This is a genomic window from Streptomyces sp. NPDC058307, assembly GCF_042880295.1.
Lineage (GTDB): Bacteria > Actinomycetota > Actinomycetes > Streptomycetales > Streptomycetaceae > Streptomyces.
Window position 1 is genome coordinate 18,523 of the sequence record NZ_JBHVYZ010000051.1, and the last position, 41,514, is coordinate 60,036.

At 71.6% G+C, this 41,514-nt stretch carries 35 protein-coding genes; 23 read left to right on the forward strand and 12 right to left on the reverse strand.

Going from position 1 to position 41,514, the window contains the following annotated elements:
- Positions 1–123 precede the first annotated feature (123 nt).
- Positions 124–3,240 (reverse strand): sacsin N-terminal ATP-binding-like domain-containing protein, encoded by a 3,117-nt coding sequence (locus tag ACFVYN_RS30085; RefSeq protein WP_390004036.1) that lies wholly within the window; start codon positions 3,238–3,240, stop codon positions 124–126.
- Positions 3,241–3,480: 240 nt separating this feature from the next.
- On the reverse strand, positions 3,481–4,473 hold the full coding sequence (locus ACFVYN_RS30090; RefSeq protein ID WP_390004039.1) for an aldo/keto reductase: 993 nt from the start codon (positions 4,471–4,473) through the stop codon (positions 3,481–3,483).
- 123 nt (positions 4,474–4,596) lie between these two features.
- Here ACFVYN_RS30090 and ACFVYN_RS30095 point away from each other — a divergent pair, with 123 nt between their 5' ends.
- Positions 4,597–6,201 (forward strand): amidase, encoded by a 1,605-nt coding sequence (locus ACFVYN_RS30095; RefSeq protein ID WP_390004042.1) that lies wholly within the window; start codon positions 4,597–4,599, stop codon positions 6,199–6,201.
- Positions 6,202–6,239: 38 nt separating this feature from the next.
- Here the strand turns inward: ACFVYN_RS30095 and ACFVYN_RS30100 are convergent, their stop codons facing one another.
- From ACFVYN_RS30100 to ACFVYN_RS30110, 3 genes are all read right to left on the reverse strand, one after another.
- A complete protein-coding gene (locus tag ACFVYN_RS30100; protein ID WP_390004045.1) occupies positions 6,240–6,872 on the reverse strand; it encodes a 1,4-alpha-glucan branching protein in 633 nt (210 codons plus the stop codon).
- 17 nt (positions 6,873–6,889) lie between these two features.
- Complete coding sequence (locus ACFVYN_RS30105; RefSeq protein WP_390004047.1) at positions 6,890–7,477, reverse strand: Uma2 family endonuclease; 588 nt, start codon at positions 7,475–7,477, stop codon at positions 6,890–6,892.
- A gap of 196 nt (positions 7,478–7,673) precedes the next feature.
- The gene (locus ACFVYN_RS30110; RefSeq protein WP_390004049.1) at positions 7,674–8,408 is read right to left on the reverse strand and encodes a helix-turn-helix domain-containing protein; all 735 of its coding nucleotides are present in this window, start codon (positions 8,406–8,408) and stop codon (positions 7,674–7,676) included.
- Between the two features lie 223 nt (positions 8,409–8,631).
- Here ACFVYN_RS30110 and ACFVYN_RS30115 point away from each other — a divergent pair, with 223 nt between their 5' ends.
- The 3 genes from ACFVYN_RS30115 to ACFVYN_RS30125 are packed head-to-tail and all read left to right on the forward strand — an operon-like array spanning position 8,632 to position 11,083.
- Complete coding sequence (locus ACFVYN_RS30115; RefSeq protein WP_390004051.1) at positions 8,632–9,297, forward strand: DUF4097 family beta strand repeat-containing protein; 666 nt, start codon at positions 8,632–8,634, stop codon at positions 9,295–9,297.
- 29 nt (positions 9,298–9,326) lie between these two features.
- Positions 9,327–10,301: an ATP-binding cassette domain-containing protein gene (locus tag ACFVYN_RS30120; protein ID WP_390004054.1), complete on the forward strand. Its 975-nt coding sequence runs from the start codon at positions 9,327–9,329 to the stop codon at positions 10,299–10,301.
- Entirely contained in the window at positions 10,298–11,083 is a 786-nt protein-coding gene (locus ACFVYN_RS30125; protein WP_390004057.1) for an ABC transporter permease, read from the forward strand. Before ACFVYN_RS30120 ends, ACFVYN_RS30125 begins: the two co-directional genes overlap by 4 nt.
- Positions 11,084–11,105: 22 nt before the next feature.
- On the opposite strand, the gene ACFVYN_RS30130 is transcribed toward ACFVYN_RS30125, so the two are convergent.
- Positions 11,106–11,783 carry an SGNH/GDSL hydrolase family protein gene (locus ACFVYN_RS30130; RefSeq protein ID WP_390004060.1) on the reverse strand — a complete coding sequence of 226 codons (678 nt, stop codon included), beginning with the start codon at positions 11,781–11,783 and terminating at the stop codon, positions 11,106–11,108.
- A gap of 528 nt (positions 11,784–12,311) precedes the next feature.
- Between ACFVYN_RS30130 and ACFVYN_RS30135 the strand changes: the two genes are divergently transcribed.
- The 3 genes from ACFVYN_RS30135 (at position 12,312) to ACFVYN_RS30145 (ending at position 16,713) form a co-directional block, all read left to right on the forward strand.
- Positions 12,312–13,310 carry a WD40 repeat domain-containing protein gene (locus tag ACFVYN_RS30135; RefSeq protein WP_390004063.1) on the forward strand — a complete coding sequence of 333 codons (999 nt, stop codon included), beginning with the start codon at positions 12,312–12,314 and terminating at the stop codon, positions 13,308–13,310.
- 190 nt (positions 13,311–13,500) lie between these two features.
- A complete protein-coding gene (locus ACFVYN_RS30140; protein WP_390004066.1) occupies positions 13,501–15,009 on the forward strand; it encodes a cellulase family glycosylhydrolase in 1,509 nt (502 codons plus the stop codon).
- Positions 15,010–15,120: 111 nt separating this feature from the next.
- Positions 15,121–16,713 (forward strand): alpha/beta hydrolase, encoded by a 1,593-nt coding sequence (locus ACFVYN_RS30145; protein ID WP_390004069.1) that lies wholly within the window; start codon positions 15,121–15,123, stop codon positions 16,711–16,713.
- An 81-nt stretch (positions 16,714–16,794) separates the two neighbouring features.
- Here ACFVYN_RS30145 and serC read toward each other — a convergent pair whose 3' ends face one another.
- Positions 16,795–17,913 (reverse strand): phosphoserine transaminase, encoded by a 1,119-nt coding sequence (gene serC / locus ACFVYN_RS30150; protein ID WP_390004072.1) that lies wholly within the window; start codon positions 17,911–17,913, stop codon positions 16,795–16,797.
- Positions 17,914–18,025: 112 nt separating this feature from the next.
- Between serC and ACFVYN_RS30155 the strand changes: the two genes are divergently transcribed.
- The 3 genes from ACFVYN_RS30155 to ACFVYN_RS30165 all read left to right on the forward strand — a co-directional run bounded on the left by ACFVYN_RS30155 (position 18,026) and on the right by ACFVYN_RS30165 (position 22,297).
- Positions 18,026–20,899, forward strand: coding sequence for an FAD-binding and (Fe-S)-binding domain-containing protein (locus ACFVYN_RS30155; protein WP_390004074.1), 2,874 nt, complete (start codon positions 18,026–18,028; stop codon positions 20,897–20,899).
- Between the two features lie 104 nt (positions 20,900–21,003).
- The gene (locus ACFVYN_RS30160; RefSeq protein ID WP_390004077.1) at positions 21,004–21,768 is read left to right on the forward strand and encodes a metallophosphoesterase family protein; all 765 of its coding nucleotides are present in this window, start codon (positions 21,004–21,006) and stop codon (positions 21,766–21,768) included.
- A 22-nt stretch (positions 21,769–21,790) separates the two neighbouring features.
- Complete coding sequence (locus ACFVYN_RS30165; protein WP_390004080.1) at positions 21,791–22,297, forward strand: GNAT family N-acetyltransferase; 507 nt, start codon at positions 21,791–21,793, stop codon at positions 22,295–22,297.
- A 143-nt stretch (positions 22,298–22,440) separates the two neighbouring features.
- On the opposite strand, the gene ACFVYN_RS30170 is transcribed toward ACFVYN_RS30165, so the two are convergent.
- From ACFVYN_RS30170 to ACFVYN_RS30180, 3 genes are read right to left on the reverse strand one after another with little or no spacing between them, the layout of a single operon-like run.
- A complete protein-coding gene (locus ACFVYN_RS30170; RefSeq protein WP_390004083.1) occupies positions 22,441–23,109 on the reverse strand; it encodes a DUF3618 domain-containing protein in 669 nt (222 codons plus the stop codon).
- Positions 23,085–23,501, reverse strand: coding sequence for a phage holin family protein (locus ACFVYN_RS30175; RefSeq protein WP_390004085.1), 417 nt, complete (start codon positions 23,499–23,501; stop codon positions 23,085–23,087). Before ACFVYN_RS30175 ends, ACFVYN_RS30170 begins: the two co-directional genes overlap by 25 nt.
- 3 nt (positions 23,502–23,504) lie before the next feature.
- Positions 23,505–24,209: a hypothetical protein gene (locus ACFVYN_RS30180; RefSeq protein ID WP_390004088.1), complete on the reverse strand. Its 705-nt coding sequence runs from the start codon at positions 24,207–24,209 to the stop codon at positions 23,505–23,507.
- Between the two features lie 564 nt (positions 24,210–24,773).
- Here ACFVYN_RS30180 and ACFVYN_RS30185 point away from each other — a divergent pair.
- A complete protein-coding gene (locus tag ACFVYN_RS30185; protein WP_390004090.1) occupies positions 24,774–25,709 on the forward strand; it encodes a DMT family transporter in 936 nt (311 codons plus the stop codon).
- 60 nt (positions 25,710–25,769) lie between these two features.
- Here the strand turns inward: ACFVYN_RS30185 and ACFVYN_RS30190 are convergent, their stop codons facing one another.
- Positions 25,770–26,510 carry a class I SAM-dependent DNA methyltransferase gene (locus ACFVYN_RS30190; RefSeq protein ID WP_390004093.1) on the reverse strand — a complete coding sequence of 247 codons (741 nt, stop codon included), beginning with the start codon at positions 26,508–26,510 and terminating at the stop codon, positions 25,770–25,772.
- Between the two features lie 137 nt (positions 26,511–26,647).
- Here ACFVYN_RS30190 and ACFVYN_RS30195 point away from each other — a divergent pair, with 137 nt between their 5' ends.
- The 8 genes from ACFVYN_RS30195 to ACFVYN_RS30230 are packed head-to-tail and all read left to right on the forward strand — an operon-like array spanning position 26,648 to position 36,815.
- On the forward strand, positions 26,648–27,577 hold the full coding sequence (locus tag ACFVYN_RS30195) for a TIGR03084 family metal-binding protein (protein WP_390004096.1): 930 nt from the start codon (positions 26,648–26,650) through the stop codon (positions 27,575–27,577).
- Positions 27,574–29,256, forward strand: a complete 1,683-nt coding sequence (locus ACFVYN_RS30200; RefSeq protein ID WP_390004099.1) for an acyclic terpene utilization AtuA family protein — start codon at positions 27,574–27,576, stop codon at positions 29,254–29,256. Before ACFVYN_RS30195 ends, ACFVYN_RS30200 begins: the two co-directional genes overlap by 4 nt.
- Positions 29,211–30,851 carry an acyl-CoA carboxylase subunit beta gene (locus ACFVYN_RS30205; protein WP_390004102.1) on the forward strand — a complete coding sequence of 547 codons (1,641 nt, stop codon included), beginning with the start codon at positions 29,211–29,213 and terminating at the stop codon, positions 30,849–30,851. The genes ACFVYN_RS30200 and ACFVYN_RS30205 overlap by 46 nt, the downstream gene beginning before the upstream one ends.
- A gap of 11 nt (positions 30,852–30,862) precedes the next feature.
- On the forward strand, positions 30,863–32,704 hold the full coding sequence (locus ACFVYN_RS30210) for a biotin carboxylase N-terminal domain-containing protein (protein WP_390004104.1): 1,842 nt from the start codon (positions 30,863–30,865) through the stop codon (positions 32,702–32,704).
- 47 nt (positions 32,705–32,751) lie between these two features.
- On the forward strand, positions 32,752–33,882 hold the full coding sequence (locus tag ACFVYN_RS30215) for an acyl-CoA dehydrogenase family protein (protein WP_390004108.1): 1,131 nt from the start codon (positions 32,752–32,754) through the stop codon (positions 33,880–33,882).
- A gap of 16 nt (positions 33,883–33,898) precedes the next feature.
- A complete protein-coding gene (locus ACFVYN_RS30220) occupies positions 33,899–35,482 on the forward strand; it encodes a 4-coumarate--CoA ligase family protein (RefSeq protein WP_390004111.1) in 1,584 nt (527 codons plus the stop codon).
- Positions 35,479–36,213 (forward strand): enoyl-CoA hydratase family protein, encoded by a 735-nt coding sequence (locus ACFVYN_RS30225; protein ID WP_390004114.1) that lies wholly within the window; start codon positions 35,479–35,481, stop codon positions 36,211–36,213. Before ACFVYN_RS30220 ends, ACFVYN_RS30225 begins: the two co-directional genes overlap by 4 nt.
- Complete coding sequence (locus ACFVYN_RS30230) at positions 36,201–36,815, forward strand: TetR/AcrR family transcriptional regulator (protein ID WP_390004116.1); 615 nt, start codon at positions 36,201–36,203, stop codon at positions 36,813–36,815. Before ACFVYN_RS30225 ends, ACFVYN_RS30230 begins: the two co-directional genes overlap by 13 nt.
- Positions 36,816–36,836: 21 nt before the next feature.
- Here the strand turns inward: ACFVYN_RS30230 and ACFVYN_RS30235 are convergent, their stop codons facing one another.
- The gene (locus ACFVYN_RS30235; protein ID WP_390004119.1) at positions 36,837–37,961 is read right to left on the reverse strand and encodes a citrate synthase 2; all 1,125 of its coding nucleotides are present in this window, start codon (positions 37,959–37,961) and stop codon (positions 36,837–36,839) included.
- A 181-nt stretch (positions 37,962–38,142) separates the two neighbouring features.
- On the opposite strand from ACFVYN_RS30235, the gene pdxH reads away from it, so the two are divergent.
- From pdxH to ACFVYN_RS30255, 4 genes are all read left to right on the forward strand, one after another.
- On the forward strand, positions 38,143–38,772 hold the full coding sequence (gene pdxH, locus ACFVYN_RS30240; protein WP_390004132.1) for a pyridoxamine 5'-phosphate oxidase: 630 nt from the start codon (positions 38,143–38,145) through the stop codon (positions 38,770–38,772).
- A gap of 303 nt (positions 38,773–39,075) precedes the next feature.
- Positions 39,076–39,474 (forward strand): RidA family protein, encoded by a 399-nt coding sequence (locus tag ACFVYN_RS30245; protein ID WP_390004121.1) that lies wholly within the window; start codon positions 39,076–39,078, stop codon positions 39,472–39,474.
- On the forward strand, positions 39,467–39,925 hold the full coding sequence (locus ACFVYN_RS30250) for a GNAT family N-acetyltransferase (protein WP_390004123.1): 459 nt from the start codon (positions 39,467–39,469) through the stop codon (positions 39,923–39,925). The genes ACFVYN_RS30245 and ACFVYN_RS30250 overlap by 8 nt, the downstream gene beginning before the upstream one ends.
- A gap of 121 nt (positions 39,926–40,046) precedes the next feature.
- Entirely contained in the window at positions 40,047–41,477 is a 1,431-nt protein-coding gene (locus ACFVYN_RS30255) for a PAS domain-containing protein (RefSeq protein ID WP_390004126.1), read from the forward strand.
- The last annotated feature ends 37 nt before the right edge of the window (positions 41,478–41,514 follow it).

Here is a 41,514-nt window from a genome sequence, read left to right on the forward strand (position 1 = left end):
CGCCGAGCGGGTCCGGCAACTGACCGGCATCGCGCTCGACCTGGAGAAGTACGAGTACTTCCTGGACCCCAGCGCGGACTGAGAGAAGATGCGGGGGCCGTCCGTCAGGGCGGCCCCCGTGGGTCAGTCGAACCAGCGGTCCCTCGCCAGTTCCTCCGTGCGGGTCGGGTCCTCCAGGAGTGCCGCGACCTCGAAGCGCCGGGGCCACTGGCCCGCCGCCCAGGCCAGGCCCGCGGCCACGCCCTCCACCGTGGACGCGTGCAGGATCCCGTCGTTGGTCAGGCGCCAGTCGAGTTCCACGCCGTCGACGACGAGCTCCTCGTGCTCGATGTACGAGGACGGGGTGTGCGGGCCCAGCAGCAGCCCGACCGCCTCCGGTACGTCGTGTTCGGTGCCCTCGGAGTCGATGGAACCGGTGACGGACTCGCTCAGGCGGCGGACCTGGAAGAGTTCGGCCAGCTCGGCGGCGCGGGAGGGGCGGACCGGCAGCAGGGGGACGCCCTGGGTGAAGGGGAGCAGGTCCGGTGAGTCGACGACCATCGCGTCGGGCGCGTCCACGACCTCGACCCGGCCGTCGGTCACCGCCCGCAGCTCGTCGGGCAGGGTGACCTGTTCGGGGTCCAGGTCGGCCAACGCGCTGTAGAGGGCGTGCAGTTGGGCGCCGGTCACCGGGCGGTCGGGGTCGGCGAGACGGTCCAGGAGTTCCGCCGCCCCGCCCGGCTCCGCCAGCAGCGCGGCCACCGACGTCCGTACGCCCAGCGCCCGCAGCACCTGCTCGTCGTCGAACCCGGTCGCGTCCGCCTCGTCGTACAGGCCGCGCAGGAGGGGGTCGCCCCCGGCCGCGAGCAGACCGGCGGGGCGGCGGCCGTCGAGAACCGGGTTCCCGCGCAACCACCAGGCGGTGTACGGCCGTACGACCTTCTGCGTGCCGTCCGGCAGGAGGATGCGGACCTGCTGGGTGATCGCGTCCCGCAGGGGCGGCCGGGACAGCAGGGCCAGGGCCTCGGGCCACTTGTCCTCGTCGACCAGGTCGAGATCGCGTACGGCGACCAGTTCGGTGGCGACCGGCGGTACCGGTGTGTCCGGGAAGCGGTCCAGGATGTCCTCGCACCACACGTCGACGGCGTCGAGGAGCCCGGCATCGTCCGGTTCGGCGAAGTCGCCCTCGCGAGGCTCCAGTTCGTCCGGGTCCAGCACCACGTCCGTGGCCCGGACCAGGGCGAAGTTGGCGAGCACCCCACAGGCGGCAAGGGGCTGCTCGCCCCACTTCTCGGCCAGTTCGGTGTCCACGAAGGCGAGTTCGTCCTCCCGCATGACCCGCGCGAACGGGCTGCCGGGGAGGACGAGTTCACCGGCGGGGACCAGTTCCCCCTCCTCGTCGGGCAGGGCGAGCGCGCCCAGCCACGGCTCGTCGCCGGGCTCCAGGCCCGCGTCCCGGACGAGCGCGAGGACGGTGTCGGCCAGCTCCTCGGCGTCCGGGGTGTCCTCCTCCCAGCTCATGCCCCCGTCGTCGTCCAGGGAGGCGGCCACGGCGGCCCGTACCTGGGGCGTGGTGAGCACCGCGCGCGGAGTCGCGGGCAGCGCGCCCAGCTTCTCCAGGAGCGGGTGGGCGGCGGCCGGGTGGGCGACCTTGAGGCCGAGCCGGGCGAGGATCTCGGCGTCGATCAGGGGCCCGTCCGAGGTGGGCAGCAGCACCTGCCGGGGCCCGATGGTCGTACGCCCGTCGGCGAGCGGCACCGGCAGACCGGAGAGCCGGTCGGGGTCGACGCCCGCGAGGCTGTCGTAGAGCCGCTGCCACCACTCGGGTTCCTTCTCCAGGCCGGCGAGCCGGTCGACGGCCTCGGTCAGCGGGACCCGGGCCACGCCCAACGTCCGCAGTTCCACCCGCCGTTCGAGTCCTGCGGGCAGCAGGGTGGGCAGCACCTCCGCGAGCACCCGTACGGTGTCCGCGCCCGCGCCCTCGACGACCTCGGCCTCGCGCGGGCGCAGGACCTCCGGCAGTTCCGAGTCGTCGCCTGGCTCAAGTGCGGGCGGCAGGAACGCAGTTCGGGGGAGGCGGTCGAGAATCGCCTGCCGGAGCGCCCCGTCCAGCTCTCCCTTGCCCAGCGGGCCGGGGACCAGCGCGATGATCCCCTCGCCGACCGGACGCCAGCCTGCGAGGAGGTCGGCGTAGACGTCCGCCGCGCGCTGCACGAGGAAGTCGGTGAGCGGTCCGGGTGCCGCGTGCCGGCGGGTCGTGTCCAGCGGGAAGGACGCGATGAACAGCGCGGGGACACCGAGGGGTTCGTCGCTGGGTGTCGGGGCGTGCACGACGGGGCTGGTGCGGGGGTGGGCCGGGGTGCCGTCGGGGTCGGCGGGCACGGCCCAGGTGAGCGACCAGTGCGGCCGCAGCCGCTCCTCGACGGGCCGGCCGGCGAGGAGTTCGGGGGTGAGGGGCCCGTGTGCGGACGCCGTACGCCACCGGGTCGTACCGTCCCGCGAGTCCTCCACGACGGTGAGGTGGTCCTCGGTGCGGCGGCTGATCGTGCGCGTGGTGTCCGTCTCGATCACGACCTCCTCGAGCCCGGGGAGGGCGAGGAGGAGGGCGTCGTCGACGGCGTTCAGGAGCCGCTCGGCGAGGTCGGCGGCGGCGGCGTCGCGCAGCGGGAGGATGACGACGGTGTCGTAGGGGTCGGGCGCGCTGCCCTCGGCGGCGAACGGGAGCCGCAACAGCGGGACATGGCCGTCGCGGCGGCGGATCTCGTCGCCGAGCCCGGGGCTGTGGCGGGCGGTCTCGGCGGCGTGCTCGCGGGCCTCGGCGAGGGACCAGCGGATGCCGCCGTGGCGGCCTACGACGGCGGGCTCGTCGGTGACGGCGAGCACCGCGGCGAAGCCGACGCCGAAGCGGCCGACCGAGCCGTCGACGTTGTCGCGCTTGGCGGAGGCGCGGAGCGTGGAGAGGGACTCGACACCGGCCGCGTCCAGCGGGGCGCCGGTGTTGGCGGCGAACAGGACGCCCTCGCGCAGGGTGAGCCGGAGCCGTCCCGGTACGCCCGCCCTGGCCGCCGCGTCGGCGGCGTTCTGCGCGAGCTCGACGACGAGCCGGTCCCGGTATCCGCCGAGGACGAGGTCCTCCTCGGCGTTGGCGTCCTCCCGGAACCGGGCGGGGCTGGTGGCCCAGGCGTCCAGCACCCCTCGCCTGAGCCGGGCGGTCCCGAACGGGTCGGCACCCTCGGCGGCGGGCCGCACGAACTTGCTCACGTTGACTCTCCTCATCGGCGTGACGATGAAGGTACCGCGACGAGGGAGGACCGTAACTCGGGGAGGGTTCGCAGCGGCGAAGACGGGCGGCGAGGGGGTGCCTCGCCGCCCGTCGGTGCCCGTGCCGGGCCGGCGGACCCGCGTACCGGGCGCTGCGGGCGCCGGTGCCGTCACCGTCGCCCACCGCCGGCCGCGGCGGTCGTTCGCACCGGGCGAACAACCTCGCGTCCCTTTGCGGGGCTACCAGGCGAAGGCCTCCGGAGACGGGCCCGGGCCCGGGAAGATCTCGTCCAGGCCCGCCAGGACGTCCTCGCCCAGCTCCAGCTCGACCGCGCGGATCGCCGACTCCAGCTGCTCTGCCGTACGCGGGCCGACGATCGGACCCGTCACACCGGGGCGGGTCAGCAGCCAGGCCAGGGCCGCCTCACCGGGCTCCAGGCCGTGCTTCTCCAGCAGGTCCTCGTACGACTGGATCTGGGCCCGCTTGGCCGGGTCGGCGAGGGTGTCGGCGGCACGCCCTGAGGCGCGGCGGCCGCCCTTGGCCTCCTTCTTGATGACCCCGCCGAGGAGCCCGCCGTGCAGCGGGGACCAGGGGATCACGCCGAGGCCGTACTCCTGGGCAGCCGGGATGACCTCCATCTCGGCGCGCCGCTCGGCGAGGTTGTAGAGGCACTGCTCGCTGACGAGGCCGATGGTGCCGCCCCGCCGCGCGGCGGTCTCGTTGGCCTGGGCGATCTTGTAGCCGGGGAAGTTCGAGGACCCCACGTACAGGATCTTGCCCTGCTGGACGAGGGTGTCGATCGCCTGCCAGATCTCCTCGAAGCCGGTGGCACGGTCGACGTGGTGGAACTGGTAGAGGTCGATGTGGTCCGTCTGGAGCCGCTTGAGCGAGGCGTCGACGGCACGCCGGATGTTGAGCGCGGAGAGCTTGTCGTGGTTGGGCCAGGCCTCGCCGTCCGCGGCCATGTTGCCGTAGACCTTGGTGGCGAGGACCACCTTGTCGCGGTGGGCGGCGCTCTTCGCGAACCAGTTGCCGATGATCTCTTCGGTACGGCCCTTGTTCTCGCCCCAGCCGTACACGTTGGCGGTGTCGAAGAAGTTGATTCCCGCGTCGAGAGCCGAGTCCATGATCGCGTGGGAGTCGGGCTCGTCGGTCTGCGGGCCGAAGTTCATGGTGCCGAGGACGAGTCGGCTGACCTTGAGTCCGGTGCGTCCGAGCTGCGTGTACTTCATGACCCCTCAGCCAACGCCTTCGAGTGCGCTCAAGGCAAGCAGGCGCTTCGGGGGATGGCTCCCCTGTGGAAACGGGGGACAGCCGGAGGGAGTTGAGGCGGTTTCGTCTCTAACGTGCAGTACATGACACATACGGAGGGAATCCGCGCCACCCGGCGGGGCGTGCTGGCGCTCGGCACCGCGGCGGCGGCCACGCCCTGGCTGGGCACGGCCCCGGCACAGGCGGCAGTTGCCGGGCCCGGGGAGTTCGACGAGCTGGGCATCACCGAGCTGCGTGCGCTGATGGACCGCGGACGGCTCGACGCGGAGCGGCTCACCCGCTACTACCTGGAGCGGATCGAGCGCATCGATCCCCTCCTGCACGCGGTGATCGAGGTCAACCCCGACGCGCTGCGGGAGGCCCGGCGGCTGGACGCGGGCGGGCGCCCCCGGGGTCCGCTGCACGGCATGCCCGTGCTGCTGAAGGACCTGGTCGAGACCGCGGACCGGATGCACACCACGGCCGGCTCGCTCGCCCTGGTGGGGCTGCGGCCGGAGCGGGACGCCACGGTCGCCGCCCGGCTGCGGGCCGCCGGTGCCGTCGTCCTCGGCAAGACCAACCTCAGCGAGTGGGCGGGCGGCCTGTCGGTCACCCACCACGCCGGATGGAGCGCCCGCGGCGGCCAGACCCGCAACCCGTACAAGCTGGACCGCTCGCCCAACGAGTCCAGCTCCGGCACCGGAGTCGCCGTCGCGGCCAACCTGTGCGTGGCCGGCATCGGCACCGAGACCAACGGCTCGATCATCGACCCGTCCTCGGCGAACTGTGTCGTCGGCGTCAAGCCGACCGTCGGACTGGTCGGCCGGGGCGGGGTGATCCCCGGTGTACCCAGCCAGGACAGCGTCGGTCCGATGGCCCGCACGGTCCGGGACGCGGCGATCATGCTCGGCACGCTGGTCGGCATCGACGGCAGGGACCCGGCGACCGCGGCGAGCCGGGGGCACTTCCACCGCGACTACACCCGGTTCCTGGACGCGGACGGGCTGCGCGGGGCGCGGATCGGTGTCCCGCGGACCGTGTACTTCGGGTACAGCGACCACGCCGACGCCATCGCGGAGCGGGCGATCGAGGTGATGCGCGCGGCCGGGGCGGTGGTCGTCGACCCCGCGGACATTCCCACGGCCGAGCAACTGGAGGACCTGCCCGGCTCGATGGTCGTCCAGGCCTACGAGTTCAAGCGCGCCCTGAACACCTACCTGGCCGGAGCGGGCGGCGAACACCCGCGCGACCTCGCGGAGTTGATCGCCTTCAACCGTGAACACGCCGACCGTGAGCTGCGCTATGTACGGCAGGACGGGCTGGAGGCGGTGGAGAAGCTGGACTTCTCCGAGCGGGAGTACCGGGAGGCGCTCGCGACCAACCGCCGGCTGTCCCGCGCCGAGGGCATCGACGCGGTGCTGCGCCGGCACCGCCTGGACGCGCTCGTCATGCCGACGACCGGCCCGCCCGCCAAGATCGACCTGGTCCGGGGGGACATGTACGGCGGCGGCGCGTCCACGCCCGCGGCCCTCGCCGGGTACCCCGCGGTGAGCGTGCCGGCGGGGTACGCGTTCGGCCTGCCGGTGGGGGTGACGTTCATGGGGACGGCGTGGAGCGAGCCGGTGCTGCTGCGGCTCGCGTACGCGTACGAGCGGGCGAGCGGGGTTCGGCGGGTGCCGACGTATCGGGCGGCGGATGTGGGGTTCTGAGCTTGCCCCTTGTTGCTGACTCCGCGCACAGGGCCGTCTCAGGGGCGCCGGTGCAGGGTCGCGAACACACCCCGGACGCGGGTGCCGTCCGGGGCGTCCCAGGCACCGGAGACATGACCGGCCGCTCCCTCGGGGGCCGTGGGCAGCGGGCGCCGGTGCACGCGGAGGACCGTGCCGTCCGGGAGGCGGAGTTCGGTGCCGTCCTCGTCGTCGGTGACCTCGACGGGGCCGGCGGGGAGGGCGGGACCGGTGCAGGAGTGGGTGACCTCGTGGTCGGGGGTGTCGGTCAGGCTCTGGGCCTGGGCCTGGGCGCGGCCCTCGAACAGGGCGAGGAGTTCGGTGCGCAGGACCGGGTCGTGGATGCCGTCGTAAGCCCAGCGGGGGCCCAGGACGCCGTGCTCCATGGTGCCGACGAGGGCGTGTTCGGTGCCGGGGAGCGGGGCGGCGCGGTAGGTGAGGGGGGCCAGATGGGCGACGGGTTCGGGGCCGGAGGAGTCGAGGGCCACCATGAACTCGATCCCGACCTCACCCTCCGGGTCGTCCAGCCGGAAGCCGCCGGCCTTGGTCAACTCGGGCGTACCGGTGCCGGTGTACCACGGGCGGGTGGGCAGCCACGTGGTGAGCAGTTCCAGCTTGCTGGGCTTGAGGGTGGTGCGGTGGATGATCGCCATGCGGCGGATTGTGTCAGTCAGTCGCGGGGGAACTCATCGGTTTTGAGGGTGAGGCCAACGACGGTGTCGGTGAGGTCCACCTCCTTGCCGAAAGGCACCCTGGTCTCGACCTCGTAGTCGCTGCCCTTGGGGTCGGTGTAGATGTGACACCGCCCCTGATACGGATCCGCGATGACGTAGACGGGGACTTCCGCAGTGGCGTAGGCGGCCTTCTTCGGGCCGTAGTCGTTGGCCGCGGTTCCCTTGGAGATCACCTCGGCGACGAACTCGACGTCCTCGTAGGACCAGTGGCCGCTCTCCGCCTTGGTGGCGCCTTCGGCCATCACCGTCACATCGGTCGCGAATCCGTTGAGGTGCCCCGGGTAGTCGATGCGCACGTCGGACTTCACGCGCTTCCGCGGGTACTTGGTCCGCAGCTGCTCGTAGATGTCCGCGATGATCTCCCAGTGGGTGTCCCGCTGCGGCGACATGTAGACGGTCCCCTCGACGATCTCGACCTTGTATCCCTCGGGGACGGGCATCGTCTCGAGCCGCTCGAACATCTCGTCGAGCGTGCTCGTGTTGTCGCTGTCGGCCATCGCGATCCTGTCTTCAAGGACGGTCATCGTGGCGCTCCTCCCCGGCTGCCCCATGGACGAGCACAGCCGCGCAGTACAACGATACGCACGCTGACCAGGACACGGACGAGGTACGACGTGGCGGTGCCCGCTCGTCCGCGACTTCCTGTACGGGGAGTGCCTGCGGGACGAGTACGAGCGGGGTGTGCGTGCTGCCCAGCCGGAGTGCTGCGGCTCCCGTGGCTCAAGTAGCGCTGTCCGAGGGCGTCTCGGGCCTGGTGTGGAGGACCTCGCGGGCCTGGTCCGCGGCGCGGGTGAGGCTCTCGGAGACGAAGTCGAGGAAGCGGGCGATGTTCTCCAGGCGGGCGGCGGCCGCGGTGCCCGGGCCGAGGACGCCCACGCCCTGGCGGGCGACCTCGGCGACCTGAAGCGTGCCGCGGGCGCTGGCGATCATGGACTGGTACCAGACGTCGTCGTCGACGACATAGCGCTCACGGCGGCGGTCGTCGCGCTCCCGCCGGACCAGGCCCTGTTCTTCGAGGTAGCTGATGGCCTTGGAGACGGACGCCGGGCTCACCTCAAGGCGCTGGACGAGTTCGGCGGCGGTCATGCTGCCGCTGTCGCTGGTGCAGAGGCAGGCCAGCACCCTCGACATCATCTTGGGCGCGCCCGACTGCATGAGGACGGTGGTGAACGTCTCCTCGTACTCGCGCACGGCCTCGGGATCGCGCCCGTGGGCCGCCTCGGGGGCCCGTGTCCCCCGGGGCGCGGCCTGTCGGCGGCGGTGGGCCCGGCGTTCGGCGGTGCGGTGGGCGAGGTCGGCACGGTAGGCGGTGGGGCCGCCGTTGCGCATGACCTCGCGGGTGATGGTCGAGGTGGGGCGCTCCAGGCGGCGGGCGATCTCCGCGTAGGCGAGGCCGTCGGCCACTCCCAGCGCGATCTGCTGACGTTCCTGCTGGGTGAGCCTGCCTCCAGGCATCGCGGTCTCCTTCGTGGTTCCTGTCGCTGCAGCATAGCGTTCACTGCCGGTCTATTGCAACGACTGGACGGATTGCGTTGCATTGCTTTCAGGGTCATTGCAATGAAATTGTCATCTTGAGCTGGGCTGGTTGTGATGGGGTGCAACAAGTATGTTGCTGGATCGGTGAACGCAACGTAGCTTTTCGTTCATCGGAAACCAGCGACGAACGCAGGAGCACTCCATGCAGAAGTTCGACACCCCCGCCCCCGTCACCACCGTCATCGACCTCCCCGCCGGGCGCGTCCAGGTCATCGCCGGCGACCGCGCCGACACCACCGTCGAGATCCGGCCCGTCGATGCCGACAGGAGCCGGGACACCAAGGCCGCCGAGCAGATCGAGGTCGACTACCGCGACGGCGTCCTGCGGATCGCCGCCCCGTCCGCCAGGAACCAGTACTTCGGGCCCTCCGGCTCCGTCGAGGTCACCGTCCAGCTGCCGGCCGGCTCCCGCGTCGAGGCCACCGCGGCCGCCGCCGGGTTCCGGGCTGTCGGACGCCTCGGCGACGTCGTCTTCGAGGGCGCCTACGGCCCGGTCAAGATCGACGAGGTCGCCGGTCTCCGCCTGACCGTCGCCGACGGCGATGTCACCGTCGGCCGCCTCACCGGACCCGGTGAGATCAGCACCCGGCGCGGCGACATCACCGTCGCCGAGGCGGTCACCGGCACGGTCGTACTGACCACGCACAAGGGCGACATCACCCTCGGCACGGCCGCCTCCGCGTCCCTGGACGCCGGCACCTCCCACGGCCGGGTCCACAACTCCCTCAAGAACACCGAGGGCGCCGACGCCGCCCTGGCCATCCGCGCCACCACCGCCAACGGTGACATCACCGCCCGCGGCCTGTGACCCGCAGTCCTCGACAAGGAGCTCCCACCATGACCGACCTGGCCATCGCGGCGAACGGACTGCGCAAGTCCTACGGGGACAGGACCGTCCTCGACGGCATCGACATCCAGGTGCCGGCCGGCACGGTCTTCTCCCTCCTCGGGCCGAACGGCGCCGGCAAGACCACCGTCGTCAAGATCCTCTCCACCCTGATCTCCGCCGACGCCGGGCAGGCGCGGGTCGGCGGCCACGACCTCACCGCGCAGGCCCAGGCGGTACGGGCCTCGATCGGCGTCACCGGGCAGTTCTCCGCGGTGGACGGGCTGATCACCGGTGAGGAGAACATGCTCCTCATGGCCGACCTGCACCACCTCCCCAGGAGCGAGGGCCGGCGGGTCACCGCCGAGCTGCTGGAGCGCTTCGACCTCGTGGCGGCGGCGAAGAAGCCCGCCTCCACCTACTCGGGCGGCATGAAGCGCCGCCTCGACATCGCCATGACCCTGGTCGGCGACCCACGGATCATCTTCCTCGACGAACCGACCACCGGTCTCGACCCCCGCTCCCGTCACACCATGTGGCAGATCATCAGGGAACTGGTCTCCGACGGGGTGACCGTCTTCCTCACCACGCAGTACCTGGAGGAGGCCGACCAGCTCGCCGACCGCATCGCCGTCCTCAACGACGGGAAGATCGTCGCCGAGGGCAGCGCCGAGGAGCTCAAGCGGCTGGTTCCCGGCGGGCACGTCCGGCTCCGCTTCACCGACCCGGACGCCTACCGCAGCGCCGCCTCCGCCCTGGGCGAGGCCACCCGGGACGACGAGGCCCTCACCCTGCGGCTGCCCGGCGACGGCAGCCAGCGCGAGCTGCGCGCCGTACTGGACCGGCTGGACGCGGCCGGCGTCGAGGCCGACGAACTGACCACGCACACCCCCGACCTGGACGACGTGTTCTTCGCCCTGACCGACAGCGCCGACGTCACCGACATCAGCGGTGTCACCGACCAGCCCAAGGAGACCGTCCGATGAGCACCCTCTCCCTCGCGGTACGCGACTCGTCCACGATGCTGCGCCGCAACCTCCTGCACGCCCGGCGCTATCCGTCCCTCACCCTGAACCTGCTGCTCACGCCGATCATGCTGTTGCTGCTCTTCGTCTACGTCTTCGGCGACACCATGAGCGCGGGCATCGGCGGCGGCGACCGCTCCGACTACATCGCCTACCTCGTCCCGGGCCTGCTGCTGATGACGATCGGCTCCACCACGATCGGCACCGCGGTCTCCGTCTCCAACGACATGACCGAGGGCATCATCGCCCGCTTCCGGACCATGGCGATCCACCGCGGTTCGGTGCTCGTCGGGCACGTCGTCGGCAGCGTGCTCCAGTCGGTGGTCAGTGTGGTCCTGGTCGGCGCGGTCGGCGTGGCCATCGGCTTCCGCTCCACCGACGCCACCGCCCTGGAGTGGCTCGCGGCCTTCGGACTGCTCGTGCTGTTCGCCACGGCGCTGACCTGGATCGCCGTCGGCATGGGCCTGATCAGCCCCAACGCGGAGGCCGCGAGCAACAACGCCATGCCGCTGATCTTCCTGCCACTGATCTCCAGCACGTTCGTGCCGGTCGACGCGATGCCGGGCTGGTTCCAGCCGATCGCGCAGTACCAGCCCTTCACCCCGGCCATCGAGACCCTGCGCGGTCTGCTCCTCGGCACCGGGATCGGCCACAACGGGTGGCTCGCGGTCGCCTGGTGCCTGGGCCTCGCGGCGCTCGGCTACCGCTGGTCGACCGCGAAGTTCAACGCCGACCCGAAGTGACCGTGGGGCCATTCGTGCCGGATCAGGCGGCCTCGTAGGGCTGGCCCAGGTCCCACGCCTGGTGCATCGCCTCCGCGAAGGCCGCCGCGATCTTGTGCTCGCCGCTCGCGTTCGGGTGGGTGCCGTCGTAGGTGTCGTGGTCGATGTCGTACGACGACGGAGGCGACGCCGGCAGCAGGGGCGAGCGGGGCTCGTCCAGGTCCGCGATCGCCTTGGCCAGAAGCTCGTTGAAGCGGGTGACCTCCGTCGCGAAGGGTGCGTCCGACTCCGCCCGGACGTTGGGGATCACGGGGAGTACGGCCATCCGGATCCGGGGGTTCGCCCGGCGGGCCTCGGCGACGAAGGCGCGGACGTTCTGTGCCGTCTGTTCCGCGTTCGTGTAGAAGCCCAGGTCGATCAGGCCCAGCGACACCAGGAGCACGTCCGCGCGGTGTGCCCGTACCGCCTCGCCGATCAGCGGGACCATGTGCTGCCAGCCCTCGCCCCAGCCGGCCAGGTGGGCCCGGGGGAAGTCGGGATCGGCGTACTCGTACGACGTCGGGGCGTCCGCCGCCTTGTCGTACAGCGTCTCGCGCGGGCCCACGAGGGTGAAGGGGCCACCGTATGTGCCCCGCAGGTGCTGCCACATCCGGTACCGCCAGGTGTGCTCACCCGCACTCCCGATCGTCATCGAGTCACCGACCGGCATGAATCTGAGCATCCGCTCATGATGGATCATCCGCGGGCCCGGTGGCGTGTGAGTCCGCCCACGCGAGCGGAGTGCGCGGTGCGGCCACGCGGGCGGAGTGCGCGGTGCGGCCACGCCGGTGGGCTCAGCGGTCCCGGCCACGCCGACGGGCTGCACGGTCTCGGCCATGTCGGCGGGCTGCGCGGTCGCGCATACGTCGGCGGACCGTGTGGTCGCGGCGGGCTGCAGGCCGTGCTGGCCCGGTCGGCCAGGCTGCCGACCGGGTCCGCGCGGCGACGCGGCCCGCTGTGCCTTGGCGGCGACGCCGTCCGCTGGGTCCTTCCGCCCGTGTCGCCCTCTGCGCCCACGCGGCCACGCCGTTCACTGTGCACGTGTGGTCTCGCCTCGCGCCTCGTTCCCCCGGTGACGCGTCCACGTCGTACAGGCGCTGGGCAACGCCTACGGAGCCCTGCACCAGCCGCAGCCCCTCCCAGTCCCGACTCCACCCGCGCCCCGGTCCCACCTCCCTTCAACCGCAAGCCGGGATGGCAGTCTTGGGGCATGCGTCGACCCTTCGCCCTCCTCGCCGGGACCCTGCTCGTGGGCGCCTTCACCCTGCCCGTCGCCGTGCCCGCCTCCGCCTCCGCCGCCGACGGGGACGGGAAGGGGGACAAGGGGTTCACGATCTCCGACCCCCGCATCACCGAGTCCAGCGGGCTCGCCGCCTCGCGGCAGCACCCCGGCATCTACTGGACCCACAACGACCAGGACACCGGCGCGTACCTGTACGCCGTGGACAGCGCCACCGGCAAGACCGTCGCCAGGATCACCATGACCGGCGTGGGCACCCCGCGGGACGTCGAGGCCATCGCCATCGGGCCCGGCAACGAGATCTGGGTCGGCGACATCGGCGACAACGACGGGGTCACCTGGCCCTATGTGTGGATCTACAAGCTGCCCGAGCCGAAGGTCCTCAAGGACCAGTCGGTCAAGGCCACCCAGTACGTCGTGAAGTACACCGACGGCTCGCGCGACGCCGAGTCGATGGTCGTCCACCCCAAGACCGGGCGCGTCTACATCATCGACAAGCAGGAGGACGGCGGGCATCTCTACCAGGGACCCACCACCCTCTCCTCCTCCGGGACGAACGTCTTCAAGCCCGTCAAGGCGGTCGACCTGTGGGCCACCGACGCCGCCTTCTCGCCGGACGGCCGACAACTGGCCGTACGCGGGTACTTCGGCGGCGTCTGGTACGACTGGAACGGCGGCGACATCAAGCGGAAGGGCCAGCTCAGCGTGCCGCTCGGGCAGGGGGAGTCCGTCTCCTACTCGCCCGACGGGACCAAGCTCCTGCTCGGCATGGAGGGCGCCGACAGCGAGGTCGAGGCACAGGACGCGCCCGGGGGCGGCGGGTCCGAGTCCCCTTCCGGGAGCGGGAGTTCCTCGGCCTCCGGAAGCGACGGCGGCGGGAACTCGGGCGGCACGATCAAGATCGGCGCGCTCGCCCTGGGAGCCGTGGCCGCCTTCTTCGGACTCCGGCGGCTGTTCCGGCGCTCGTGAGCCGTCACGCCGACCGGTGGCCGGTGGTCGGCGGCCACCAGCTCTGACCTCCTCGCCGTGGCATCCCGCGCACAAGGACACGTCCAGCGTCTTGACGTGTTCATGTGAGCTGACTTCCATGGAGGACGCAGGGTGATGGGAGCGCTCCCATCCAGTTCCGGACCCGCGCCTCCCGAGAGGAAGCAGCGAAATGTTCCGCAGCTTGCGAAGAGCGCTGTGTGCGGTGGCGGCGGCTCTCCTGGTGCCGCTGGGGACCGCTGGTCTTCAGACGGCCGACGCCGCCGAGGCCGCCGGCGCCGGTTACTGGCACACCAGCGGCCGCCAGATCCTGGACGCCTCCGGGCAGCCGGTCCGGATCGCCGGCATCAACTGGTTCGGCTTCGAGACCTCCAACAACGTGGTCCACGGCCTCTGGTCCCGCGACTACAAGTCCATGATCGACCAGATGAAGTCGCTGGGCTACAACACGATCCGCATCCCGTACAGCGACGACATCTTCAAGGCGGGCACGGTCCCCAACAGCATCGACTTCTCCAGCGGCAAGAACGCCGACCTCCAGGGGCTCAACTCCCTGGGCGTACTGGACAGACTCGTGTCGTACGCCGGCCACGACGGCCTCAAGGTCATACTCGACCGGCACCGTCCGGACGCCGGCGGCCAGTCGGCGCTCTGGTACACGGCCGCGGTCCCGGAGTCGACGTGGATCGCCAACCTCAAGGCGCTCGCGACGCGTTACAAGGGCCAGGACACCGTCGTAGGCATCGATCTGCACAACGAGCCGCACGATCCGGCCTGTTGGGGCTGCGGGGACACCGCCACGGACTGGCGCCTCGCCGCCCAGCGGGGCGGGAACGCCGTGCTGTCCGTCAACCCCGACCTGTTGATCTTTGTCGAGGGCGTGCAGACCTTCAACGGCGTCTCCGGCTGGTGGGGCGGCAACCTGATGGGCGTCGCCCAGTACCCGGTGCAGCTGAACGTGGCGAACCGGGTCGTGTACTCCGCCCACGACTACGCGACCAGCGTGGCCCAGCAGAGCTGGTTCAGCGACCCGACGTTCCCCGCCAACATGCCGGGGATCTGGGACAAGTACTGGGGCTACATCTTCAAGCAGAACATCGCGCCGGTGTGGGTGGGAGAGTTCGGCACCACCCTCCAGTCGACCGTGGACCAGAAGTGGCTGGCGGCGCTGGTCTCGTACCTGCGGCCCACGTCGACGTACGGCGCCGACTCCTTCCACTGGACCTTCTGGTCCTGGAACCCCAACTCCGGTGACACGGGCGGGATCCTGAAGGACGACTGGCAGACCGTGGACACCGTGAAGGACGGCTACCTCGCGAGCATCAAGGCGCCGGGGTTCCCGGGCAGCGGGAGCGACCCCGGTGATCCGGGCGGGAGCACGGCTGCCTGCACCGCCGCCTACACCGTCAGCAGCGACTGGGGCAGCGGCTTCAACGCCGAGGTGAAGGTGACCAATTCCGGTACGACGGCCCTCTCCTCCTGGAAGGTGACCTGGACCTGGCCCGGCTCGCAGAAGGTCAGCTCCATGTGGAACGCGTCGTACACCCAGACCGGCCCGACCGTGACCGCGACGAACGCCTCGCACAACGGGGCGATCCCGGTGGGCGGTTCGGCGAGCTTCGGGTTCGGGGGAGCGCCCGGGGGTGGTGGGGTGCCGAGTGTGAGCTGTACGGCTGCGTGAGGTCGTGGGACGGAGGTGCTTGGTGCGGGCCAAGTGCCTCCTGACCAAAGGAGTTTCAAATCTTCCGCTCAGGTGTTTCTCATACGAGAGGTTCTTCGACAGGATGCGGCCATGAGAAAAAGCGCAGCCGTCCTGTGCGGTGTGACCGCCGTACTGGCCGGGACACTCACGGCCCTTCCGGCCGAGGCCAGCCCGTCCGTGAGCACCGCAGCACTGGCGAAGGTCGCCTGGAAGAAGTGCGGCACGGAGGACACCCCGACCCTCCAGTGCGGGTCGGTGAAGGTGCCGCTCGACTACGCCAAGCCGCAGGGCCGGAAGATCACGCTGGCCGTGTCCCGGGTGCCGCACACCGCGAAGAAGTACCAGGGCCCGCTGCTGGTCAATCCCGGCGGACCCGGCGGCAGCGGTCTGTCGCTCGCCGGATTCGTCGCGTCCTCGCTGCCCAAGGCGGTCGCGGCCCAGTACGACGTCATCGGCTTCGACCCGCGCGGAGTGGGCGCGAGCAAGCCCGCCCTCGACTGCAAGCCGGGTCAGTTCAACCCGGTGCGCCCCGCCAGCGTGCCCAGCACCCCCGCGATCGAGAAGGCCAACCTCGACCGCGCCAAGTCCTTCGCCGCCGCCTGCGGCCGCAAGTACGCGGACCTGCTGCCGTACATCAACACGATCAACGCCGTGAAGGACATGGACTCGATCCGTAAGTCCCTCGGCGCCAAGAAGATCAACTACTTCGGCTACTCGTACGGCACCTACCTGGGCCAGGTCTACGGCAAGCTGTTCCCGACCCACGTGCGCCGCCTGGTGCTCGACTCGATCGTCGACCCCCACGGTGTCTGGTACGACGCCAACATCTCGCAGGACTACGCCTTCGACGCCCGGCAGAAGGCGCTCATGGCGTGGATAGCCAAGTACGACTCCACGTACAAGCTCGGCACCGACCCGGCCGCCATCGAGGCCAAGTGGTACGCGATGCAGGCCGAGTTGGCCAAGAAGCCCGCGGGCGGCAAGGTCGGCGCCGCCGAGCTGGAGGACACCTTCATCCCGGGCGGCTACTACAACGGCTACTGGCCCGACCTGGCCAAGGCGTTCGCCGCGTACGTGAACGACAAGAACGCCGCCCCGCTGGTCACGGCGTACGAGAACATCGCCGCCATCGACGCCTCCGGGGACAACGGCTACAGCATCTACACGGCCGTCCAGTGCCGTGACGCCTCCTGGCCGCGCGACTGGCACCAGTGGCAGAAGGACAACTGGGCCGTGTACGAGAAGGCCCCGTTCATGGCCTGGAGCAACGCCTGGTACAACGCGCCGTGCGCGTTCTGGCCCACGAAGTCGCTCAAGCCGGTGAACGTCGCCAACAGCAAGCTGCCGCCGGCGCTGCTCTTCCAGGCGACGAACGACGCGGCCACCCCGTACGAGGGCGGCGTCACCGTCCACCACCTGCTCAAGCACTCCAGCCTCGTCGTCGAGCAGGGTGGCGGCAACCACGGCATCACGCTGAGCGGGAACGCCTGCCTGGACAAGTACCTGGCGAAGTACCTGACCGACGGCACGGTGCCGCGCGGCCACGGCACGGCCGACGCGGTCTGCAAGAAGCTCCCCGACCCCACGCCGCCGGCCGCGGCGAAGGCCGCCATGAGCACGCAGCAGTCGGCCACCGTCTCGCGCGGCGACACCCTGCACGGGCTGCTCGGCTTCCGCGGCTAGACCAGCGGAACACCGGCGGGACATGAGAAGGGCGCCCGGTTGCTCACCGGGCGCCCTTCGTCGTCGTAGCGGAAGCGGGTGTTACAGCTTCTCGATGACGTAGTCCACGCACTTCGTCAGCGCCTCGACGTCCGCCGGGTCGATCGCCGGGAACATCGCCACGCGCAGCTGGTTGCGGCCGAGCTTGCGGTAGGGCTCGGTGTCCACGACGCCGTTGGCGCGCAGGACCTTGGCGATCGCGGCGGCGTCGATCTCGTCCGAGAAGTCGATCGTGCCGATGACCTGGGAGCGCTTGGCCGCGTCGGTGACGAACGGGGTCGCGTGCTTGGACCCCTCCGCCCAGCCGTACAGGCGGGTCGAGGAGTCCTTCGTGCGGGCCGTCGACCACGCGAGACCGCCCTGGCCGTTGATCCACTCCAGCTGCTGGTTGAGCAGGAAGAGGGTGGCGAGGGCCGGGGTGTTGTACGTCTGGTTCTTGCGGGAGTTGTCGATCGCCGTCGGCAGCGAGAAGAACTCCGGGACGTGACGGCCGGACGCGTGGATCCGCTCGGCGCGCTCGATCGCGGCCGGGGAGAACACGCCGATCCACAGGCCGCCGTCGGAGGCGAAGGACTTCTGCGGGGCGAAGTAGTAGACGTCCGTCTCGGCGATGTCGACCGGGAGACCGCCGGCGCCGGAGGTGGCGTCGACCAGGACCAGCGACCCGGAGTCCGCGCCCGCGACACGCTTGATCGGGGCGGCGACACCCGTCGACGTCTCGTTGTGCGTGAACGCGTACACGTCGACGCCCGCCTCGGCCTGCGGCTCCGGGTGGGTGCCGGGCTCGGAGGAGATGACGGTCGGCTCGGCCAGCCAGGGGGCCAGCTTGGACGCCTTCGCGAACTTCGACGAGAACTCGCCGAAGGTCAGGTGCTGCGACTTGTTCTCGATCAGGCCGTGCGTCGCGATGTCCCAGAACGCGGTCGAGCCGCCGTTGCCGAGGACGACCTCGTAGCCGTCGGGGAGCTGGAACAGCTCGGAGATGCCCTCGCGGACCTGTCCGACCAGGTTCTTGACGGGGGCCTGGCGGTGGGAGGTGCCGAGGAGGGAGGTGCCGGTCGCGGCCAGCGCGTCCAGCGCTTCCGTCCGCACCTTGGAGGGGCCCGCGCCGAATCGACCGTCGGCGGGCTTGATGTCAGCGGGAATCTGGATCTCAGCCACGGGGGGAGCGTAGCCGCTGGGGGAAATCTGGTCGAAACGTAGTCCGTCGGGTGAGACGCGGTGGTGTCGGCCGGACTGGTTTGCCGGAGTACCGGACTGGTTTGCTGGAGTCATGACGGATCTTGAGGCCGATCTGCGGAAGGCCGTCCGGGGCGAGGTCGGTTTCGACGTCACCTCCCGGGCCCTGGTCACCATGGACGCGTCCAACTACCGGCGCGTTCCCCTCGGGGTCGTCGCCCCGCGGGACGCCGACGACGTGACGGCCGTGCTGGAGGTCTGCCGTACCCATGGCGTCCCCGTCGTCCCGCGCGGTGGCGGTACCTCCATCGCCGGGCAGGCCACCGGTACCGGGGTCGTGCTGGACTTCACCCGGCACATGAACCGGGTCCTGGCGCTCGACCCCGAGGCGCGTACCGCCGTCGTGCAGCCCGGCCTCGTGCTCGACCGGCTCCAGGACGCCGCCGCGCCGCACGGGCTGCGGTTCGGGCCCGACCCCTCCACCCACAGCCGGTGCACGCTCGGCGGGATGATCGGCAACAACTCCTGCGGCTCGCACTCGGTGGCGTGGGGCACCACCGCGGACAGCGTGCGCGAGCTCGACGTCGTCACCGCGCGCGGGGAGCGGCTGCGGCTCGGGCAGGGGTGGGCCGGGGCGCCCGAGGGACTGCGGGAGCTGGTCGACGGGGAGCTGGCACGGCTGCGGACCGGCTTCCCCGAGCTGCCCCGGCGGATCTCCGGCTACGCCCTGGACGCCCTGCTGCCGGAACACCGGGCCGACGTCGCCCGGTCCTTCTGCGGCAGCGAGGGCACCCTCGGCGTCCTCACCGAGGCCGTCGTCCGGCTGGTGGAGGCGCCACGCGCGCGTGCGCTCGCGGTCCTCGGGTACGCGGACGAGGGCGCGGCCGCCGAGGCCGCGGCCGGGCTGCTGGTGCACCGCCCCCTGACGGTGGAGGGCATGGCGGCCGACCTGGTGCCCTCGGCGGCCGCGCTGCCCCGGGGCGGCGCCTGGCTGTTCGTCGAGACGGGCGGCTCCGCCGAGGGCGAGGCACGCGCGCGTGCGGACGAGATCGTGCGCGCGGCCGACGTCCTCGAGGCGCTCGTGGTGACCGACCCGGCCGGGCAGCGCGCCCTGTGGCGCATCCGCGAGGACGCCAGCGGTACGGCGACGCGGATGCCGGACGGTTCGGAGGCCTGGCCCGGCTGGGAGGACTGCGCGGTGCCGCCGCGGCGGCTGGGCGCGTATCTGCGGGACTTCCGGGCACTGTTGGGCGCTCACGGGCTGCGCGGAACGCCTTACGGCCACTTCGGCGACGGCTGCATCCACGTCCGCATCGACTTCGACCTGCTGACACGGGCGGGGATCGGGAGGTTCCGCCGCTTCTCCGAGGAGCTCGCCGACCTGGTGACGGCGCACGGCGGATCACTGTCCGGGGAGCACGGCGACGGACAGGCGCGGGCCGAACTCCTGCCCCGGATGTACGGCGACGAGATGGTCGCCCTCTTCGAGCGGGCGAAGGCCCTCTGGGACCCGGACGACCTCCTCAACCCCGGCATGCTGGTCCGCCCGGCCCCCCTCGACACCGACCTCCGCTTCGCCGTCCTGCCCCGCGAGCCGGTCGACGTCGCCTTCGGATACCCGGACGACGGCGGTGACTTCTCCGCCGCCGTACGACGCTGCGTCGGGGTCGCGAAATGCCGTACGACGTCTGCGTCCGGGTCGGCCGTCATGTGCCCGTCCTTCCGGGCCACCGGCGAGGAGGCGCACTCCACGCGCGGGCGTGCCCGGCTGCTGCACGAGATGCTGGCCGGTGAGGCGGGCGGGCTGGTCACCGACGGCTGGCGGTCCGAGGAGGTGCGCGAGGCGCTGGACCTGTGCCTGTCCTGCAAGGGCTGCCGGTCCGACTGCCCGGTCGGGGTCGACATGGCCACGTACAAGGCGGAGTTCCTGCACCACCACTACGCGAGCCGACGCCGTCCGGCGTCCCACCACAGCATGGGCCGGCTGCCGGAGTGGCTGCGCCGGGTGGACCGGCTGCGGTTGGCTTCTGTGCTCAACTCCCTCGCCGCCGTACGGCCGTTGGCGGCCGTCGCCAAGCGGCTCGGCGGGATCGCGCCCGAGCGGCGGATCCCGAAGCTGGCGGCGGAGACGTTCAGCCGGTGGTGGGACAGGCGAAAGGTCCAGGGCGCCGGCGGTGACCTGGTCATCCTGTGGCCGGACACCTTCACCGAGCACCTCTCGCCGTCCGTGGGGCAGGCGGCCGTACGGGTGCTGGAGGCGGCGGGGCTGCGGGTGGCGCTGCCGCCCACCCTCCACCTGGAGAAGGCGCCGGTGGGCGACGGCAGGACGGTCGCCCTCGACCCGGTGTCCCTCCTGCGGGGCCGGGGCCGGGTCTGCTGCGGCCTGACGTACGTGTCGACGGGCCAACTCGACCGCGCCCGTGCGGTGTTGCGCCGCACCCTCGACCTGATGGCGCCGGTGCTGGAGACCTCGACCCCGGTCGTCGTCCTGGAACCGAGCTGCGCGGCCGCCCTCCGCACCGACCTGCCGGAACTGCTGCACGACGATCCGCGGGCCGCCCTTCTCGCCTCCCGCGTCCTGACCTTCGCGGAGGCCCTGGAGCGACTCGCCCCCGACTGGCGGCCACCGGCCCTGAACCGCCCGGTCGTCGGCCAGACCCACTGCCACCAGCACGCCGTCCTGGGCGAGGCGGCCGACCGCCGGCTGCGCGAGGCCGCGGGACTCACCGGCGACCTGAGCGGCGGCTGCTGCGGACTCGCCGGCAACTTCGGCTTCGAGAAAGGGCACTTCGAGGTGTCGCGGACCTGCGCGGAGGAACAACTGCTGCCGACGGTACGTCAGGCTCCGCCCGACACAGTCGTGTTGGCCGACGGGTTCTCCTGCCGTACGCAGCTGGAGCAGCTGGCGGCGGTGCGGGGCAGGCACCTCGCGGAGGTGCTGGCGGAGGGACTCGCACAGAAGCCCTGAACAGGCGGCGCCCGCCGCCCCGGCGGAGTCGCTCCCGCTCGGTGCCCCGCTCGGTGCCCCGTTCGGTGCCCCGCTCGGTGCCTGCTCGGGGCAGACTCACCACCATGCCCGCCTTCGACCGCGTCGCCGTCCTCTCCGACATCCACGGTGTCCTGCCCGCACTGGAAGCGGTCCTCGCCGAGCCCGACGTGGCCGCCGCCGACCGGATCGTGCTGACCGGGGACATTACCGCGGGACCCCAACCCACCGAAGTACTGGCCCTGTTGAGGGCGCTGGGGGAGCGAGTGCTGTGGGTCTCGGGCAACGCGGACCGGGAACTCGTCGAGTACCGCAGAGGGGAACGGTCGGAGATCCCCGACCCGATCGCCCCCTACGCCGCCGACCGACTCACCGACGAGGACGTGGAGTTCCTCGCCACGCTCCCCGACACCCGCACCCTCACCGTCCGCGGCCTGGGCGAGGTCCTCTTCTGCCATGCCACTCCCCGCGACGACGAGGAGGTCGTCCTGGTCGACTCACGACCGGCCCGCTGGACCCAGGTCCTCGGGGGCGTCCCCGACACCGTCCGCACGATCCTCTGCGGCCACACCCACATGCCGTACGTCCGCCTCGCCCACGGCCGCCTGGTCGTGAACCCGGGCAGCGTCGGCATGCCGTACGGCCGCCCCGGCGCCCACTGGTGCCTGCTCGGCCCCGGCACCGACCTGCGGGTGACGCCGTACGACATCCCGGCGGCCGTGGAACGCCTTGTCGCGGAGTGCGACTGGCCGGGGATCGCGGAGTGGGCGGACTACTACCTCAACGCGCGGGCGACGGACGCGGAGGCGTTGGAGACGTTCGGCCCGCGGGACGGAAGGGCGGGCTCGTAGCACCTGTTGCGATACTCCCGCCGTGGAGACGAACCCCCTTCTCACGGACTGGACCCTGCGTCGCGCGCACCCCGACGACGTCGAGCCGATAGCCGAACTGCGGGCCGTCGTGATGCGCCCCGACCTGGAGCGGCTCGGCCGGTTCGACGAGCACCGGGTACGGCAGCGGTTCCGGGACGCCTTCGACGCGCGGCACATGACGATCATCCTGGCCGAGGGGCGTTTCGCGGGCTGTGTCGCCCTGCGGCCGGCCGCCGACGGCCACTGGCTGGAGCACTTCTTCATCACCCCGGACCTCCAGGGCCACGGCCTCGGCTCGTCCGTCCTGCGCGGGCTGCTCGCCCGAACCGACACGGACGGCGAACTCGTCCGCCTGAACGTCCTGCGGGGCAGCGCCGCGCGACGGCTGTACGAGCGGCACGGGTTCAGGGTGGAGAGCGAGGACGCGGTGGACGTGTTCATGCTGCGTCGGCCGGGGCACGGCACCGCCGCACACGACCTGATCAACAAGTCGACCGGGCAGCCGTAGACGACGCCGCGTCCTGCACGATGTCGCGGCTGGTGGGGGACCGGACGGATCCGGGCCTCCACCACCGCATCGGTCTGCTGTCGGCGCTGCCCCCGGCGTCGGGGAACTGCGCGGCCCGACCAGGGACCACGGAGCTCAGGCGGTCAAGGCTGTTGCCGTGCCTCGTCGGCGACCTGCCTGCCCGAGTCGCGTGCCTGGTCGGTCACCCGGGTGGCCTGGTCGCGAGCCTCGTCCTGAGTGGTGCGGGCGCCTTCCGCGGCGGTGTCCTTCACCTCCTGCGCCGCGCTCTGCGCAGTCTCCTTGGCGCCCTCCATCAGGTTTTGCGCGGAGTCGAGTGCGGCCCGCTTCGCCGGCTCCAGCGCCTCGCCTCCGCGTTGCATCAGCTCGGTGGCCTTCTCCTGCTCCGCCTGGGACGCAGGCAGCATCGAGGACACCAGCATGCCGAAGCCGAAGGCGATCAGGCCGGCGGCCAGTGGATTGCCCTGGGTCTGACGCATCGCCTGGTCGGGCGCCTGCCGTACCGCTTCCCCTGCCTGGTCGGCCGCCTCACGCGCCGTGTCGGCCGCCTGCTGGGTGCCCTCCTGCAGCGAACCGGCCGCCGACTGAGCGCTGCTTCTGACCCCGTGGGCGGTGTCCGAGGCGGACCCCATGACCCGCTCCCGCATACCCGAGACAGCGCCGCGCATCCTCCGGGTGCGGCGACGGACCACACGTCGGGGGCTGGCACGGTCCGCGAGCCGGTCCACGTCCGCGGACAGCCGGTCCCGGGTGGCGTCGATCTCAGCTCTCATCTGGTCGGATGACGTGCCCATTGCGCATTCTCCTTCATCGTTTCGACAGTCTGCTCAGGCTTCGGCGCCACGGTGCGCATCTGTGTGCGGCCACGCTGGTACAGCACGGCTGCGATCACGGCCCACACCGCGGTGACGATCAGGGCGGCCCAGCCCCCGTCCATCACGTTGGCCAGGCCCAACACGGCGGCCGATGACAGGAACAGGAGCACCATGTAGCCGGCGAATCCGGCGCCGCCGTACATGCCGGCGGCCTTGCCCGCCTTGGTCGCCTCCTGCTTGACCTCGGTCTTGGCCAGTTCGACCTCCTGGCGGAACAGGGTCTGAATGTCCGAGGTCACGGCGGACAGCAGTTCACCCACAGAGCCGTCCCTGCCGTGCGACTCCGCCGAGTTGGACGGGATCGAGGACATCGCTCACACCTCCGGATACGGGCGAGTCGGAGCACCGCCCGGGGGCGTACCGACGGACGGCGGGACCTGCGGCGGAGCGGGCGGCACCACCGGCGACGGCTCCTGCGCGGTGCCTGGCGGAGGACCGGCCGGGAGTGTCGCGGACCCCTGCTCGTTCAGCGGCGCCTGCTCCGAGGTTCCGGGGGACCGCTGCTGTCCGTTTCCAGAAGACTGGTCCGACTTGGCCGCAACCTTCGCCAGTCGCCCGACGGCCAGCCCTGCCAGGAGCGCACCACCCAGGAACGCTCCGGGGCGACGGCGGGCGAAGCCCTGCACATCGGAGAGAACGCCCTCGACTCCCTGCTGCTCCATGTATGCGGCCGCCCGGTGCCCGCCGTCGGCCGCCTGGGCCGCGAGGCTGCGGGCGGGGGAGTCGCTCTGGGCGTTCTCCGCCAGTCCCGCCAAGTCGTCCGCCCAGTGGCGCAGCGCCCCGGCCGCCCGCCTGGTCTGCTCCTCGATCTCGTCTCTCGCGCGACTCCGCAGCTCCTGGACGACCACGCCGGCCTGCTGCCGTGCCTCCCCCGCCACGGCCTTCGCCTGACCGGCGGCGGTACCCGCGACCTCACCCGCAGCCTGCTTCGCCTGACCGGCCGTGGCCGACATCTCCGCTCTGGCCGTCTCGCCGGTCTGCTGCAACCTCGCCGCGTTGCCTTGTATTGCCTCACTCATCAGCCACTCCTCCTCGACACACGCTCAGCTTCGACACGTCGGGTTTATTGGCGAGTGACTGTTTTGGTGGCATTCACACACGTAAGCGAGAATTACGGTTCTTCCTCTATGGGCTCCCCCGGCTGTGAGCTCCAGCCCCTGGTCTCACAGCGGTCGTCCCGGCCGCCCCCGACTACGGGATCGGCCTGCTGGGTGGCGTGTGCCGGTGACGTCGGCGTACCGCTTGCGCAACGTCAGTCGCGGCCCTGGGCGTCGGTCGGGCCGAAGGCGTCGGGACGGGCTCGTCGGCAGCCCCGGACGATGCCCTGGGGGTGTGGCCACTGGGCGGCGTCGGGTAACCGTCCAGCTCGGCCATCTGGCGTGCGGTGCCGGTGTCCGGGTTCGGTTCGAGCACACGCTGGGTGCCGAGCTGCCGGCGCTGCCTGGCGTCTCACGTCCCCGAAGCAGTGGCACAGGAAGTTTACGCACCTGGCGCAGTCCATTACTGTGAACTCGTAAGTTCACCCTACTGGACAGTGGGGTGTGCCGCACCGGACCAAACACAGCCGAGTATCTGGACCGCCCGTGACCACGCCCGACACCCCCAGTACGGCCCGCGTCTCCCCGGCCCCGACCGCGCCCCCAGCCGCCGTCGGCACGCCCCGCCGCACCGCCCTCGGCCCTGTCGGCCTCGTGCTCGCCGGAGGCGTCTCCGTGCAGTTCGGGGCGGCACTGGCCGTGACGCTGATGCCGAGGGCGGGCGCCCTCGGCGTCGTGACCCTGCGACTGCTGGTGGCCGCGCTCGTCCTCCTCGCCGTCTGCCGGCCCCGGCTGCGCGGGCACTCCCGTACCGACTGGGGCACGGTCGTCGTCTTCGGCCTCACCCTGGCCGCGATGAACGGCCTCTTCTACCAGGCCGTCGACCGCATCTCGCTCGGCGCCGCGGTGACCCTGGAGTTTCTCGGCCCCCTCGCCCTCTCGGTGCTCGCCTCCCGCCGCGCGGTCAACACGGTCTGGGCCGCGCTCGCGCTCGCCGGTGTCGTCCTCCTCGGCGGCGGGGACTTCGGCGACCTGGACCCGGCGGGCGTGGCCTTCGCACTGGGCGCGGGCGCCATGTGGGCGGCGTACATCGTCTTCAGCGCGCGTACCGGGCGCCGCTTCCCGCAGGCCGACGGCCTCGCCCTGGCGATGGCGGTCGGCGCCCTGGCGTTCCTGCCGCTCGGCATCGCGGAGTCGGGCACCAGGCTTCTCGACCCGGTGACCGTGGGCCTGGGCGCGGCGGTGGCCGTGATGTCCTCCGTCCTGCCCTACACCCTCGAACTCCTCGCCCTGCGCAAGCTGCCCGCCTCCACTTTCGCGATCCTCATGAGCCTGGAGCCGGCCATGGCCGCCCTCGCGGGCTTCCTGATCCTCGACCAGACCCTGTCCGCGCTCCAGGCCCTCGCCGTCGCCCTCGTGATCGCGGCGAGCATGGGGGCGGTGCGGACGCAGGTGGGGCGGGGCAAGGCGATCACTCCGTGAGCCTCGACGGGCCGGGTACGGCGTCAGTGCGTGAGCCCGAGCGCGGGGCCGTACCCCGCGTCAGTTCGCGGGCTTCTCCCACACCGAGACGTGCGTCTCGCTCTCACTCGTAAAGGGGGCGCGACCCCAGTCCTCCCACCGCTTCCGCAGTCGCATCCCGGCCAGCCGGGCCATCAGGTCCAGCTCCGCGGGCCACACGTACCGGAACGGGATGGACCGGAAGGAACCCCGCCCGTCCTCGACCTTCACATGGTGGGAGGCCATCGCCTGGGTGGCGGTGTCGTAGGTGTCGAACCCGAGGCGGTCGGTGCCGACATGGAACGGCACCGTGTTCTGCCCGGGCGGCAGTTTCCGCAGCTGGGGGACCATGACCTCGACCACGAAGGTCCCGCCGGGTGCCAGATGGGCCGCGACATTGCGGAAGCAGTCCACCTGGGCGTCCTGGGTCGTCAGGTTCATGATCGTGTTGAAGACCAGATAGGCGACCGAGTAGGTGCCGGGCGCGCGGGCCGTCGCGAAGTCCCCGATCGTCACCCCGACCGCCGCACCGCCGGGCTTGGCCCGCAGCCGGTCCGCCATCGCCCGGGACAGCTCGATGCCGTGCACGCCGACCCCGCGCCCCGCCAGCGGCAGGGCGATCCGCCCGGTCCCGACACCCAGCTCCAGGGCCCGCCCTTCCCCCGCCAGCTCCGCCAGCAGGTCCACGGCCGGCTCGACCGCCTCGGGCGCGAACATCGCCGCCGACGACTCGTCGTACGTCGCCGCGACGGACTCTCCGAAGTAACCGTCGTCATGGATCACCGGGGGACCGTACTGCGAGGACGGAGGCGGGCGCCTCCGAATATCGGGCCCTCGGCCATCAGTGGCGCGCACATCGGTCCCGCAAAATTAATGCAAGCACGCTTGCTTGTTTCTGGAGTCGCTGACATCCTCACCCCATGGCAGACCCCACGCCCGTCATCGACGACCTGTGTGCGGAGAGCGAGGAACTCGACCTGCTGGTAGCCGGGTTGAGCCAGGAGCAGTGGTCGTTGCCGACCCCCGCCCCCGGCTGGACCGTCGCCCACCAGATCGCGCACCTCGCCTGGACCGACCACGCCTCCCTGCTCGCCGTCACCGACCAGCGGGCCTTCTCCCGCGAGGTCGAGAAGGCGCTGGCCGCGCCCGGGGACTTCGTGGACGACGGCGCGGCGGAGGTCGCCCGAAAGCCCCCGGCGCGACTGCTCGCCTACTGGCGGGCCGGGCGCGAGGACCTGGCCGAGGCCCTGCGGAACGCCCCCGAGGACGCCCGCTTCCCCTGGTACGGCCCGCCCATGTCCACCGCCTCCATGGCCACCGCCCGCCTCATGGAGACCTGGGCCCACGGCCTGGACGTGGCGGACGCGCTGGGCGTGACCCGTGAGCCGAGCGACCGGATCGGGCACATCGTCCGCCTCGGCGTCCGCACCCGCGACTTCGCGTTCGGCGTGCACGGACTGACCCCGCCCTTCGAGCAGTTCCGCATTGAACTCACCGCCCCCTCCGGCGAGTTGTGGACCTACGGCCCCGAGGACGCCGCCGACCGCGTCACCGGCCCCGCCCTCGACTTCTGCCTCCTGGTCACCCAGCGGGCCCACCGCGCCGACCTCGCCCTGCGCGCCGAGGGCGAGGACGCCGACCGGTGGCTCGACATCGCCCAGGCCTTCGCGGGCCCGCCGGGCAAGGGCCGCGCTCCGAAGGGAACGGCTTCCGAGGGTCCGGCGAGGGGAACGGCCTCCGGCGGCCCGGCAGCGGGACCGGCTTCCGCCGACTCGGACAAGGGAACGGCCTCCGGCGGCCCGGCGAAGGCAACGCCTCCCGGTGGCCCCGCTGCGGGAGCCGCCGGATGACCCTCCGTATCGGCAACGCCTCCGGCTTCTACGGCGACCGCTTCGACGCCCTGCGCGAGATGCTCACCGGCGGCGAACTCGACGTCCTCACCGGCGACTACCTCGCCGAACTGACCATGCTCATCCTGGGCCGGGACCGCCTGAAGGACCCCGGGGCCGGCTACGCCCGCACCTTCCTGCGCCAACTCGAGGAATCCCTCGGCCTCGCGCACGAGCGGCGCGTCAAAATCGTCGCCAACGCGGGCGGCCTCAACCCCGCCGGACTCGCCGCCCGCATACGGGAGTTGGCGGACCGGCTCGGCCTGCCGGTCCGGGTCGCCCATGTCGAGGGCGACGACCTGAGCCGTGACCACCCGGGCGCCCTCGCCGCCCACGCCTACCTCGGCGGCTTCGGCATCGCCGCCTGTCTCCGGGAGGGCGCGGACGTCGTCGTGACCGGCCGGGTGACGGACGCGGCCCTGGTCACCGGGCCCGCCGCCGCCCACTTCGGCTGGTCGCCGAGGGACTACGCCCGCCTCGCGGGAGCCGTCGTCACCGGACACGTCCTGGAGTGCGGGACACAGGCGACCGGCGGGAACTACGCGTTCTTCGCCGACGGCGAGCACGATCGCGGAGTTCTGAGAAAGCCGGGCTTCCCCCTCGCCGAACTCCACGAGGACGGCACCGCCGTCATCACCAAGCACCCCGGCACCGGCGGCTTCGTCGACGTCGGCACGGTGACGGCCCAGCTGCTGTACGAGACGCAGGGCGCCCGGTATGCCGGCCCCGACGTCACCGCCCGCCTCGACACGGTCCGGCTCACCCAGGAAGGGCCCGACCGCGTCCGGATCTCCGGCGTACGCGGCGAGGCCCCGCCCTCCACCCTCAAGGTCGGCCTCAACCGCCTCGGCGGCTTCCGCAACGAGGTCGCCTTCGTCCTGACCGGCCTCGACATCGAGGCCAAGGCCGCCCTGGTGCGGGAGCAGATGGAGCCACACCTGGCCAAGGTCACCGACGCGCGCTGGGACCTGGTCCGCACCGACCGCCCCGACGCCGCGACGGAGGAAACCGCCAGCGCCCTGCTGAGACTGGTCGTCCGGGACGCGGACCAGGAGGCCGTCGGAAGGGCACTCAGCGGGGCCGCCGTAGAGCTGGCCCTCGCGAGCTATCCCGGGTTCCATGTGCTGGCACCACCTGGAAAGGGCTCGCCGTACGGGGTCTTCGAGGATGGGTACGTTGCCCACGGGGCCGTGGACCATGTGGCCGTCCTCCACGACGGGCGACGGATCCCTGTGGCACCGGCCCAGGAGACGGCCGTACTGGATGATCCCCCGGCACCACCCCTGCCCGACCCGCTGCCGGAAGGCCCCACCCGCCGGGCCCCCCTCGGTCTGATCGCGGGCGCCCGCAGCGGCGACAAGGGCGGCAACGCCAACATCGGGGTCTGGGCACGGACGGACGACAGCTGGCGATGGCTCGCCCACACCCTCACCGTCGAGCGCCTGCGCGAACTCCTCCCGGAGACGGCGGAGTTGAACGTCACCCGCCACGACCTCCCCACCCTCCGCGCCCTGAACTTCGTCGTCGAGGGCATCCTCGGCGAGGGCGTCGCCGCCCAGCACCGTTTCGACCCGCAGGCCAAGGCCCTCGGCGAATGGCTGCGCTCCCGCCACCTGGAGATCCCGGAGGCACTGCTGTGACGATCATCAACTCCGGCCTCGACACGGCGGGTTCGGACTACCGAGCCAACCGCGAGGCCATGCTCACCAAGCTGGAACAGTTGACCGCCGAGCACGCGAAGGCGCTCGCGGGCGGGGGCGAGAAGTACGTCGAGCGGCACCGCCGACGCGGCAAGTTGCTCGCCCGCGAGCGCATAGAACTGCTCCTCGACCCCGACACGCCCTTCCTGGAACTGTCCCCACTGGCCGCCTGGGGCAGCGACTACACGGTCGGCGCCTCCCTCGTCACCGGCATTGGGGTCATCGAGGGGGTGGAGTGCCTGATCACCGCCAACGACCCGACCGTGCGCGGCGGCGCGAGCAACCCGTGGTCGCTGAAGAAGGCCCTGCGGGCCAATGACATCGCCCTCGCCAACCGGCTGCCCTGCATCAGCCTGGTGGAGTCCGGCGGCGCCGACCTGCCCTCGCAGAAGGAGATCTTCATCCCGGGCGGGGCGATCTTCCGGGACCTGACGAGGCTGTCGGCGGCCGGGATACCGACCGTCGCCGTCGTCTTCGGCAACTCCACGGCCGGCGGCGCCTACGTCCCCGGCATGTCCGACCACGTGATCATGGTCAAGGAGCGGGCCAAGGTGTTCCTCGGCGGCCCGCCCCTCGTCAAGATGGCCACCGGCGAGGAGAGCGACGACGAGTCCCTCGGCGGTGCCGAGATGCACGCGCGCGTGTCGGGCCTCGCGGACCACTTCGCCGTGGACGAGCGGGACGCGCTCAGGCAGGCCCGCAGAGTCGTGGCCCGCCTCAACCACCGCAAGGCGTACGCCGAACCGGCCCCCGCCGAACCCCCCAAGTACGACGTCGACGAACTGCTGGGGATCGTCCCCGGCGACCTGCGCACCCCCTTCGACCCGCGCGAGGTCATCGCCCGGATCGTCGACGCCTCCGACTTCGACGAGTTCAAGCCGCTGTACGGGACGAGCCTGGTGACGGGGTGGGCGGCGCTGCACGGCTATCCGGTCGGTGTGCTGGCGAACGCCCAGGGAGTCCTGTTCTCCGAGGAGTCCCAGAAGGCCGCCCAGTTCATCCAGCTGGCCAACCAGCGCGACATCCCGCTGCTCTTCCTGCACAACACCACCGGCTACATGGTCGGCAAGGAGTACGAACAGGGCGGCATCATCAAACACGGCGCGATGATGATCAACGCGGTCAGCAACTCGAAGGTCCCGCACCTCTCCGTCCTCATGGGCGCCTCCTACGGCGCGGGCCACTACGGCATGTGCGGCCGCGCCTACGACCCCCGCTTCCTCTTCGCCTGGCCCAGCGCCAAGTCGGCCGTCATGGGCCCCCAGCAGCTCGCCGGCGTGCTCTCCATCGTCGCCCGCCAGTCGGCCACGGCCAAGGGACTGCCGTACGACGAGGAGGGCGACGCGGCCCTGCGCGCCATGGTGGAGCAGCAGATCGAGTCCGAGTCGCTGCCCATGTTCCTGTCCGGGCGGCTCTACGACGACGGCGTCATCGACCCCCGCGACACCCGGACGGTACTGGGACTGTGCCTGTCCGCGATCCACACCGCCCCCTACGAGGGCGCCCGCGGCGGCTTCGGCGTCTTCCGGATGTGAGGGACCCTTCAGTGATCACTTCTGTGCTCGTCGCCAACCGGGGCGAGATCGCCTGCCGGATCTTCCGCACCTGCCGTGAGCTGGGCATCCGGACGGTCGCCGTGCACTCCGACCCGGACGCGAACGCCCTCCACACGCGCGTGGCGGACGCGGCCGTACGACTCCCGGGCGCGGCCCCCGCCGACACCTACCTGCGCGCCGACCTGGTCGTGAAGGCGGCGATCGCCTCCGGCGCCGACGCCGTGCACCCCGGCTACGGCTTCCTCTCCGAGAACGCCGGCTTCGCGCGGGCCGTCCTGGACGCGGGCCTGGCCTGGATCGGACCGCCGCCGTCCGCGATCGAGGCGATGGCGTCCAAGACGCGCGCCAAGGAACTCATGGGCCTCGCGCCCCTCTCGGACGTGACGCCGGCCGATCTGCCGGTGCTGGTGAAGGCGGCCGCGGGCGGCGGAGGCCGCGGCATGCGCGTCGTACGCCGCATCGAGGACCTGGCAGCCGCCCTGGAGAGCGCCCGCGCCGAGGCCGCGAGCGCCTTCGGCGACGGCGAGGTCTTCGTCGAGCCGTACGTCGAGGACGGCCGCCACGTCGAGGTCCAGATCCTCGCCGACGCCCACGGCACGGTCTGGGCGCTGGGCACCCGCGACTGCTCCCTCCAGCGCCGCCACCAGAAGGTGATCGAGGAGGCCCCGGCCCCCGGCCTCCCGGAGGACCTCAGGACGCACCTGCACGAACTGGCGGTACGAGCCGCGCGCGCCGTGGACTACGTGGGTGCTGGCACGGTCGAGTTCCTGGTCTCCGGCACGAAGGCGCACTTCCTGGAGATGAACACCCGTCTCCAGGTCGAACACCCGGTGACGGAGGCGCTGTTCGGCATCGACCTCGTCGCGGAACAGATCCGCGTCGCGGAAGGCGCCCCACTGCCCGAGGAGCCCCCACACGCGCGTGGCCACGCCGTCGAAGCGCGCCTCTACGCCGAGGACCCGTCGCGGGACTGGACCCCGCAGACCGGCACCCTGCACCGCTTCTCGGTCCCGCCGTCCGTCCGCCTGGACACGGGCTTCGACAACGGCGACGACATCGGCGTCCACTACGACCCGATGCTCGCCAAGGTCGTCGCGTACGCCCCCACGCGCGCGGAGGCGGTCCGCAAACTGGCGGGCGCCCTGGAGAGGGCGACGATCCACGGCCCGACCACGAACCGGGACCTGCTGGTGAACTCCCTGCGCCACAAGGAGTTCACGACGGCCCGCATGGACACGGGTTTCTACGACCGCCACCTCACGGAACTCGTGGGCGGAACCGGGGACCCTTACGCCCCCCTGGCGGCGGCCCTCGCGGACGCGGTCGGCCACTCCCGCTTCGGCGGCTTCCGCAACCTGCCCTCGGCCCCGCAGACCAAGCGCTACGAGTTGGCGGGCGAGGAGCACGAGGTCCATTACCGACACACGAGGGACGACTTGGAGGCGGACGGGGTCCGGGTGATCCACGCGCACGCGAGCGGGGTCGTACTCGAAGTGGAGGGAGTGCGGAGGAAGTTCGAGGTGACGAGGTACGGCGACCAGGTGTACGTGAACAGCACGCCCCTGAAGGTCCTACCCCGCTTCCCCGACCCGACGGCCCAGCACGCGCCGGGTTCCCTCTTGGCCCCCATGCCGGGAACGGTCGTAAGAGTCGCGGACGGCCTGACGGCAGGATCCGCCGTGGAAGCGGGCCAGCCCCTCCTGTGGCTGGAGGCGATGAAGATGGAACACAAGATCACGGCGCCGGCAGCAGGAACGCTGAGTGAGCTTCACGCATTGCCTGGCCAGCAGGTGACGGTCGGTGAATTGCTGGCAGTAGTTCGACCCACCTAGGGGCGCGGGGAACTGCGCAACGCGCCCAGCCCCCACGAAGGAGCCACATGCCCACGATCGAACCCGAAGAGCACAAGTCCCTACGAGAAGCCGTAGCCGCCCTCGGCAAACGCCACGGCCGCACCTACGACCGAGAAACCCTGTGGTCCGAGGCAGCCAAGCTCGGCTATCTCGGCGTCAACCTGCCGGAGGCATACGGAGGCGGAGGCGGCGGAATCGCCGAACTCTCCATCGTCCTCGAAGAGCTCGGCGCAGCCGGCTGCCCCCTCCTCATGATGGTCGTCTCCCCGGCGATCTGCGGCACAGTCATCGCCCGCTTCGGCACGGAAGCCCAGAAGCAGGAGTGGCTCCCCGCCCTCGCCGACGGCACCCGCACCATGGCCTTCGGCATCACCGAGCCCGACGCCGGTTCCAACTCCCACCGCATCACCACCACGGCTCACCGCGACGGAGCCGACTGGCTGCTCACCGGCCGCAAGGTCTTCATCTCGGGCGTGGACCTGGCCGACGCCACCCTCATAGTCGGCCGCACGGAGGACTCCAGGACCGGCCGCCTCAAGCCCTGCCTCTTCATCGTCCCCCGGGACGCCCAAGGCTTCACCCGCCGCCAGATCGACATGGAACTCCAGGCGGCGGAGAAGCAGTTCGAGCTGACCCTCGACGACGTGCGCCTGCCCGCCGAAGCCCTCGTGGGAGACGAGGACGCGGGCCTCCTGCAGCTCTTCGCCGGCCTCAACCCCGAACGCATCATGACCGCCGCCTTCGCGATCGGCATGGGCCGCTACGCCCTCTCCCAGGCGATCGCCTACGCCAAGGACCGCACCGTCTGGAACGCCCCCATCGGCGCCCACCAGGCCATCGCCCACCCCCTCGCCCAGGCGCACATCGACCTCGAACTGGCCCGCCTGATGATGCAGAAGGCCGCGTACCTCTACGACGAGGGGGACGACGCGGCCGCGGGCGAGGCCGCCAACATGGCGAAGTACGCGGCGGGGGAGGCCTGTGTGAAGGCCGTCGACCAGGCCGTCCACACCCTCGGCGGCAACGGCCTCACCCGGGAGTTCGGCATCGCCTCGCTGATAACGGCCGCGCGCGTGGCTCGTATCGCACCGGTCAGCAGGGAGATGATTCTCAACTACGTCTCCCACCAGACCCTCGGCCTGCCCAAGTCGTACTGACCGTCTTGGAGGAACCGTGTTCCGCAGCGAGTACGCAGACGTCCACCCCCTCGAACTCCCCATCCACGACGCGGTTTTGGCCCGCGCCGCCGAGTTCGGGGACGCGCCCGCCCTGATCGACGGCACCGACGGCACCACCCTCACCTACGGACAGCTCGACCGGTTCCACCGCAGGGTCGCCGCGGGGCTCGCGGAGGCGGGGGTCGCCAAGGGGGACGTGCTCGCGCTGCACAGCCCCAACACGATCGCCTTCCCGACCGCGTTCTACGCCGCCACACGCGCGGGTGCCTCCGTCACGACCGTGCACCCGCTCTCCACACCGGAGGAGTTCGCCAAGCAGCTCAGCGACTCCGCGGCCCGCTGGATCGTCACCGTCTCCCCGCTCCTGGAGACGGCACGCCGGGCCGCCGAACTCGCGGGCGGCGTACGGGAGATCTTCGTCTGCGACAGCGCCCCCGGCCACCGTTCCCTCATCGACATGCTGGCCTCGACGGCCCCCGAGCCGGACCTCGCCATCGACCCGGTGACGGACGTCGCGGCCCTGCCGTACTCCTCCGGCACCACCGGCGCCCCCAAGGGCGTCATGCTCACCCACCGGCAGATCGCCACCAACCTCGCCCAGCTCGAACCGCTGATGTCGGCGGGGCCCGAGGACCGCATCCTCGCGGTCCTGCCCTTCTTCCACATCTACGGCCTCACAGCCCTCATGAACGCGCCCTTGCGCGTCGGTGCGAGCGTCGTCGTCCTGCCCCGCTTCGACCTGGAGACCTTCCTCGCGGCCATCCAGAACCACCGCATCACCGGCCTGTACGTGGCCCCGCCGATCGTGCTCGCCCTCGCCAAACACCCGCTGGTCGAGCGCTACGACCTGTCGTCCCTGCGCTACATCGTCAGCGCCGCCGCCCCGCTGGACGCCCGGCTCGCCGCCGCCTGCTCGGCCCGGCTCGGCCTCCCGCCCGTCGGCCAGGCGTACGGCATGACGGAACTCTCGCCCGGCACGCATGTCGTGCCCCTGTCCGCCATGCGCGAGGCGCCCCCGGGGACCGTCGGCAAGCTCATCCCCGGCACCGAGATGCGGATCGTCTCCCTCGACGACCCCGGCAAGGACCTCGGCGTCGGCGAGCCCGGCGAGATCCTCATCCGCGGCCCGCAGATCATGAAGGGCTACCTCGGCCGCCCCGACGACACCGCCGCCATGATCGACCCCGAGGGCTGGCTGCACACCGGGGACGTCGGCCATGTCGACGCCGACGGCTGGCTGTTCGTCGTCGACCGGGTCAAGGAACTCATCAAGTACAAGGGCTTCCAGGTGGCCCCCGCCGAACTGGAGGCCCTCCTGCTCACCCACCCCGGCATCGCCGACGCGGCCGTCATCGGCGTCTACAACGACGACGGCAACGAGGTCCCGCAGGCCTTCGTCGTCCGCCAGGCCGACACGAGCGACCCCTCCGGGAGCGACCTTTCCGAGAGCGAGGTCATGATGTACGTCGCCGAACACGTCGCCCCCTACAAACGCGTCCGCCACGTCACCTTCGTCGACGCGGTGCCCCGGGCCGCCTCCGGCAAGATCCTCCGACGGCAGCTCAGGGAGCGCACATGACACTGATCGCCCGCACCCACGCGCGGGGCATCGAGACCCTCACCCTCGACTCCCCGCACAACCGCAACGCCCTGTCCGCGGCACTGCTCTCGGAGCTGGCCTCCGCGTTGGCGGACTGCGCCAAGGAGGACGCCGTCCGCGCGATCGTCCTCACCCACACCGGCACCACCTTCTCGGCGGGCGCCGACCTGAAGGACCCCCCGCACCCGGACGCTCTGGTCGGGCTCCTGCGGCAGATCGTGGAACTGGACAAGCCGGTCCTCGCCCGCGTCACCGGCCACGTCCGCGCGGGCGGCCTCGGCCTCCTCGCCGCCTGCGACATCTCGGCGGCCGCCACGGAATCCACCTTCGCCTTCACCGAGGTACGGATCGGCGTCGCCCCCGCGGTCATCTCCCTGACCCTGCTGCCCCGCACCGACCCCCGCGCCCTCGCCCGCCACTACCTCACCGGCGAGCGCTTCGACGCCGCCGAGGCGGCCCGCATCGGCCTGGTGACGGCGGCCGGCGACGACGTGGACGCCGTACTCGAACCGATCCTGGACGGTCTGCGCCGGGCCGCCCCCGAAGCCCTGGCCGAGACGAAACGGCTGCTCACCGCTAGGGTGCTGGAGACCTTCGACCGGGACGCGGCCGATCTGACCGCGCTCTCGGCCCGGCTGTTCGCCGCACCGCACGCGCGCGAGGGCATGACAGCCTTCCTGGAACGACGGGATCCCTCATGGGTGCTGTGACCACGATCGGCGACCGGGCCGACCGCGTGCCGAAGCAGGACCGCAGCCGGGCCACCCGGCAGCGCCTCCTCGAAGCCGCCGTGGCCTGCCTCGCCGAACACGGCTGGGCCGGCTCCACGGTCGCCGTCGTCGCCGAACGCGCCGGCGTCTCCCGAGGCGCCGCCCAGCACCACTTCCCGACCCGCGAGGACCTCTTCACCGCGGCCGTCGAATACGTCGCCGAAGAACGCTCAACGGCCCTGCGCGCCCTGTTCCCGCAGGGCGCGGCCGACGACCGGCACGCGGTGGTCTCCGCCCTCGTCGACCTTTACACCGGCCCCCTGTTCCGCGCCGCCCTCCACCTCTGGGTCGCCGCCTCCAACGAGGAGCAACTGCGCCCGAAGGTGACCGAGTTGGAGGCGCGGGTGGGCCGCGAGACCCATCGCATCGCCGTGGACCTGCTCGGCGCGGACGAGTCACGCCCCGGTGTGCGCGAGACGGTCCAGGGCCTCCTGGACATGGCAAGAGGCCTGGGCCTGGCCAACCTCCTCACGGACGACACCGGCCGGCGGGACCGGGTGGTGGCGCAGTGGGCCGTACTGCTGGACGAGGTACTGGGCTGACCCTCAGCGGGTGGGATGTCCTCAGCGGGTGATGCCCCCGAACCCCACGATCTCCTGCGGACTCCGCGACCCGGGGCCGATGTACCGGGCGGACGGCCGCACCAGCCGCCCCGTCCGCTTCTGCTCCAGAATGTGCGCCGACCAGCCCGCCGTACGCGCGCACGTGAACATCGACGTGAACATGTGCGCCGGCACCTCGGCGAAGTCGAGCACGATCGCCGCCCAGAACTCCACGTTCGTGGCCAGCACCCGGTCAGGGCGCCGCGCGTGCAGCTCCGCCAGCGCCGCCTTCTCGAGCGCCTCCGCGATCTCGAACCGCGGCGCCCCCAGCTCCCGCGCGGTACGGCGCAACACACGCGCGCGTGGATCCTCGGCCCGGTACACCCGGTGCCCGAACCCCATCAGCCGCTCACCCCGGTCCAGCGCCTGCCTGACGTACGCCTCGGCGTCCCCGGTCCGCTCGATCTCCTCGATCATCCCCAGCACCCGAGAGGGCGCCCCGCCGTGCAGCGGCCCGGACATCGCCCCTACGGCCCCGGAGAGCGCGGCGGCGACATCGGCCCCCGTGGAGGCGATCACGCGCGCGGTGAACGTCGACGCGTTCATCCCGTGCTCCGCGGCCGACGTCCAGTACGCGTCCACGGCGGCCACATGCTTCGGGTCCGGCTCCCCCCGCCAGCGGATCATGAACCGCTCCACGACGGACTGCGCCTTGTCGATCTCCCGCTGCGGCACCATCGGCACCCCCTGCCCGCGCGCGGACTGGGCGACGTAGGACAGGGCCATCACGGCGGCCCGGGCGAGGTCGGCACGCGCCTGCTCGCCGTCGATGTCCAGCAGCGGTTTCAGCCCCCACACCGGGGCGAGCATGGCGAGCGCCGACTGCACGTCCACGCGGATGTCCCCGGAGTGCACCGGGATCGGGAACGGCTCGGCGGGCGGCAGACCGGGATTGAAGGCGCCGTCGACCAGCAGCCCCCACACGTTGCCGAACGAGACATGGCCGACCAGATCCTCGATGTCGACGCCCCGGTACCGCAGCGCGCCGCCCTCCTTGTCCGGTTCGGCGATCTCCGTCTCGAACGCGACCACTCCTTCGAGGCCGGGTACGAAACCGGGGTCAAGGCCGGGGTCGAGGTCGGACATCAGGCGGCTCCTCGTGATGTGAACGACGGATGACGCCACGATATCCCCGAGTGCCACCTTTGGGGAGGTCATGCGGCACTCAGTGCCACCACCTGTGCCACCACCTGTGGAGGAGCCGTCCGTACGGCAGGATGACCGCGTGACCGACGCAGCACACGCCGTCTTCCCGGACCCCGCCTCCATGCGCGAGCAGTACCGCGCGGAGGGCCTCGCCGAGACCGACCTGGCCGCCACGCCCGTCGAACAGTTCGCGCGCTGGTTCAAGCAGGCGGCCACCGAGGCACACCTCTTCGAGCCGAACGCCATGATCGTGTCCACCGCGGACGCCGAGGGCCGCCCCAGCTCCCGCACGGTCCTGCTCAAGCAGTTCGACGAACAGGGCTTCGTCTTCTACACGAACTACGGCTCCCGCAAGGCCAGGGACCTCGCGCAGAACCCGTACGTCTCCCTGCTCTTCCCCTGGCACCCCATGGCCCGCCAGGTCATCGTCACCGGCCTCGCCCGCCGCACCGGCCGCGACGAGACCGCCGCCTACTTCCGCACCCGCCCGCACGGCTCCCAGCTCGGCGCGTGGGCCAGCGCGCAGTCCTCGGTGATCGAGACCCGCGAGCAGGTCGACACCGCCTACGCCGACCTGGCCGCCCGCTACCCCGAGGGCGAACAGGTCCCGGTCCCGCCGCACTGGGGCGGCTTCCGGGTGGCACCGCAACAGGTCGAGTTCTGGCAGGGCCGCGAGAACCGCCTCCACGACCGCCTGCGCTACGTGGCGGAGGCCGACGGAAGCTGGCGGGTGGAGCGGCTGAGCCCCTGAAACGCAGGCGACCCGCGAGCTCGGGTTCCCTCCACCTCACGGCGGGGGAGCCGGCCGGACGTACCGGCGAGCTCGCGGGTCGGGTGACTGCTTGGGATTGGGCCGGCTGCACGCGTCTGTGACGCGCTGGTCCGGCACCGCACTCGGTGTGGTGACGGGCGCTAGCCCGCAGTCACCTCACGCGTCCGGGTTTCATACATCTGCCGAACCACCTCCCTTCTCGTGTAGCCAACACACTAAGAACCGACGGCCGCTCCATCAACCACTTTTTTTCGAGGGCCTAGATCATTTAACGTGCCGCGCATGACGGAGCGACGAGCGATCCTCAGCGGTTCCACGTTCGAGGAGCAGATCGGGTACGCCCGGGCGGTGGTCGACGGGGATCGGGTGCACGTGTCCGGGACGACCGGGTTCGACTACGCCACGATGACGATCCCGGACGACGTGGTGGAGCAGGCCGAGCAGTGTCTGCGGAACATCGGTGCCGCGCTGGCCGAGGCGGAGTGCACCTTCGCGGACGTGGTGCGGGTGCGTTACCTGCTGCCCGACCGGGACGACTTCGAGCCCTGCTGGTCGGTCCTGCGCCGGCGGTTCGGCGAGGTCCGGCCGGCTGCCACGATGCTCGTGTGCGGCCTCGCCGATCCCCGGATGAAGATCGAGATAGAGGTGGAAGCGCGGAAGGGGAGTGGTGGGCGTGACTGATCTGCGGATCGAGCCCGTCGTAGGGGACGACATGCTCGAGCAGTGGCGGTATGTGCACAACGTGATCGTTCCGCCGGCCGCCATGAGCGCCGAAGCAGCACGCGAGCGTGCCGGGCGTTATCGGCTGGAGAACGCCTATCTCGGGGAAACGCTCGTGGGCTGCTCGACCGTACGGCCGCCGGACGGGGACGACGCCGTGGCGACCGTCATCGCGCGCGTGCTGCCCGATTACCGGTCGCGGGGTTTCGGGACGGCTCTGTACGAGAAGGGTCTTGATCATGCGCGTGTGCTCGGCGCCCGGGTGATCGAGACATGCGTGCTGGCCGTCAATGGGGACGGGACGCGGTTCGCAGAAGCGCGCGGGTTCGTCGAGGTCGACCGGTATGTGCTGGACGGCGCGAGCGACGAGTGGATCGACCTGCGGCTGGAGCCGGGCCGGAGAGCCGGTTGAGGGGATTCGGGACGTTTCCGGCGTACAACGATTCTCTCAATCTTGCGGGAACCCGGTGTGTGCTGCGTCACGTTCGAGTTGAATGATTGTTGGTGAGTGAAGCAGCCGGCAGGGGGTCCAGGTGAGTGCTTCCCGGCGTAGTGGGACCACCGACGAGCTGGGGCCCGACGGGCCCGGGCCGGACGGTCCGGAGGGTTCGGACGGTCCGGAGGGCTCGGACGGCGGCTCGGACCTGCTCGCCGCGCTCCTCGACGGGATGGACGCGGCACTGTGTGCCTTCGACGCGGACGGGGTCGTCACGCATTGGAACCGTGAGGCCGAGCGGATCCTCGGCTGGACCGCGGCCGAGGCCGTGGGGCGGCACGGGTTCGCGGGGTGGGCCGTACGGCGGGCGGACGCCGAGGAGGTCGAGGGGCGGCTGATGTCCGCCATGCGGTCGCCCGGCCGGCAGGTCCACGAGTTCGCGCTGCTGACCAAGGACGGCGGCCGGGTGCTCGTACGCACCCAGTCCGCGGCTGTGCGCGGTCCCGACGGGAAGCCGGCCGGGGTGTACTGCGCCTTCAGCGAGGTGCACACGCAGATCGATCTGGAGCGGTCGATCGCGCTGAGCGAGGCGCTGTTCGAGGACGCCTCGTGGGGTGTCGTGCTGGTCGACGTCGATCTGCGGCCCGCCGTGGTCAACGCGCACGCGGCCCGGTCCCTGGGCATCGGGCGTACGTCGGTGCTGGGGCGGCCCCTCGGGGAGCTGCTCGCGCAGGGCGTGGAGGAGCTGGAGAGCGCGCTGACCCATGTGCTGGCCGAGGGCGCGCCGCCGGCGCCGGCCGAGATCTGGGTGGCGGTGCGGACACCGGACGGCGAGAGGCGGCGCTGCTGGCGCTGCGGGTTCGTACGGCTCTCCTCGCCGCTCGCGGAGGAGCCGGTGCCGTTGGGTGTCGGCTGGCTGTTCCAGGACGTCACCGAGGCCAAGCAGAGCGAGCAGGAGGCCTCGCTGCTGCGGTTCCGGACGAACCAGCTGCACCGGGCGGCCCGGGCGGCCGCGGAGTGTGAGGACCCGGCCGAGGCCGCCGTCGTGCATCTGGACTTCGCGCTCGCCGGGTTCGCCGACCACGCGCTGATCGACCGGGTGGCCGGGGGCGCGGTGGCCGACGGGGAGGAGACCGGTCCGGTCCGTCTCGTCCGGGTCGCCGCGACGCCGTCCGGGGCGCCGGGGCCGAGTCTGCAGGCATCGGGCGCGGCCGGGTTGCCCGTGCGGTACGGCGAGGGGCATCCGGCGTTGCAGTGTGTGGAGCGGGCGGGATCGGTGCGGGCGAGTGTGGGGTCGGTGTCGGGCGACCGGGCCCGCGAGTGGGCCGAGGCCCGCCAGTGGCCCCCGGACGCGGTGCACGCCCTGTGCGCGGTACTGCGGAGCCGGGGGCGGACGCTCGGCGTTGTGACGTTCCTGCGGGGCTCCGGGAGGGGGCAGTTCGAGCGGGGCGACGCGGTGTACGCGGAGGACGTGGCGGTACGGATCGCTGCGGCGCTGGATCTGGGCGGGGCGGTGGGGCGGGCGTAGGGGCTCGTTGCCTCGTTCAGCCCCCGACCCCGGCCCC

What these genes read in the sequence shown, in the direction of transcription:
- ACFVYN_RS30090 (WP_390004039.1), bottom strand. Translation starts at nt 4,473, where the DNA reads ATGAAGTACACGCAGCTCGGACGCACCGGACTCAAGGTCAGCCGACTC.
- ACFVYN_RS30095 (WP_390004042.1), top strand. Translation starts at nt 4,597, where the DNA reads ATGACACATACGGAGGGAATCCGCGCCACCCGGCGGGGCGTGCTGGCG.
- ACFVYN_RS30100 (WP_390004045.1), bottom strand. Translation starts at nt 6,872, where the DNA reads ATGGCGATCATCCACCGCACCACCCTCAAGCCCAGCAAGCTGGAACTG.
- ACFVYN_RS30105 (WP_390004047.1), bottom strand. Translation starts at nt 7,477, where the DNA reads ATGACCGTCCTTGAAGACAGGATCGCGATGGCCGACAGCGACAACACG.
- ACFVYN_RS30110 (WP_390004049.1), bottom strand. Translation starts at nt 8,408, where the DNA reads ATGCCTGGAGGCAGGCTCACCCAGCAGGAACGTCAGCAGATCGCGCTG.
- ACFVYN_RS30115 (WP_390004051.1), top strand. Translation starts at nt 8,632, where the DNA reads ATGCAGAAGTTCGACACCCCCGCCCCCGTCACCACCGTCATCGACCTC.
- ACFVYN_RS30120 (WP_390004054.1), top strand. Translation starts at nt 9,327, where the DNA reads ATGACCGACCTGGCCATCGCGGCGAACGGACTGCGCAAGTCCTACGGG.
- ACFVYN_RS30125 (WP_390004057.1), top strand. Translation starts at nt 10,298, where the DNA reads ATGAGCACCCTCTCCCTCGCGGTACGCGACTCGTCCACGATGCTGCGC.
- ACFVYN_RS30130 (WP_390004060.1), bottom strand. Translation starts at nt 11,783, where the DNA reads ATGCTCAGATTCATGCCGGTCGGTGACTCGATGACGATCGGGAGTGCG.
- ACFVYN_RS30135 (WP_390004063.1), top strand. Translation starts at nt 12,312, where the DNA reads ATGCGTCGACCCTTCGCCCTCCTCGCCGGGACCCTGCTCGTGGGCGCC.
- ACFVYN_RS30140 (WP_390004066.1), top strand. Translation starts at nt 13,501, where the DNA reads ATGTTCCGCAGCTTGCGAAGAGCGCTGTGTGCGGTGGCGGCGGCTCTC.
- ACFVYN_RS30145 (WP_390004069.1), top strand. Translation starts at nt 15,121, where the DNA reads ATGAGAAAAAGCGCAGCCGTCCTGTGCGGTGTGACCGCCGTACTGGCC.
- ACFVYN_RS30155 (WP_390004074.1), top strand. Translation starts at nt 18,026, where the DNA reads ATGACGGATCTTGAGGCCGATCTGCGGAAGGCCGTCCGGGGCGAGGTC.
- ACFVYN_RS30160 (WP_390004077.1), top strand. Translation starts at nt 21,004, where the DNA reads ATGCCCGCCTTCGACCGCGTCGCCGTCCTCTCCGACATCCACGGTGTC.
- ACFVYN_RS30170 (WP_390004083.1), bottom strand. Translation starts at nt 23,109, where the DNA reads ATGGGCACGTCATCCGACCAGATGAGAGCTGAGATCGACGCCACCCGG.
- ACFVYN_RS30175 (WP_390004085.1), bottom strand. Translation starts at nt 23,501, where the DNA reads ATGTCCTCGATCCCGTCCAACTCGGCGGAGTCGCACGGCAGGGACGGC.
- ACFVYN_RS30180 (WP_390004088.1), bottom strand. Translation starts at nt 24,209, where the DNA reads ATGAGTGAGGCAATACAAGGCAACGCGGCGAGGTTGCAGCAGACCGGC.
- ACFVYN_RS30195 (WP_390004096.1), top strand. Translation starts at nt 26,648, where the DNA reads ATGGCAGACCCCACGCCCGTCATCGACGACCTGTGTGCGGAGAGCGAG.
- ACFVYN_RS30200 (WP_390004099.1), top strand. Translation starts at nt 27,574, where the DNA reads ATGACCCTCCGTATCGGCAACGCCTCCGGCTTCTACGGCGACCGCTTC.
- ACFVYN_RS30205 (WP_390004102.1), top strand. Translation starts at nt 29,211, where the DNA reads ATGGCTGCGCTCCCGCCACCTGGAGATCCCGGAGGCACTGCTGTGACG.
- ACFVYN_RS30215 (WP_390004108.1), top strand. Translation starts at nt 32,752, where the DNA reads ATGCCCACGATCGAACCCGAAGAGCACAAGTCCCTACGAGAAGCCGTA.
- ACFVYN_RS30225 (WP_390004114.1), top strand. Translation starts at nt 35,479, where the DNA reads ATGACACTGATCGCCCGCACCCACGCGCGGGGCATCGAGACCCTCACC.
- ACFVYN_RS30230 (WP_390004116.1), top strand. Translation starts at nt 36,201, where the DNA reads ATGGGTGCTGTGACCACGATCGGCGACCGGGCCGACCGCGTGCCGAAG.
- ACFVYN_RS30235 (WP_390004119.1), bottom strand. Translation starts at nt 37,961, where the DNA reads ATGTCCGACCTCGACCCCGGCCTTGACCCCGGTTTCGTACCCGGCCTC.
- pdxH (WP_390004132.1), top strand. Translation starts at nt 38,143, where the DNA reads ATGCGCGAGCAGTACCGCGCGGAGGGCCTCGCCGAGACCGACCTGGCC.
- ACFVYN_RS30245 (WP_390004121.1), top strand. Translation starts at nt 39,076, where the DNA reads ATGACGGAGCGACGAGCGATCCTCAGCGGTTCCACGTTCGAGGAGCAG.